We start from the raw sequence: 57,671 nt of genomic DNA on the forward strand, positions 1-57,671 counted from the left end.
GCCGGATTCGGTGCGCAAATACTCGAAGCGATCGTGTAGTCGATGGGGGCGGCCCTGCCAGAACTCGATGCGTTCGGGCACGATCTGGTAACCGCCCCAAAACGAAGGCAGTGGAATTTCACCTTGGCCGAATTTGCGTTTCATCTCCGCCAGTTTTTGTTCCAGCAGCCCGCGGGAGCTAATGGCTTTGCTTTGATCCGAAACCCAGGCACCGATCTGGCTTTCCCGGGGGCGCGATGAGAAATACTTGAAACTCTCGGCTTTGCTGATGCGGCGCACGGCGCCCTGTACGGACACCTGACGGTTAAGGGCGATCCAGGGGAACAGAATAGCGGCTCTGTGATTGTCCTCTATGTTTCTGGCTTTGCGGCTTTCGTAGTTGGTGAAAAACACAAAACCATTCTCGTCAAAATACTTCAGCAGCACCGTGCGCAAGGTGGGCTGCCCGTGCTCATCCACCGTTGCCAGTGACATGGCGTTCGGCTCCAGAAGGCCTGCCGTGCGCGCATCCTGAAACCAGGTTTCAAACTGTTGGACGGGGTTATCATTCAATGTTTCCCGTTGCAAACCGGCGCTTTCGAACTCCCGCCGCATGTCACTGATGTCCACTGCCTGTTGTTCCTCGGTCTGGGTTGAATGGCTGTTCTAGTTAAGATCTTCGTCACCGGCCACCAGTGTGGTGACATCGTTGTCCCGCAGCAGGGTGGTGAAGTGTTCATCCGGTTGCTGATCGGTGACCAGAATGTTGACGTCGGCCACATTGCCCAGTTTGATCATGGCGTGCCGGCCGAACTTGGTGTGGTCGCAGGCCAGCAGCACCTGGCGGGAATTCTTGATCAGAGCCTGAGCTACCCGCACTTCCTGATAATCGAAATCCAGCAGCGAGCCGTCGTCGTCAATCCCGGAAATGCCGATGATTCCGAAGTCGGTCCGGAATTGGGAGACGAAATCCATGGTGGCTTCACCGATAATGCCGCCATCGCGGCTGCGCACCTTACCACCGGCGATGATGACATCAAAATCCTCTTTGCCGCTGACAATGGCGGCTACGTGCAGATTGTTGGTGATGATCTTCAGCCCGGTGTGGTTGAGCAGTTCCTTGGCAATGGCCTCGTTGGTGGTGCCAATGTTGATGAACAGGGAGGCATGGTCGGGAATATGCGCGGCCACCATTCTGGCGATGCGGCTTTTCTCCGGTGATTGCTGCAGTTTCCGCTGTGCATACTCAATGTTCTGGGTGCTGGGTGCCGCACTGGCACCGCCGTGGAAGCGGCGGACCCGGTTTTCTGCCGCCAGGGTATTGATGTCCCGGCGCATGGTTTGCGGTGTCACATCAAAATGACTGGCCAGATCTTCCACGGATACAAAGCCCTTGGCGTTCACCAGCTCTACAATTTGTTCATGCCGGGCCGTTTGCGATATATTTGCCACGTTACTCTCTCGCTTGTTACTTTCTCTCTTGTTATTAGAATTGTTCGTTTATTGCCTAATGATACACCAAATGGTCACCGGTTCAGTTTGGATACGAAAATCGGATATCATTTCACTAACCTTACCCACGATAGAAAGCCGCTGGGGTCCAGCCCCCACCTAATACAACAAGGAAGACTCAATCATGAGCCAATATCTACTGTCCATAGACCAGGGAACCACCAGCTCCAGGGCGATCGTCTTCGATCAGCGGGGAACCATTGTAACCTCTGCGCAGCGAGAATTTACCCAGTTTTTTCCAGATGATGGTTGGGTCGAGCACGATGTTGAGGAAATCTGGGAAACCACCCTGGCGGTGTGCCGGGAGGCCCTGAAAAATGCCCAGCTCAGTGCCACGGAGATTGCCGGTATCGGCATTACCAATCAGCGGGAAACCACCATTGTATGGGAGCGTGATACCGGCAGGCCGATACACAAAGCCATTGTTTGGCAGGATCGTCGAACCTCGGCCCTGTGTATGGAACTGAAAAAGCAGGGACACGAGCAGCGTGTGCAGGCGGCCACGGGGCTGTTGATTGATCCGTATTTTTCGGCCACCAAGGTTGCCTGGATTCTGGATCATGTGGAAGGGGCCCGCCAGCGGGCGGAGCAGGGTGAACTGGCGTTCGGTACGGTAGACAGCTTTCTGTTGTGGCGCCTCACCAAGGGTGCCAGTCATAAAACCGATGCCACCAACGCATCCCGTACCATGCTTTACAACATTCACTCCCAGCAATGGGATGATGAGATGTTGGCGTTGTTTCGGGTGCCCCGGGCCATGATGCCGGAGGTGGAGGATTGTGCCGCCGATTTTGGGGACGCAGACCCGGACTGGCTGGGAGCATCAATTCCGGTGGCGGGCATTGCCGGCGATCAGCAGGCTGCGCTGATCGGCCAGGCCTGCTTTAAACCCGGGATGATCAAAAGCACCTATGGGACCGGTTGTTTTATGATACTGAACACAGGGGACGAGCCGGTGGAATCCCGCAACCGCCTGCTGACCACCGTAGGCTATCGCCTGAACGGCAAAGTAACCTATGCCCTGGAGGGCAGTATTTTTATCGCCGGCGCCGCCATTCAGTGGCTGCGGGACGGTATCGCGTTGATCTCCCATGCCAGGGAAACCGAAGCCATGGCGCAGGAAGTGGGTGTTGAACACGGCGTTTATATGGTGCCGGCCTTTACCGGCCTGGGTGCGCCCTACTGGGATCCTGAAGCGCGTGGTGCCTTGTTTGGTTTGACCCGGGATACCGGCATCAATGATATTGTGACCGCCGGTTTGCAGTCGGTAGCCTACCAAACCAAGGACCTGATCCATGCCATGGAAGCGGACGGTGCCGGTAAACCCACCGCGCTGCGGGTGGACGGCGGCATGGTGGCCAATAATTGGGTGGTGCAATTCCTGAGCGACATTCTCAATGTCAACGTTGACCGGCCGGCGGTGATCGAAACCACCGCGTTGGGGGCTGCCTATCTGGCCGGTCTGCAGGTTGGGGTGTATCCCTCTTTGGAGGAGATCGCTTCACTTTGGCATTGTGAACGGCATTTCACCCCGGAAATGAAGGATGACCTGCGGGACGACCTGTACCAGGGTTGGGTCAAAGCGGTGGCCCGGGTACGAACCAGCGATTGATCAGGGCCGGTTCAGCGCCTGCAGTTCCCGGCACAGCGCAAGGGAGGCTTGCTGGGCGCTGCTCTGGTGCTGGCGGTCAAGTATCTGTTCCAGGCTGTGCAGCAGTTCCTGTTCCTGGGCGCGCAGGTGCTTGTGGTGCTGTGCTGAATCATGGCTGGCCTCATGGGCTGAATCCTGAATCTGGCTCAGCTGCTGGTTGACGTCGGCGATTGCCGTGGTGATCCGCTGCAGTTGTTCACTGGCGGCGGTGGATTCCCGCACCCTTTCCTCTACCATTTTCTGGCTTAACGTCATCATGTCGACACTGGTTTCGGCGGATTTCTGGATATCCGCCACCTGACGCTTGATGTCTTCCGCAGCACCGGCGGTTTTGGTGGCCAGGGAGCGCACTTCGTCTGCCACCACGGCAAAGCCGCGCCCGTGCTCACCTGCCCGCGCGGCTTCAATGGCAGCGTTCAAGGCCAGCAGGTTGGTCTGGCTGGTGATGGTGGTGATCATGTCCACCACGGCACCGATGGACTGACTGTTTTCCGCCAGTTGGGTGATGCCCTGGCTGGCGGAACCGATTTGATCAGTGAGCTGCTGAATGCTGCGGGTCATGTTCTGTAAAGTGGTCTCGCTTTCCAGCAGTTGGGTATGGGCTTGCTGGCTGGTGTGGGCGGTGTGTTCACAATTTTGCTCTATTTGTTCCAGTTGTGATGTTCTGTGTTGGCCCTCGCGGCCTATTTGTTCAAGTTGATTGTGCAGCGCCTTGCTGCTGCGTTGATCCAGAGCGGCAGCCTTGGGCGGCGTCTGCAGCTCGGCCGCCAGTTGCTGCAGTAATTCCTGCCGTTGCCGCTGTTGTCCGGCCACCTGGTCCAACGACTGTATCAGTTGGTCCAGGTTGTGGATGGGGCCGTTACGAATGGCAACCGCCGCCGAAAGCAGTTCTTTGTGTTTGCGCTCATAGCCGTGGATGATGGTGGCAAACAGAAAATACACACCACAGGCGATCAATATCAGGGTGAGGGCAAACATCCATTCGGTGGTCCAGGAATCACTGTTGATGTCCTGTGTAATCTGAGTGTTCATGCTGGCGCCAAGCGGTGCCAGGCGGGCAAAGGTGGTTTCCAGTTGCTGTTGCAGGGCTTTGCCGGTGGACAGTTGCTGTACCAGCTGCGAAAACAGTGATTGCTGCCGCTTCAGCTTTGCTGCTGCGGCCGGCAAATCCTCAACCGGCAGTTCGGAATCGGGCAGTGCTTCGATGATCCGTGCACCGAGCACAGCGGCCTGTTGGGCAGTGTTGGGATCCAGGGTAATACGATACTGCAGTTGCCGGGCCTGCATGTCGGTAAACAGGCTGAACAGATACACCGCATTTTGTTGCTTCAGGTAGTCTTCCAGTTCCCGGGTTTCGGTACTCAGGCTGGTTTGGGTCTGCAGTTGCTGTTCCTGAATCAGCACCAGCTCGTTGAGTTTTTTCTGGTAGAGGTTCAGTTGATCCATGAGTTCCAGCAGGCTGGTCTGCAGCAGGTCGTCAGCGCTTTTTAACGCCAGGCTGGCCACCTCGGTGAGGGACACACTGCTTTGTTCCAGGGTTTTCAGCAGATCCCGGTTGGACTGCGGGTTATCCCTGCTGCGTAGTTGTTGTAGCTGGATCACCTGATTCTGGATCTGATTGGCGGCGACCTGGAATTGCAGCAGTTGTTGCTGGGTTGCTATGCGGTCCTGTGCCTGATTGCGGTGGTTAAGGTACAGGCTACTTAACAGTGCTATAGCCAGCAGAATGGTAGCGGTTATGAGGGTGACCCGGGTGGTTAGTTTGGCCTGCAACATCGATGTATGGCTTCCGCAAGTGAACCTTGATTAAGCATAGCATCTGCTTTGGTTACTGGGTGGGCGATGGGAACGCCACCAGGTGATCTGCCTCCAGGCGAATGCCCACCAGGGCACCCACCTGATGGTCATTGTGGCTGGGAAAGATGGCTTCGATGATGCTGCCGGTGGGCAATTGCAGTTTGAACAGCATGGAAGCCCCGGTAAAGGTTTTCTGCAGGACTTTGGCCTGCAGGGGGCTTTCCGGGTCCGGCAGGATGTCGTCCGGCCGCAGCAGAATGTCCACCGGGCTGTCCGGCAGCCAACTGTACGCACGGTTACCTTTGATGACCCCCATTTCGGTATCCACCAGTTCCGGTGACAGGGCTTTACCCCGAATAAAGTGGCCCAGGCCGATGAAATTGGCTACGAAACGATTCAATGGTTCGTGATAGATGTTGTAGGCCGTATCCCACTGTTGCAGTCTGCCCTCATTCATTACCCCTATACGATCGGCCACCGCGAAAGCTTCCTCCTGATCGTGGGTGACCATCAGTGCAGTGGTGCCCAGGGATTTCAGGATGTCTCTGACTTCCAGGCTCAGGCGGCGGCGCAAGTCCACGTCCAGATTGGAGAAAGGTTCGTCCAGCAGGATCAGGCTGGGCTCCGGTGCCATGGCCCGGGCCAGGGCAACCCGTTGTTGCTGGCCGCCGGACAGTTCATGGGGGTAACGTTTGGCATACTGTTCCAAGCCCACCAGCTCCAGCATCCTGGCACCCACGGACTGGCGCCTGGCTGGGCTGGATTTGCGCAGCCCGAAACAGACGTTTTCCTGAATGGTAAGGTGGGGGAAGAGGGCGTAATCCTGGAATACCATGCCCAGGCTGCGCTTTTCCGGTGGTACCAGATGGCCCGGGGCCGACACCTGCATGCCGCTGAGTTCGATGGTGCCGCCACTGATGGATTCAAAGCCGGCGATGGCCCGCAGTGTGGTGGTTTTGCCACAGCCGCTGGGGCCCAACAGGCAGGCGATGTCACCCTTGTTGATGTGAAAGGTCAGGTCTTCAACCACCGAGTTGTGGTCGTAGGCGCAGAAAACGCCGTCCAGCTGTAACAGTGGTTCCATGGTTGATCAGGGTTTCCAGGTGCCCAGCAGGTATTCCATCAGCGCCTTCTGGGCATGCAGTCGGTTTTCCGCTTCGTCCCAGACCACGGAGCGGGGATCATCCAGCATATCTTCGCTGATTTCTTCGCCCCGGTGTGCCGGCAGACAGTGCATAAACAGGGCTTTGGGGTCTGCCTTGTCCATCAACGCAGGTGATACCTGAAACGTGGAGAAGGCTTTCTCCCGCGCCGATTGTTCTTCTTCCTGGCCCATGCTGGCCCACACGTCGGTGACCACCAGGTGGGCACCGTCCACGGCCTCTTCGGCACTGTTGGTGAGGGTAACCCGATCGCTGTTGTTGGCCACCAGCGTGGCGTCGGGCTCAAAACCAGGGGGGCAGGCCACCCGTAGCTGGAAGCCGAACTGGCGGGCGGCGTTGATATAGGAGTGGCACATGTTATTGCCATCCCCGATCCAGGTGACGGTTTTACCGCGAATGGAGCCACGATGCTCGATGTAGGTCTGGATGTCCGCCAGTAACTGACAGGGGTGGAAGGAGTCGGTCAGGGCGTTGATCACCGGTACCCGGGAATCCCGGGCAAAGGTTTCGATTTTTTCATGTTCAAAGGTACGGATCATGATGATGTCCGCCATGCGCGACAGTACCCGCGCGGTATCGCCCACCGGTTCGCCGCGGCCCAGCTGGGTATCCCGCGGCGAAAGGAACATGGCACCACCACCACATTGGATCATGGCACTTTCAAATGACACGCGGGTACGGGTTGATGACTTTTCAAAAATCATCGCCAGAACTTTGTTCTTGAAGGGTTCGTAGACCACGCCTTCGCGCAACATTCGTTTCAGCTCGATGGCCCGGTGCAGGAGCTTTTCGAGGGTATCCGGTTCAATGTCCAGCAGGGTCAGAAAATGCCGTGTCGCCATGGCTTACATCTCTTTCAATTCGTTAACGTTATTGGGCCGCGTATTCCTTGATAAGCTGGCTGAGCAGATTGACCATGTTATCGCTTTCTTCATCGCTCATGGTCAATGCCGGCAGCAGGCGTATCACCTTTTCGGCGGTGACGTTGATCAGTAGCCCCCGGTCTTTGGCCAGCGCCACCAATGGGGAACAGGCTTGGGTCAGTTCAATACCGATCATCAGGCCCTTGCCACGGACCTCCCGGACCATGGCCACGGATTCCAGTTGGGTCTTGAGGTTGTCCACAATGCGCCGGCCCAGCTCGGCGGCACGCTGGGGCAGGTTTTCCTCCACCAGGGTGTTGACGACCGTCAAGGCGGTGGCACAGCACAACGGATTGCCCCCGTAGGTCGATCCGTGATTGCCCGGCTTGAGAGTGTTGGCGGCTTCGCCCCGGGCCAGGCAGGCACCGATGGGCAAGCCATTGCCCAGGCCCTTGGCGGTGGTGACCACGTCCGGCAGAATGCCGTGCTGCTGGTAGTTGAAGTAGGTGCCGGTGCGGCCATTGCCGGTCTGAATTTCATCCAGAATCAACAGCCAGCCGTTGTCGTCACAGATCTGGCGCAAGCCACTCAGGTAATCGTCGGCGGGAATATTGATACCGCCTTCGCCCTGCACCGGCTCCACCATTACCGCGACGACATTGGTGTTGTTGGCCGCGATGGTGCGAATGGCATCCAGATCATTGTACGGGCTGCGCACAAACCCCTGCACCAATGGTTCGAATCCGGCCTGCACCTTGCGGCTGCCCGTGGCGCTCAGTGTGGCCAGGGTGCGGCCATGGAAGGATTGATCAGCCACCACGATGGCGGGCTTTTCAATGCCCTTGTTGTGGCCGTAAAGGCGGGCGATCTTGATGGCGCATTCATTGGCTTCAGCGCCGGAGTTGCCAAAGAAGCAGGCCTCCATATTGCTGATTTCAGCCAGCCTGGCCCCCAGTTCTTCCTGGTAGCGGATACGGTAGAGGTTTGATGTGTGCACCAGGCGCTGGGCCTGATCCTGAATGGTCTGGGTAACGCGGGGGTGACAATGTCCCAGACCGCACACGGCAATGCCGGTGATGCAATCGAGATATTGTTTGCCCTCGGTGTCGTATAACCAAACCCCGTCACCCTTTTCAAAGGTCACCGACATAGGCTTGTAGGTGGTCATCAAACCGCTTGTTGCCATAAGACTGTCCTGGTACTCCAATGCTTGGAGGATAAATGTTATACAAACAAAAACGGCAGCGATTGCTGCCGACGAAACCCGTAATCATAGTCCTATAATATGACACTTGCAATCTTGTGAGGGGCTCCCGGGCCTTGATATATCAGGGTTTTCACCTCTGGCAACCGAAAGCTGTCGTTTTTCGCCGTTGATCCCGTTGCAGGTTTGGGAAACCATGGTGGCTGACGGTATGCCGAACGGAACCCCCCTGGTCACAATCCACCTGCTATGAATTCCATTGAACGGTTATGAATGCCATTGAATTGAGTCTCTTTTCCAGTCGAATTGAATCCATCTGTGACGAAATGGGGGCCGCTCTCAAGCGCTCGGCGTTTTCCCCCAATATCAAGGATCGCCTGGATTTTTCCTGCGCCATCTTTGATGCCCGGGGGCAGTTGACCGCACAAGCTGCCCATATACCAGTGCACCTGGGCAGCATGGCCTACGCCATGGAATACATCATTGCCGAGGTGGAATGGCAGGCGGGTGATATGGTGGTGGTGAATGATCCCTTCAAAGGCGGTACCCATTTGCCCGATGTCACGGTGATTGCACCACTGTTTGTGGAAGGGCGGCTGCTTGCCTTTGTTGCCAATCGCGCCCACCACGCCAACATTGGTGCCACGGCACCGGGTTCCATGCCGGTGTCCCGTACCTTGCAGGAAGAGGGCATTGTGATTCCACCCACGCACCTGTTGCGGGCCGGAGTCTGGTGCAACGCGGTGCTGGAGCAACTGGCGGGCTTGGCGCCCGGCACATTGCAATCGACAGAGGCCGCTTGTGCAGAGGCCCAGGGCGGGGAACCCCCTCTGGGGGCCCACACCCTGGCGGCCATGGGGGATTTTACCGCCCAGGTCAGCGCCAATCGCACCGGTTTGTCCCGGTTACAGGAATTGGTTACCCGCTATGGCCAGGCCCGTTATCAGAAGATGGTGGCGGCATTGAATGAGTATGCCGCCCGGGTGGCCGCCGACAGCCTCCGGCAGATTCCTGATGGTTGCTATGAGTTTGCCGATCAACTGGACGATGATGGCGCCGGTACCCGGGATATAGCAATACGGGCTCGGATAGAGGTGATGGATGGGCAGGTGGCCGTGGATTTCAGTGGCACATCACAGCAGGTGCCGGGCAATGTGAACTGCCCGCTGTCGGTGGCCGCCGCGGCGGTGTTTTATGTGTTCCGGTGTTTGATGCCGGCCCGGATTCCAGCCTGCGCCGGCGCATTTCGAGGGGTGACGCTGCGGGCGGAGGCCGGCAGTTTGCTTAATGCGCGTTATCCGGCGGCGGTGGCAGCGGGCAACGTGGAAACCAGCACACGGGTGGTGGATGTGGTCATTGGAGCTTTGGCACAGGCCATTCCCCGGCGCCTGGCTGCCGCCAGCCACGGTAGTATGAATAATGTCGCCATGGGGGCGATCAAAGCCGACGGCAGTCGCTGGGACTATTATGAAACCATGGGTGGCGGGATGGGCGCTTATGCGTCCGGTGCTGGTTTAAGCGCGGTGCAGACACACATGACCAACACCCTGAATACCCCGGTGGAAAGCCTTGAGCTGCATTATCCCCTGCAGGTAAACCGCTACCAGATACGCCGCGGGTCCGGCGGTGCCGGGCAGCATCGTGGCGGCGACGGGTTGCTGAGGGAGCTGTGCTTCAAGCAGCCCGCTACCGTTTCGCTGCTGACAGAGCGCCGCACCAGCCAGCCCTGGGGCTGGGCGGGCGGCAGTGCTGGGCAACGGGGCGAGAACCGGCTCAATGGCGTACCGCTGGCAGCCAAGACTACGTTCGAGGTGGTACCCGGCGATGTACTGGCCATTGCCACGCCCGGCGGCGGCGGGTGGGGGCCGCCCACGGAAGAATCGCCAAAACAGGGCATCAGGTAACTCATAACATAAGATAAACGGAGAGAGGATTCGGGAATGTCGGAGCAACAGATTCACTATCGGGTATGCCATTTGTGTGAGGCCATGTGTGGCCTTGAGATCACGACAGAGCAGGATCAGGTGGTGTCCATCAAAGGGGATGGGGCTGATCCCTTCAGCCAGGGCTATGTGTGCCCGAAATCCACGGCCATTGCCGATATACACGAAGACCCGGACCGCATCCGGCAGCCCATGCAGCGGGTGGGGCAGCAATGGCAACCCATCGAGTGGGAGGCAGCCTTTGACCTAGTGGCGAAACGGCTGCTGGAAGTGCAGTCGGCCCATGGCAACAACGCAGTGGGGGTGTATCTGGGGAATCCATCAGTGCACAACTGGGGCATGCTGACCCACGGTGCCAATTTCTTTAAACCCCTTAAAACCAAGAGCCGGTTTTCCGCCACGTCCGTGGATCAGTTGCCTCACCAATTGATGTGCTATTGGATGTTCGGTCATCAGGTACAGGTGCCGGTGCCGGATATCGACCGCACCGAGTATCTGATCATAGTGGGTGGTAATCCGATGGCATCAAACGGCAGCCTGTGGAGTGTGCCGGGTTTTCGGTTGCGGGCCAAAGCCCTGCAAAAGCGTGGTGGCAAGCTGGTGGTGATTGACCCCCGCCGCAGCGAGACTGCAGTCATCGCCGATCAGCATGAATTTGTGCGCCCCGGCACCGATGCCTTTTTGTTGCTGGCCATGGCCCGGGAGATTTTTGCCAACGGCTGGGTCAAGACCGGTCACCTTAGCGGCCATCTTGCCGATCTGGATAAGGCAGAGCAGGCGGTTGCTGAATTTACCCCGGAGATGGCGGCGGAAAAAACCGGGATTGCGGCGGATACCATTCGCCAGTTGGCTTATGATCTGGCCCATACGGAGCGGGCTGCCATTTATGGCCGCATGGGAATCTCGGTGCAGCAGTTTGGAGCCATCTGCCAATGGGGAATTCAGCTGTTGAATATCATTACCGGCCATCTGGATGTGCCCGGCGGCTATACCTTCAGTTTGCCGGCCGTGGATATGGTGTGGGGGCCCATGAACAAACCCGGGCATTTTAATGCCTGGCAAACCCGGGTAAGAGGCTTGCCGGAATTCGGTGGTGAACTGCCAAGCAGTGCCCTGGCGGAAGAGATCCTCACCCCTGGGGAAGGGCAGATCCGGGCACTGGTGACCGGGGCCGGCAATCCGGTACTGTCTACCCCCAATGGTGAGCAGCTGGAGGGAGCGTTGGAAGGGCTCGACTTCATGGTGTCGCTGGATTTCTACATCAATGAAACCACCCGCTTTGCCGATGTGATACTGCCGCCCACCAGCCCCCTGGAACATGATCATTATGATCTGGCGTTGTCTGCCTTTGCGGTTCGCAATGTGGCCAAATACAGCCAGCCGGTGTTCGATAAGCCAGCCGGCGCCCTGCACGACTGGGAAATCCTGGCGGCACTGGGTGAGCGGGTGAGCCGGCTCAAGGGCATGGAGCCGATGCCTGCCTATCCACCGGAGATGGTACTGAATATGGGGCTGCAAAGCGGCCCTTACAAAGACCAATTGAACCTGCAGATGTTGAAGGATAATCCCCATGGGGTGGACATGGGGCCCCATGAAAGCCAGTTCCCCGAACGTCTGGTGCATGCTGATAAAATGATTCGCTGTGCCCCTGCTCCGGTGCTGGAGGATTTGCAGCGGTTGCTGGCGCACAGTGATCAGCAAGAGGATCATCCGTTCCGCTTGATTGGACGCCGTCATGTGCGCAGCAATAACAGCTGGATGCATAATTATCAGCGCCTGGTGAAAGGCAAGGGGCGTTGCCAGCTCATGATGCACCCGGATGACGTCAGCCGGCTTGGCCTGCAGAGCGGGCAGTCGGTGGCAGTGAGTTCCCGGGTTGGCCGGGTGGTGGCGGAACTGGAGGCCACCGATGAAGTGATGCCCGGTGTGGTGAGCCTGCCCCATGGCTGGGGCCATGGCCGCAATGGCGTGCAGGCGCAGATTGCCCAGGCTCACGCCGGGGTGAGCGTCAATGACCTTACCGATGATCAGTTTTTGGATGAGTTGTCCGGTAATGCCGCATTGAACGGGGTACCGGTGGCCATCAGTGCGGCCTGATTGCCACACGGTGAATGTGGTGTTAGTCGCGCCGGGCTTTGCTACAATAGGTCAAATCTCAGATTAGTAGGTGGATTATGGAAACGCTTGACGTCATTAAAGATCAGATTGGTACCAACTCGGTTTTGTTGTACATGAAGGGGACTCCCCAGTTCCCTCAGTGTGGTTTCTCGGCCCGGGCGGTTGAGGCGTTGATGTCGGTGGGCAAACCTTTTGCCTATGTAAACATTCTGGAACACCCGGATATCCGCTCTGAGTTACCCAAGTACGCGAACTGGCCCACTTTCCCTCAATTGTGGGTTAAAGGTGAACTGGTGGGTGGCAGTGATATTATTCTGGAAATGGCGCAGGAGGGTGAACTGAAAACCCTGGTGGAAGAAGCCTCGCCGGAATAACGCATTTCAACACAGCCGAAAAAAAGCGCCATCTTGGCGCTTTTTTTTGTGAGGGTGCCGGTGCTGGTTTACAGGCCCATACCCACTTTCCCCAATTTTTTTATCCGCTGGTTGTCCACGCTGCAGAAGTGGCCTTCAAAGAAACTCATGGCCTGCTGTGGTTCCGTGGGCTTGGCAAAATAGAAGCCCTGAATATAGTCACACTCCCGTTGCTGCAAGAGCTCAAGTTGTTCCTTGGTTTCGACCCCTTCGGCCACCACGTGTAATTGCAGGCTTTTTGCCAGGCCGATAATGGATTCCAGCACCTTCAGTGATTCCGGGTTGGAATCGATATCGCGAATAAACGTGCGGTCAATTTTGAGGGTGTCGATGGGGAACTTGAGCAAATAGGCCAGGGAGGAATAGCCGGTGCCAAAGTCATCCAGCGCAATGCGTACCCCCAATGATTTGATTTCGTTCAGGAGTGCCACCGCATGCTTTTCATTCTGCATCAGGCCGGATTCGGTAATTTCAATTTCCAGCTGTTCGGGGCGGATATCGAAATTGCCCAGGGCCTGCTTGATGGTGTGTAACGGGTTGCCGTAGTTCAACTGTACCGGGGACAGGTTGGTGGAAACCGTCACGTTCTTGTAGCCTTTTCGATTCCAGAATTCGATCTGGCGACAGGTTTGTTCGATGGCCCAGTCCCCCAGGGTCTGGATATAGCCGGAATCCTCTGCCAGGGGGATAAACAGTCCGGGGCTGATCATACCCTTCTCTGGGTGCACCCAGCGCATCAGGGTTTCAAATTCAAAGCGGGTCTCGCCGAACAGGGGGACTTTAGGCTGGTAGTACAGAATGAATTCGTTGTTGGCAAGGGCGGTGCGCATGGACGCTTCCAGCTCGATGCGCTCCAGCACCGGTTTGTTCATTTTCGAATCGTAAAAGCGGGAATGGCTTTTGCCGCTGGCTTTGGCTGCGTACATGGCAGTGTCCGCATTTTTCAGCAGCGCTTCCGGAGTGCGCCCGTCTTTGGGATACATGGAGATTCCGATGCTGGCACTGATGAATACATCGTTGCCGTGCAGCACAAAGGGTTTGGACAGATTTTGTAGAATCCGCGACGCCACTTTTGCAGCTTCTTCCGGCGAATTGATTTTCGACAGCACCAGGGTGAATTCATCGCCGCCGAGGCGGGCAATGACCGATTCGGCATCATGCAAAGCCAGGCGATTGCTGGGCGCCAGCACATCGTGGCTGCGGATGCATTCCTTTAAACGAGAACTGACCTGCATGAGCAACTCGTCACCCACTTCGTGGCCCAGGCCATCATTGATGTGTTTGAAATTATCCAGATCAAAAAACAGAATGGCCGCCTGGTGTCCGGACACCTGGGATTTTTCAATCAATTGCTGAATGGTATCGATGAAGCTTACCTTGTTGGGTAACCCGGTCAGTGAATCAAAGTAAGCCAGTTCTTCAATGTGTTGTGAGGTATCCTGCAAATGCTGGCGCATGGTCTCCAGCGACTGGGAAAGCGCTCCCAGCTCGTCATCCCGCCGCAGTGGTTTGACCGGATTGAAGTTGCCGTTGGTGATGTTTTGCGTCAACACCCGAAGGCGCTGCAATGGGTCGGTAACCAGGTTTGCCACGCTGCGGTGCAATACCAGCAAACTGAGCAGGCCGGCGGCGATGGCGACATAACTGAGCATGTTGTTCAGCGTATCTCCGCTGGCATCGATTTCCACAGTGGGGGTGAGACTGACCATACTCAGTGAGTCTCCGATGGGGGTACTGTTCACCAGGTAGTGATTACTGTTCCAGAACAGGCTTGCGGTGTTCTGCAGATCTTCTGTTTCCAGCAACTGATGTATGGACAGATCCTCGGTTAATGCCGAACCCTGTTCCATCAGCACCAGCAGTACATTCGACGTGCGGCGGGCTTTCTGAATAAAGTTTTCCATTTGCTGCAGGCGGATTACGGTTTTAATGGTGAACCCGGCTGCTATGTTCGCAACCGCCGGTTGCTGCAGCAGCAGATACAGCTTTTGCTTATTGTGAAAGAAAGTAAAGCCGTCGCTGGTGTTGGCTGGAGGCTCTACCCATTCTGTATCAGGGTGGGCGCGGGCGATGGATTGACCGTTGGCATTCAGTATCTCGGCAAACTGAAGCCGGGGTTGGCGGCGCTGGAAACGTTGCAATTCGGCTTGTATGGTCGCCGGCTCCGTGGCGGCGTGCTGAAATGCTGCAACCAATGGCGGATAGTTGAGAATTTCCGCCAGCAGGTCAGCGCTGGTGGTGCGGGCGGAGGCGACGTTCCACTGCATCTGATCGCTGAGTATCTGGTTCTGGCGGGCAATACTGTCGTCCACCATACCCGCAAAATAGTGACGGGTGATATAGGAGTTCAGCAGCAGGGGCACTACCACCAACGGAAACAGAATGGCGAGGAACTTGGTTTGAAGCTTCATATAACCTGCAACTGCAATGATACGGGCAACTACCAACAGTATAGTGAGCCCAATTAGGTGGAGGGGGTCAGCAAAGGGCAATGTCTATAGAAATTTCCATGCTTTTCCGCTAATTGCTTATTCCCAAACAGTTTTTTGTATTTTAGTTCAATTTTGATAATGTGAAACGCGTCACAGTCAGGAGGTGTACCCTAATGCCGACTTCCCGCTTTCTACATGATGTGCGCGTGTTTGATGAAAACGGTACTCATGTTATCGGACATGTTATGTCCGTGGATGATCAAGGCTTGTTAATGCTATCGGACATAGCAGTAGAGGCTGAAAAAGAACTGTCCTTTATGTTGGAGGACGTTACCCGCATTGAGTCCGGGCGCATGGCGTCTTTCTCCGCTACCTGTGGTTCCTGTGAGTTGGTGCAAAGTGTGCTGGATATGTATCAGGTGCGCTTGAACTTCACGCATTTATCCAATGCAGCCAGCGCAGTGACCCGCTCCCTGCATTGAGCCGGACCCGCTCAGTGGATTTAAATGGCGGCCGGGGCTTGACGAATTCCGCTTGCTGATGGAGTCTTGTTACAACAATAACTCCATGGTTTAGTAAGGAATTTTATGCATTGGCCGGTTCAGGTAGTGGAATGTCTGGCAGGTAAGGTTGACCTGGGACAACATATTACCCTCAAAGGATGGGTGCGCACCCGCCGTGATTCCAAGGCGGGGTTTTCATTCATTAATCTGCACGATGGCTCCTGTTTCGACGGTATCCAGGTCGTAGCGGACAACTCGCTTGCCAATTACGAAGACGACATTCTGAAACTGGGAGCGGGCTGCAGTATTGCGGTCAGTGGTGAGGTGGTGGCCTCCCAGGGCAAGGAACAATCCATCGAAATCAAGGCCACCCAGGTTACGGTCATGGGGTGGGTGGATGATCCGGAGACCTATCCGGTCGCGAAAAAGCGCCATACCTTTGAGTATCTGCGTAGCGTGGCGCACCTGCGGCCCCGCACCAATACCTTTGGCGCCATCGCGCGCATTCGCAACAGCGCGTCCCAGGCCATCCACCGCTATTTCCACCAGCGAAACTTTTATTGGGTAAACACACCGATCATTACCGCCAGCGATTGTGAGGGGGCCGGCGAGATGTTCCGGGTCAGTACGCTGGATCTGCTGAACACACCCAAAACCGACCAGGGGGCAGTGGATTTCAGCCAGGATTTCTTTGCCGACGAGGCCTACCTCACCGTATCGGGGCAGTTGAATGGTGAAGCCTATTGCACAGCCCTGTCACGGGTATACACCTTTGGCCCGACCTTCCGTGCCGAAAACTCCCATACCAGCCGTCATCTGGCGGAATTCTGGATGGTGGAACCGGAACTGGCCTTTGCCGACCTGCACACCAATGCCGATATGGCGGAAGAATTTCTGCAGTTTGTATTCAAGGCGGTTCTGGATGAGCGCGAAGACGATATGAGTTTCTTTGCCAAGCACATCAATCAACAGGCCATCAGCCGGCTGGAAAATGTCATCGCCTCGGAATTCGTGCGCATGGAGTATTCCGAAGCCATTCAGATCCTTGAAAAAAGCGGCAAGACCTTTGAGTACCCGGTGCAGTGGGGCCTGGATCTGCAATCCGAGCATGAGCGCTATCTGGCGGAGGAGTATGTGGGGCGCCCGGTGATCCTGATGAACTATCCGCAAGCCATCAAAGCGTTCTACATGCGGGAAAACGACGATGGTCAGACCTGTGCCGCCATGGATGTGCTGGCGCCGGGGATCGGTGAGATCATCGGCGGCAGTCAGCGCGAGGAGCGGCTCGAGGTGCTGGATCGAAAAATGGCGGCCCTGGGCTTGACGGAAAACCTGTGGTGGTACCGGGATCTGCGCCGTTACGGCACCATCCCTCATGCTGGTTTTGGTTTGGGGTTTGAGCGTTTGCTGAATTACATCACCGGGATGGAGAATATTCGTGATGCCGTTCCTTTCCCGCGGGTACCGGGCAGCGCTCCGTTTTAACACGCGGTTACCTGCTATCACAGGCTAAGAAGTTTAGTTTTGAAACTTGAGTATTGCCGTCACATAAACGCCCTTATGACACACAAAAAGTAAACGGAGATTGCGCTTGTTGTGTGTCAGTATGCCTGCCGAGTCCTAACCCCGTTTTCGCGCTAGTACCAAGGTGGTTGACCGGTTTGAGTTTGTTTGAATCCAATGAATTGAGAAATTTGTCCCGCTATGTCCGCGGTTACCTCGGCGGACTGCGTTCGCTTTGTGTGGAAATCGAAGGGGAAGAGTTCAAGTACCTGGAAGGCGGTGACGGCGACACCATCATTTTCCTGCACGGAATTCTGGGGTCTAAAACCCAGTGGCGCAGCCTGATGCAAACCTATACCCAGGACTATCGTGTTGTGGCACTGGATATTCCGGGCCTGTGTCTGCACCAGGCGTTCGCGCAGAAGAAACATTCTCTGCGTCAGCTCAGCATCTGGCTGGAAAGCGTGGTGGATCGTTTGCGCAGTGATCGGGTGCATCTGGTCTGTCATTCCATGGGCTGCGCCCTGGGTTCCTATTTTGCAGCCACCCGGCCGGGCATGGTCAGCTCCCTGACCTTGATGGCATTCCCCGATGTGTTCAGTAACCGGGGCGAAACCCTGCAGGGGTTGGTGAATGAAATCAATGCGATGATGACCGGCTCCGATGTGAAACCGTTAGCGGATTACTATCGCCGTGCCTTTGCCAATCCTCCCAACATTCCCAATATCGTATTGCGCTACAACCTGCGGGAGGTTAACCGCTTTCGTGGCAGAGTATTGCAGGCAGTGGATGAATTTGCCCAGTCCAGCCCATTGCTGATGGCACAAATGCGCCAGCTGCGAATGCCCTGTTTGGTGATCAATGGTGATCAGGACAACATCTGCCCGGTGTTTGATGAGACCTTCTGGCGTATGAACGTGCCTGATCTGGAGTTTGTTGAATTGCAGGATTGCGGTCACGTCATCCATCTGGAAAAACCGGATGAGGTGATCTTCGAACACCGCCGTTTTCTGGAAAGGGTCGATAAACTGCTGCGCCCTGAACCACCGGAGGACACAGGTCAATACGGTGTTCTGCTGGATTAATCCTGTGTTGCTCAGGCCAGCAGCGACAGAATCTGTTGGGATAACGCATTGGCCTGCGCCTGCAAAGCAAGTCCTGCCTGGCGTTTTATCTGTTCCTTGGACAATTCACTGATCTGGGCGGCAAAGTCGGTATCGGCAATACGCGAGCGGGCTGCGGTCTGGGATTCCGAGACCGCTGACAGATTACGAATGCTGGACTCAAAACGATTCTGAATCGCACCCAGTGAGGCCCGATAACTGTCGATCCGGTTCAGGGCAGAGTCCACGGTATTGACCGACGCCTGTGCCAGCTCTGCGCTAGCGGCGCTAATGTTGGCGAGGGTGCCGGTGGCCTGGACGTTATCTTCCTGCAGTGCATTCAACCCTGCCACTGCCTGGTCCGCCCCACCAAAGGTCAATGTGGCATCGGCACTGACAGTAACCTCACCGGTGATTCTTAAGTCCTGGAAGGCGTCACTGAAGCGGTTTTCGGCACCGGCGAACAAACGGTTACTGACCGCGGAGGAGGCGGTGCTGACAACAATGTCGCGGCCGTCACCGGCCCGCAGTTCCAGCTCACCCTGATTGTTGGTGGAGGCGGTGACACCGGTTTGGTCGCTCTTGGCATTGATGGCCGCGGCAAGACTGCCGCCGGCATCGTTTTCCTCAAACCGGGCGGGGCCAATCGCCACACCGTTAATGCTCAGGTCGCCGTTGCTGATGGCACCGGATGCGACGTTGGTGGCCGTATTGTTGTTCACTGTGCCGCTGATGTCATCGGATTGCAGAGTGCCGGCATTGAACCCGGTGCTGGCGGTGGCATAGACGGAGGCCAGCCCACTGCCTTCGGTATCGCGCAGGGTATTGATGCGCTCGGCAATGGACTTGGCCAGGCCGGCACCATAGTTGAGGCTGGTGGGATCGGTGAGACTGCCGGTGTCGGCGATGGTGTTGAGGCTACCGCCATTCCCGTTACCGGCAATGTTGACCGCCGCTTCATTGCCCACCTGGATGGTCAATTCGTTGATGGGGGCGGTGTCGGCATCGCCTGCCTGCAGGCCCTGACTGCCAAGATCGTTACTGCCCAGCTGAGTGCGGCTGCCGGTGGACTGAACTGTACCGGGTAAACCGCCGAGGCTGGCACTGCGCGCATCAAAACCCCGCAGGGTAACCACCTCACCGGCATTGGCCCCCACCTGATACTGTTGATCGGTCAGCGAACCATCCAACACCTTGCGGCCGTTGAAGGTGGTGGTTTCTGCAATGCGATCCACCTCGCTGGTGAGTTGATCGATTTCTTTTTGAATAGAGCTGCGGTCGGAAGAGGAGAGGCTGCCGTTTGCCGCCTGCAGTGACAGATCGCGAATACGCTGCAGGGCGGTGGTGGTTTCTTCCAGGGCGCTTTCGGTTGTCTGTGCCAGAGAGATGCCGTCGTTGGCGTTGCGGCTGGCGGTATTGAGGCCGTTGATCTGGGCACTGAAGCGATTGGCAATGGCTAAGCCGGCAGCATCGTCTCGGGCACTGTTGATGCGATTGCCCGCCGCCACTTGTTCCAGAATCCGGTTGAGATTGGTTTGAGTCTGGCTCAGTTGGCGCAGACCCACCAGTGATGTCAGGTTGGTGTTAATGTTCTGCGGCATGACATAGTCCTCCTCAACCCTAAACTATACGCCTGCCACAACTGGATGAATATTAATCAAATTAGGCTGTTTATAACGATTTCTTTCCAACGTACAGGATTAAAGGCCAGTGGATGTCACGGGCTTGGTCGGTGTCACCCCAGGCTTTTGCCAGGGTTTCCCAGTGAATTTCGATGGGGTTCTGACCCTGTGCTTTCTGATATTGTTTAACCGCTGACCAGGTGTTCAGGTAGCCGATCAGATGACTGAATTGCCAGGTGGCCTGCATGAAGAACTCTTGCGTCGGCACACGGGGATAGGGGAAGTGGATGCGGGTGTAGCCATTATCCAGCAGGGCTCGCTCCGGGGGCCAGTAGGGTCCTACCACCTGACTGTGAAAATGTTCGATAACACTGTCCAGCTCGGTACCGGTGTACAGTAGTTGGTAGCCCCAGGCGGCCAGTATGCCGCCGGGTTTCAGTACCCGCTCCACCTCGGCAAAGAACGCGTCGTGGCGAAACCAGTGAATGGCCTGGGCAACGGTCACCAGATCAACGGTGCCGTCGTCAGCCTGGATCTGCTCGGCCGGCGACACGTGGTAGGTGACATTGGCACAGGGCTCAGCCTCGCGAATCTGGGCTGCGCTGGCATCGCTGGCGTGCACCTGGGAGAAGTGTGTGGCCAGCGTCCGCGATGCCTGGCCATTGCCACAGCCTATGTCAAAAGCCAGCTCATTGGTGGGGGTGAGCCGGGCAAGACAGGCGTAGAGTTCGGTGGGGTATTGTGGTCGAAAGCGTTTGTAGCCGTCGGCTGCGGTGGAAAAGTAATCTTTGAACTCTGCCATGCCTTGCTTCATCCTCAGTGTGGGTTGTTACATCAAGTCCACTCCGCATTCCAGTTGCTCGAACCAGGCCAGAAAGGCGGCGACTTTGTCTTTGCCGATAAAGGCCTTGCCGTGCTGGGGCACGATCATTTCAATATCCAGTGTGCGGACGTGATTGACCCAGATTCTACAGGCCTTGTTGCAGGCCATATAGCGTTTATGGAAGCCTTCCATCAGGGGAATATGATCATCCATGTCAGCCACCGGTTCGTGATCCTGCCCCGGGGTCATGGCGGCACCCACATCACCGGAGAACAGTATTTTGCTCACCGGATCGTAAAAATGGAAGTTGCCCACGGAATGCAGAAAGTGCGCGGGTACGGCCACGATGGCCGATTTCCCCAGGCGAATTTTTCCGCCTTCGTCCGGTATTTCCACCATCCGATCCATTAGTGATTTATTCATTTTGCCGGACACAAAATCGGAAACAAGGTGGGGCAGGAATCTGGCCCACAGCCGTGAGGTCACGACTTTGCACTCTGAATGCATCAGCCAGCGGGGCAGGGAGGTAATGATATCTGGGTCCTGATGTGAGGCAAACACGTAGCGCAAGTCGGATTTGACGTTCAGGTGTTTGGCCAGCTCTATGGACAGTGGGGTAAAAGTGAGCTCGCCACCGGGGTCAAACAGCGCCGCTTCACCGTGATCGACAATGACCATCTGGTTGCTGGGAATGGCCTCACCGGCCACCAGATCGGTGAAAAACAGGACGCGATGCTCATCGTCATTGAATAAGGTTTGAACTTTCTGGCTCATGTCAGGCTACCTATGGATACAGATAGCGCTATTCTACGGGGGTAAAATCCCCCACCCGTGATATGGGTCAATATCCCGGTGGCTGCCTTGAATAGATCATGATCAACTGCGGCAGGCCGCTGGTAGAAACTCTGTGGACAGTGAGGTGCGGTTGTCACCTACGGCCTGCATCCCGGGGGGAATTTCATCATGGCCGCAAATCCACGATACCGGGCTGGCGGGGCTGTTGGTGACGATCAAGGGGCGCAGAGTCAACACTTTGTCCTGCATGCCGGCGTTGACTTTGTTTCCCATGGTGATGTGGATCGCACCGCTGTCCACTGCAACGCTTGTAACGTAGTGACCAATAATATACTGCGACGGCGGTACACCCGCCTGCTGGTTGTCCTTGGGAAAACGGCCTTTGCTGCGATAATACTCGATAACATTGGGTTTCAGCTCTCCCACCAAAGCCAGTGCTTCCGCTACTTTGGCCCGTGACACGTATACCTGGTACGCCGGTAGTGAAACCGATGCCAGAATACCGATGATGGCCACAACGATCATCAACTCGATTAATGTAAACCCTGATTGATTATGCATTGTTGGTTCTCCTAAACCATGGCGCCCAATGCGAAGATGGGCAGGTAGTACGCGATGATAAGCCCGCCGATCAACACAAACAGAAAGGCCTGCAGGAAGACGGTAAACGAGGTTCTGAATTCTGTTAACGCGGTGATCAATTGGGTGGGTGCCTGATGTAAATGGTAAGCAAGTTCAGCGCTGAAGGTGTCATTTTTTTTAGCATACGACAGCAGCCTGTCCGTTGCCGCGGGCATGCCCCCGGCGCCGGCCTCAGGCTGACGGCAACCGGCCAACCTGTAGGCGTGGGTTGCAGCCTCGTCTGCCGACATGCCTCCCCGCATCAGTAGATCGATGTACGCCAGCAGGATGTAGGTATTGGTGATGGACAGGATACGGCGGCCTCCCCAAAGCCAGGCGGGGGAGACGTTGCAGTAACGAAAGCCGGAGAGGTCCACATAAAGCCGGTACAGCGCCAGGCTCAGGCTGCCCAATGCGATGCCCGTCATTGTCAGCGCACCGAGCCCCCACAGCGCGCCTGGTCCAAGCATAAAGGCTGTGAGCTGGGGCAGTTCGTGTTCAAACTCAAGAAAAACAGCGTATAGGTTTCCCGCTACGCTGGTTTTAAAGATGGCGAAGACGACGAAGGCAATCAGCAGTAATGCCGCAAAATACGTGAAGGAACTGCGTAAGCTCAGCAGGTGGGCATTGATTTCCTGATCGATCTGATGTCGGTATTCATTGTAGGTGACAATGATATCACCGGTGGCACCATGGGATTTGACCGCGGCGATGATCTTGAACAGCGAGCCGTAGCCGCTGTTTGTCAATGCTCCCTGGTTGGTTTTGATGGCGTTGACCGCGGTGCGGATCGAATCGTCTCCGTTTGCAGCAATGCGATCCAGTGCGGACTGCAACCGAAAGTCGGGGCGCGTTGCCAGAAACGCAAGCTGTCTGCCAACGAATTCCAGTGCCTGTTGGATAGGTTGTTTCAACATGGGTGGCGCATCCTTATTGCTTGCAAAGAGTGGTTAACAGCTCTTTTTTTATCGTGTTGTTGGGGAGGGCCCCGAGTTTAACCCGCGGGTGGCTGGCGTAGCCGCATAGCCATACCACGCTGCCGCCGCTGGGCATTGCGTAAGGAGTGATGCTAAGGGTGCCGTTAATGCCCGTTGTCGTTGGGCTGGTGAAGGTGAACCAGAAGGCGGTGCCATCAAAGCCATGATCTGTCATATTCAGATTCTGGAATTCGTCGGTGTTTGCAATCCTGTTAATATAGCGATCCGTGAGGGGCTGGTCCGGTAAAGTGCCGTGGTAGGCGTAGTGTTCGTGTACGAAGGATTTGAAACCGGTCAGGAAAAAATAGAATTCAGCCAGCTTGGCTTTATTGAAAAGCTGGCTGGCCTGAGCCAGGATAATGGACGCCAACACAATGATCAGCCCGGCGGTGGCAACGATGTTGAACATCTCGCGAAATTCAAAATCGTGCAGCAACCGGTGGGATCCTTCCTGTACTTTCATCAGCCACTCATTTTCAGATGTCCAGTAGCCACTGGATAAAGAGTTTTGCCACAAAGCCGAGCATTCCCAGGGTCAACACCAAAAACAGAATAAAGGTGCCGAAGCGCCCGGCTTTGGATTCCCGTGCCAGTTGCGCAACGATAAACACCATATACAACATGAACGCGGCCAGCCCGACGCTGAGCCCAAAGGAGGCTATCTCCTGCTCGGTGTAACTCAGAAACGTATTCACGGCAGACCCTGGGTGCGCAGTGGTAGCGCGTCGGCCCGCACGGAATCGCGATAGGCATGCCAGCTGGCGTGCCCCAGTACAGGCACCACGATCACGCTGCCGGCCAGCCCCAGCAGGCCCAGCAGGGAGCTGAACATGATCAGGATGGCCCACAGGGCCATGGGCAGGGGGTTCTGCATCACCACCTTCCAACTCACCAGCACCGCCTCCAGGATGGGGATTTTACGGTCCAGCAAGAGGGGCAGGGTAACCACGGTGGATGCGAATACGGGGGCCGCCAACGCCACTCCCAGCATCCACCAGAATTCAAACACATGGTTGTCGCCGGCCAGTACAACGTAGCGCAAAAAATCCAGGGGCTGCTCCACCGGGTGGGGTGAAAACAAGGTGATGAACGCCGCCGAGGTCAGCACCCAGCCGGTACCGGACAAACACAGCAGCAAGCCAAAGCGTAGCAGCCGCCAGTCATGATGAGGGGTGCCGCGCCAGCTCCACCAGGTGCGAAACACCAGCCCCAGGCTGACCGGTTGTTGGTTTTCCAGGGCCCGGCTGACAGCGTACAAACCAACCGCCACCACGGGCGCAACGGCGAGGAATCCGGTAAAGGCGCCGGCCAGCAGCCAGAACTCATCGAAGGCGATCACCAGCAGCAGAAAACCGAACAGGGATACACCCAAGCCGTGCAGCAGGCCGATGAGGGGGGCTTGCTTGAAATCCTGCCAGCCTTTCTGCAGCCAGCGCCAGGGTGCGTCCAGCGGCAGGGTCTGTATTTCTACCTGGGGCGTGTGGTGACGGGTCATTGCTCAACCCCTGCCATCAGTTGCCAGCGGAATCGGAGCTGATGCCGCCGTATTGCTGGGCCGCAATAGGGAAGCAATCCTTGATGGTGACTTTCCCCTGCAGCAGATTGCCTTTGGAGTACTCGTTGAAATGGCAGGTGTTGGTCAGTGGATCATAGTTTTCCACCCACAGATTATCGTCCTTCCAGGTGGCGGCAATGTGTAATTGGCCCTCAGGTACGTGGATGGTCATGACGCCACCATAGCGTTTTACGAACACCTGCTGGAAGTGAAAGTAATAGGCCAGTGATCCCACCAGAAGTACCGCTGCACAACCTATAAGCGCTGGTTTCCAGTGCTCCATCTTGGCGAAAAAAACCAGCACGCCGATGGCGATGGCAATGACAATAAACCAGTAAAAATAGGTAATCATGGAGCCCTCTTGAAATTGTTGTTGCGCGGATGCCCTATTGAAACACATTTTCTCGGTTTGCTTTACCGTTGTGCGTTTTGTTGCGGTTCAATGGGGCGGGATCAGTAGCCGGAATGTTGACAAAACTGGAGTGTGCGTCTGAAATTTGATCAAGCAGGTGGCATTTTAGCTAGTTTGATTAGGTAGATATTACAACAGACACCGCAAATGGGCGTAAGCCAATCTAAAAAACCAGCCGTGTGGGACGTTTATTGCGTTCAATCCCGTAAAAGGGAGGATTTTCATCAATTTTTATTCGAATACAGGCCCGTTCTCCGGTATATTGCGCACCATTTCCTGTCCAAACCATAGAGAAGCAAGATGACTGATTTAGCACAATATCGAAATATAGGTATCTTCGCTCACGTTGACGCCGGTAAGACCACCACAACTGAGCGAATCTTGAAGCTGACCGGTAAGATCCACAAGACCGGTGAAGTGCATGACGGTGCGGCCACCACCGACTTTATGGAGCAGGAACAGGAACGCGGTATTACCATCCAATCGGCGGCCACCACCTGTTTCTGGAAAGACCACCGCTTCAATATCATCGATACCCCAGGACACGTTGACTTCACCATCGAAGTATACCGTTCACTGAAAGTTCTGGACGGCGGGGTTGGTGTATTCTGTGGTTCCGGCGGGGTAGAGCCCCAGTCTGAAACCAACTGGCGTTATGCCAACGAGTCTGAAGTGGCTCGTATTATATTTGTGAATAAGCTTGACCGGATGGGTGCGGATTTCCTGCGGGTGGTGAAGCAGGTGGAAGACGTACTGGGTGCTCACCCATTGGTGATGACGCTGCCTATCGGCCGTGAAGACGAGTTTGTGGGTGTGGTTGACGTATTGAACCAGAAAGCATTCGTTTGGGATGATTCCGGCCTGCCTGAAAATTACGAAGTGAAAGACATCCCGGAAGACATGGTTGATCTGGTGGCGGAATACCGCGAGAAGATGATCGAAACCGCCGTGGAGCAGGATGATGACCTGATGGAAGCCTATCTGGAAGGGGAAGAGCCCTCCCTGGAAGACATCAAGCGCTGCATCCGCAAAGGCACCATTAACCTGGATTTTTTCCCCACCTTCTGTGGTTCCGCTTTCAAGAACAAAGGTATTCAATTGGTTCTGGATGCCGTGGTGGATTACCTGCCCAGCCCCACTGAAGTTGAGCCTCAGCCCCTGACCGACGAAGAAGGCAATGAAACCGGTGAAGTGGCCACAGTTGATCCGAAAGAGCCTCTGCGCGCCCTGGCGTTCAAAATCATGGATGATCGGTTCGGTGCCCTGACCTTTATTCGTGTCTACTCCGGGGTAATTGAAAAAGGCGACACCATCCTCAATTCATTCACCGGTAAAACCGAGCGAGTGGGCCGCATGGTTGAGATGCACGCCAACGACCGTAACGAAATCAGCAAGGCCCAGGCCGGTGACATCATCGCCGTCGTGGGTATGAAAAACGTGCAGACCGGTCATACCCTGTGTGATCCAAAGCACCCCTGCACACTGGAAGCCATGGTGTTCCCGGATCCGGTTATCTCTATCGCGGTATCGCCCAAGGACAAAGGCGGCTCTGAGAAGATGGGTATCGCAATTGGTAAAATGGTGGCGGAAGATCCGTCGTTCCAGGTTGAAACGGATCAGGAAACCGGCGAAACCATTCTTAAGGGAATGGGTGAACTGCACCTGGACGTTAAGGTGGATATCCTCAAGCGCACCTACGGTGTTGAACTGGTGGTGGGGGCCCCTCAGGTTGCCTACCGTGAAACCATCACCCAGCCGGTTGAAGATTCCTACACCCATAAGAAGCAGTCTGGTGGTTCCGGTCAGTTCGGTAAGATCGATTACCGTATCAAGCCCGGTGAGCCCAATACCGGCCTTACCTTTACCTCCACTGTGGTGGGCGGTAACGTACCCAAGGAATTCTTCCCGGCCATCGAAAAAGGTTTCAAGTTGATGATGCAAGAAGGCCCGCTGGCCGGCTTCCCCATGCTGGATGTGGACATCGAGTTGTATGATGGTAGCTACCACGCGGTTGACTCCTCTGCCATCGCCTTTGAGTTAGCGGCAAAAGGTGCCTATCGCCAGTCCATGCCGAAGGCCGGCCCGCAGTTGCTGGAGCCTGTTATGAAGGTGGACGTGTTCACTCCGGAAGATCACGTGGGCGATGTGATTGGTGACCTTAACCGTCGCCGTGGCATGATCAAGGATCAACAGGCAGGTACCATGGGTGTGCGCATCAAGGGTGACGTTCCGCTGGCAGAAATGTTCGGCTACATTGGCCAGCTGCGTACCATGACCTCTGGCCGTGGCCAGTTCTCCATGGAGTTCTCACACTACGCGCCTTGTCCGCACAACGTGGCAGAAGAAGTGATTGCAGCGGCCAAAGCCAAGAAGGCCGCCAAATAAGCCAGTGTGATCTTCACCACAAAAAAGCCCCGCAACCGCGGGGCTTTTTTGTGGTCTGGTGTTTTCCCCGCTCAAGGTCGTTATACTGAAACGGCGCCGCGAAACGGTTCAACGTTCCGGCGTGAATGTTTTGTGAATGTATTCTTCTATAAAAAATTAATGGAATAAACAATATGAAAAAGTGGAGCTTGGGTGTCGTCCTGGCACTGACTATCAGCAGTGTTGTGCAGGCGGCTACGTTAACGGCGGATTCGGTTACCGGTATTCAAAGTGTGATGGAAGCGGCCGTTAATGGCGATATTATCGAAGTTCAGCCTGGATACTACACCGAAAATATCGACTTCCTTAACAAGGCGGTTGAATTGGTTGCGGTTGCAGGGCCGGGACAAACCATAATTGATGGCAACGGCGCCACTACCGTCAAGATTCAGGGATTGGCTACGATTCGTGGTTTCACCATTACCGGCGGCTATGCCAGCTTTGGGGCCGGCATGGAAGTGAAAGGCTCGGGGACACTGATTGAAGGGAATGTCTTTACCGGCAACCAGCAGGGAGCCGGCGGGTATGGGGCTGCCATTGGCGGCAACGCTGCCAGCCCGATTATTGATGGCAATATATTTCGTGACAACAGCAGCGATATGCAGTTTTTATCCGGCGTGGTGAGCTTTATTAATGGTTCACAGCCGGTGATTTCCAATAATATTTTTGAAAACAATCAAAGCCGCGCCATCAACCTGACTCTGCCCACGGGCAACAAGGCGTTGGTGGTCAATAACACCCTGGTGGGTAATGCCACGGGCATCTATGTGGATCGCCGTGTGAACGCGGGGGCCATTGAAATTCGCAATAACATTGTGGTCGGCAATGATGCCGGATTGCACATGCAGTTCGGCAGCGACGAGAACAATCCGCTGATTACCCATAATCTGTTTTGGAATAACCTGGTCAACTATTTTGATTTGGCGGATCAAACCGGGCTCAATGGCAACCTGATTGCCGACCCGTTGTTCATAAATAACCAATATCAGATCAGCAAGGATTCTCCCGCCATTGATGCCGGTACCGATGTGAACGCACCTGATCACGATTTTCGTGGGGTGGCGCGGCCTCGTGATGGGGATAAAGATGGTGTGGCCATTACCGACATCGGTGCCCAGGAAGGCGGCAGTGTTGGATTGGGATTGTTGGTGTTGGGATGGCTGGGCTTTTTCAGGCGCCTTCTTCAGGCGCCTTCTTCCCGTAGTTTGGTTCTGACATTCATCAGCAACTGGCCGTACATATTGGTACCGCGACGATCCCGGCCACAGCCCCAGTAGTAATCATAGAGATTGTTTTCCACCAGGCGCTTGTCCTGCGTTTCCTGTAACACCCGGGCAACGTCCGGGTAAGTTTTGCATTTGGTGTAAAGCGCCCGTGTCATATACACCACTTTTACCTTACTCCAATCGGCGCGACGTTTTTTCAAACGCCGTCGCCCCAGTTTGCGGGCCTGTTTGGGGCTGTCTGCCATGCGGATTTTTTCCTGATAGTCCGCGTCTTCAAATTTCATGGCCTGGTAGTAGTGTTCCACGGTGGGCCATTGTTTATCTTCCAGCGTGAAGGGATGGTGTGACCACGCTCCCAGGGGCTCGTCGGCGTCGCTGCGGGAGAAATACAAGGCATTGACATCCGCTTCTGCAAACAGTCCACCTGACATAATTAGCGATTCCCCCAGATAGCGGCCACGGCTCGGTCGTTACCCAGTGTACCCACTACCAATCCCAACAAACCCAGCAGGCCAAACACCAGTACCGGAAAGTAATACCCCATATCGTCGCCGGGATTCATTGCCATCACCAACAGAGCCAGAGCGGTGAATACCAGGCTGATAAAAATCAGTATTTTGCGATGGGATGGCTTGTAGGTGTAAGCGCTCTCACCGGATTCGAGTGCGTTCAATAAGGGAGAGAACAGGGCTCGCAATGCTTCTTTCATAGGATTGGATTCATCATGTTTTCTTAATGGTGTTGCCTGACAATGGGGCAGTGTACCTTCATCCTGCCCGGGTCGCTACAAACCGGAGCCTGTATATTCTTTGCAAAATTTCCATTCAGCGTGTAATTCCTGCGCTCAAAGTCGGGTTTGAATTTTTTTAGTGCTTGGGCGATGGAAAGATATCGTTTTGATATCAGTCGGTTACAGTCAAACGGTTAATCTTGGCATGATCTTCGCTGGTTTTACCGTGCGGTTTTTAATACAGGAGTTTTGTTATGTCTTTCACCGATGCTGTAAAAGAGAAACTGAATGCGCAGATCGAGTTGTGGGAGAAGCAACTGGATGAGCAAAAGGCCAAGTTGAAGTCGGAGCTGGCGGATGCCAAAAACCAGGAGGCGGAAAGCTCTGTTCGTGAAGAAGCAAAGAAATCGATCGAAAACAACATTGAGTTACTGCAGCATAAGATTGAAGAGGCCAAGGACAGGCTTACCGACGCTGTGGATTCTTAACCGTTGCCGTGTAAACCACGCAGCCTTACAACACATACTATGTCACATCTCCAAAAACAAAAGGTGAGCCCGGGGCTCACCTTTTTTATTCGCCTGCCTTTAATGTCAGAAATGCCAGAAGCTCAGGCCTTGGCGAACAAGCGCTGCAAAAGGCCGGGTTTTTTCTGGGCATCCAGCGCCCGCTGATCAGCGCTTTCCTGTTTCGCCAGATCGGCCTGTTCACCAAATACGGGGGTGCCAAGAAAGGCGCAGTCCATAACGGTTTTGCCCATCAGGGTCCCCACCACCTTGCCTTGCAGCTTTTGGTCCTTATCCACCTGGCCACGGTAGGTCAGGGTCATAGGTACCGGTTTGGTGAGTTTGCATTTCCACACCAGGCTATCGCCGTTCTCAATCTTTCCATCCAATACCATTTGATTGCCGTGTTCTTCATTAAGCACATGGCCGTTGAGTGCAGCGCCACTGGATGCCAGCACCAGACGGCTGAACTGGTCACCCACCGGAGATTTGATGGTAATGTCCCAGACATTATCAACCCGGTCTATGGGTACCGCTTCGATGGGGCCAAGTTCCGCCTGGGTGGCAGTCATATCGTAGAACATCTGGCACTCTTCATCAGAGAAGCCCAGGTTTTTCAGATCATCAAATGAACTCTTAAAAATTTGCAGCCCACTGGTATCGTCTGTCATCACGGTGTTCATTTGCGCTGCCACGGATTCCACCGACATGTCCACCGGCATCGCCGCACTGGAGGCCATGACGATACGAGAGAACTTACCACCGCCCACGGAAAATATTTCGCGGCTGATATCGCACTGCTCATGGCATAGGTAAGCCACCACCGGTGCCAGTTTTTCCGGTTGAAAATCCTGTTCCAGGTGATCGCGAAACCCACCTTGTGGCAGTAGTGCCGACAGGCGGGTGAAGGCGGCCGGCATAATCACATTGACATTGATGTTGTGGTCCACACCCAGTAAGCCGGCATTGCGTGACAGGCCGATCAAAGCAGCTTTCATGGAGGGGTAGGTGGTTTGCGGACTAAAACCCAGCACGGAATCCGATGACGTGTTGATGATGCGGCCGTAGTTCTGTTTTTTCATGTGGGGCCAGGCCGCGCGCATGGTGTTGACCGCGCCCATCACGTGGACACCCAGGTGAAGATCGATTTCCTCGCGGTCGATGTCAGGAAAAACGCCGGTGCTGGCAATGCCTGCATTGTTGATCACGATATCGATACGCCCCCAGTTTTCAAGCGCCGTATCCACCATGCGCTGGGCATTTTCAAACTTGGATACATCGTGCCCATCGGCAATGGCTTTGCCTTTACCCAGTGCGTTTATCTTGTCTGCAGCGGCACTGGCCACTTTGGAGCTGGGCTTGCCATCGTAGCCGAAGGTACCACCGCCCAGATCATTGACAATGACATTGGCACCACGTTCTGCCAGGTATTGCGCATACGCAAAACCCAGTCCACCGCCTGCACCCGTGACAATGGCCACCTTGCCGTTGAATTCAAATGACATCTTGTTCTCTCCCGGTGTGTTCTTTTTTGTTTGTGTGTTGTGTCGGTGTTGGTTTGAGTCCAATGGCTTATTAGTATACGATGTATACCAAAAAAGAACAGTCCTGTTTTTGAAATCTGACACGGCCGATGAAAAACAAGAACTTAACCATTGATCCCAAATAAATAATCACAGGTAAACACCAGTGCAGGAGCTGCCATGCCAGACTTTAACAAACCATCCATCATTGACGTAAACGGGGTTAAGCTGGCCGTTTATGAACAGCGTCCTCAAGGTGTGGCAAAACCTTGGCCCCTGATACTGTGTCATGGTATGCCGGAGTTGGCTTATTCCTGGCGGCACCAGTTTGAGCCCCTGGCGGCGGCGGGCTTCCATGTTATTGCGGTGGACATGCGGGGAGTGGGCCATTCCCAGGTGCTGCCGGATAAAACCGATTACACCCTGGCCAAGCGCCTGGGGGATATGTGTGGATTACTGGATCATTTTGATTATCAGCAAGCTGTTTTTATCGGCCACGATTTTGGCGGTACCATTGTGTGGGGGATGGGCCTGTATTATCCGGAGCGGGTGAAGGCATTGTGTGCCTGTAATTCCCCGTTTGCGGACATGCCTATGAATCCCCTGGATTTATATAATCAGTTGTACGGCCCGGACAACTATTTCGCCTATTTCCAAACGCAGGCCTGTGAGGCCAAGTTTAATGAGGATCCGGCGCGGACATTTCGGTTTTACGCCCGCCGGGATACCGGGCAGGGCACCAATCTATCCCGCAGCCGCCAGCATGATGCTGAAAGCATTGCCCACGTGCATTGGATTCATGATGATGAGTCCACCTGGCCCGGAGAAGTACTGCTGAGTGATGAAGAGCTGGACTATTATGCCAGCGCCTATGGCGCCACCGGTTTTGGGGGAGCGTTAAATTGGTATCGGTGTTTGCCGTTGGATTACGAACATCAAAAGCGGGTTTACCCTGATGGCTTACCCACCATCACTGTGCCGGTGTTGGCGGTTGGATCAGAGCTGGACTTTATTGCTGCCCACCATTTTTACGATTTGCTGGACGGCTATTGCAGTGATTGGAAGAAAGTGGTTATCGAAAACGCCGGCCACTGGACTCAGCAGGAGCAACCACAAGCATTGAATGCGGTGTTGTTGGAATGGTTGCAAACAGTTGCTCCGTAGCGCTTTTGGAGAGCGGTGGGGAGCGATTCCCAGTGGGCACCGAACACCGGTTTAAAGGTGGGCTCGGTGGCGCGCCCCAGTTGCTCCCGGATTTTCAGAGCGTGGGCTGCCATACTGCAGATCGCGCAATCCCCCATCGTAGACAAACCAGACACCCTTACCGGCCTTCACATTCATGGATTAGTCTGTATCGTCGGCCTGGGCCAGGGGCCAGCCCCCCAAGGCCTTCCATTTGTTGATGACCCAGCAGAAAAACTCCGCGGTTTTCACGGCGTCGTAAATGGCGGAATGGGCCTCTGCATTACTGAATGAAATGTGGGCGGCCCGACAGGCCTTGGCTAACACGGTCTGGCCCACGGCAACGCCGCCGATGGTGGCGGTGTCAAAGCAGGAGAAGGGATGAAAGGGGTTCCGTTTAATGCCGTTGCGGGCTACGGCGGCATTAACAAAATCGCGATCGAAGAACGCATTGTGACCCACCAGAATGGCGCGGGTGCAGCCTTCTTCCTTCATGGCGCACCGCACAGCACGAAAGATGCTTTTGATGGCCTCCATTTCATGCACGGCACCGCGAAAGGGGTGATAGGGGTCAATGCCGGTAAAATCCAGCGCCGCCTGCTCAATGTTGGCGCCCTCAAAGGGAGTCACATGGTGGTGTATCTGCTGGCCGGGTTCCAGATTGCCGTTTTCATCCATGTCCAGGATGACGGCGGCAATTTCCAGCAGAGCGTCGGTTTGGTGATTGAAACCGCCGGTTTCCACATCGATCACCACGGGGAGGTAGCCACGAAAGCGCTTGGCGAGGCTAGGGGTATGGTCAGTCATGGGGTACTTTCTTATGCATTTGGCGAAATGCTAACGTACCGGGGTGGCCATCACAAATGTTTTACCCCTCTGGGCTGAGAAATGCGCTCCTTATGCCAGGAAAGTGCTCAAGATTTCACATTTTGTACCGATAACTTCCTTGTATAAGTCCGAGTATTGGCTGGAAACGGGTATATGTTGCGTAACCTCTTGATTGGTCTGATCGTTTTGATGTCGACGCCGGCACTGGGCCACACCTATGCGGCGCGGGTGGATGAGGCAGTGTGGCATCTGGATCCATCCCCGCTGAAGTGCCGGTTGTGGCAGGCAGTGCCCAACTACGGAGATGCGGTGTTTGAAGTGGCCGCCGGAGAATCCCTGCGCTTTTATATGGATTTATATCGACCGGTGTCCAAGGCCGGGCAGGCGAAGATGGTGATCGAGGCCCCGGAGTGGCGGGATGGACTGACACCCCGCAGTATCGGTACCACCTCGTTCAAACGGGGGCGGCGCCCCATTGAATTGGCGGAAGAAGTGGCCAGTGAACTGCTGGCTGAGTTGCAGGTGGGCATGACGCCTTCTTTTGTGCACCCGGGGTGGTACGGTAAACACGATATTTCCGTCGGGGTATCGGCGGTGAATTTCCAGAATGCCTATTTGGGGTATGTGTCCTGTGTGGCGGGCTTGTACCCGGCCGGTTACGACGAGCTGCAGCAGACCTACCTGCACTTTGAGACCAACAAATACGGTATCAAGGGCGCGCTGAAGGAACGCCTGGATTTGATTGCCGGTTATGTCGCCATCGACAACAGCGTGAAAAAAATCTACATCGACGGTCATACCGACAGCCGCGGCCGCCGGGGCCACAACTGGGAGCTTTCCCGCCTGCGGGCGGATGCCGTGCAGCGCTATCTGGAAGAGAAAGGGGTTTATCCGGACATGATTGAGATGCGTTACCATGGCGAAGGCAGCCCCGCCAAAAAGAACACCAGCCAGAGTAATATGGCGTTTAACCGCAGAGTCCTGGTGCGCCTGTACCGCTGACATAATCCTGTCTTCAGGCGGTAGGAAAATACGCCCCCGATCGGGTACAATACGCGCCTTTCTCAATTTCCATCACATCAGTCCTGAAGGTCTAAGGGTTTACGCATGTCTGACATCAAAAAGGTGGTTTTAGCCTATTCTGGCGGCTTGGATACCTCGGTTATCGTAAAGTGGCTTCAAGAAAGCTATCAGTGCGAAGTGGTTACATTCACCGCAGACCTGGGGCAGGGTGAAGAGGTAGAGCCGGCCCGTGCCAAGGCCCAGGCCATGGGCATCAAGGAAATCTACATTGAAGACCTGCGGGAAGAGTTTGTCCGGGATTTTGTGTATCCCATGTTCCGCGCCAACACCATCTATGAGGGTGAGTACCTGCTGGGAACCTCCATTGCGCGGCCATTGATTGCCAAGCGCCTGGTGGAAATCGCCGAAGCAACCGGTGCTGATGCCATCTCTCACGGCGCCACCGGCAAGGGTAATGATCAAGTGCGTTTTGAGCTGGGTGCCTACGCGCTGACCCCCGGCATACAAGTCATTGCCCCCTGGCGTGAGTGGGATTTGACCTCCCGCGAAACCCTGATGGCCTATGCACAGAAGCATGATATCCCCGTTGATTTCTCCAAAGCCGGTAAGAAATCCCCTTATTCCATGGATGCCAACCTGCTGCATATTTCCTACGAAGGCGGCATCCTGGAAGATCCCTGGGCGGAACCCGAAGAGGATATGTGGCGTTGGTCGGTGAGCCCGGAAGCAGCGCCGGATCAGCCCACCTATATTGAGTTGACCTACGAGAAGGGCGATATCGTTGCCATCGACGGTGAGCAACTGAAAGCCCACGAAGTACTGGAGAAGCTCAACAAGCTCGGCGGCGCCAACGGCATCGGGCGCCTGGATATCGTGGAAAACCGCTATGTGGGGATGAAATCCCGTGGCGCCTATGAAACCCCCGGTGGCACCATCATGATGCGGGCCCACCGTGCCATTGAGTCCATTACCCTGGACCGGGAAGTGGCGCACCTGAAAGACAGTTTGATGCCCAAGTACGCCGAGCTGCTTTATAACGGCTATTGGTGGAGCCCGGAGCGCAAGATGATGCAGGCCATGATCGATGAAAGCCAGTTGGTGGTGAATGGTGTGGTGCGGGTTAAGTTGTACAAGGGCAACGTGACTGTAGTGGGCCGCAAGTCCAGTGATACCCTGTTTGATGATCGCATAGCCACCTTTGAAGACGACGCCGGTGCCTACAATCAACAGGATGCGGAGGGCTTTATCAAACTGAATGCCCTGCGTTTGCGTATTGCCGCCAACAAGGGTCGTAAACTGAAGTAGTCAACCGTCTTGCTAGCGGCTCCAGAAGCGAGAAGCCCCGGCCTCCAAAGGCGGGGCTTTTTTGTGCCTATTTCACTGTCTGAACCACAATCTGTATCTATACTGGACTCATGGATGGAGTATTGTCTTTAATTAACAAACAATTATCTGCAAGTAGGAAACCATGACGAAACAACAGCCCCTTGTCATCGTCTGCGACCCACAGGATACCAACATTGCCTATTACACCGAGGTGATCCAGGCCATGGGCGCTGTTTGCCTGGCCACTTCATTAGGCGGCAATGTGGTGAACCTGGTGGCGAGCCATCAACCGGCTCTGGTAATTCTGGACTCACAGTTGGACGAGCCCGATGGTTACCAATTACTGAACTTGCTGAAATCCGGTAAAAAGAGCAAGCACATTCCCGTGCTGTTCGTGGCGGGCAATTTGTCAGAACGTAAAATGTGTCTCTACGACGATATGTTTGCGCTGGTGGAAGTGCTCGCCAAACCCATCAACGAACAACACCTGCAGCGACATATCAGGCATTACCTGGAACAGTATGAATATCGAATGGAGATCGACGCGCTCTACAGTGAAGAGAAAGCCGATCCGATCGCCAATCATGAGGAAGGTATCCTGGCAAGCAATCAATGCGGGCAAATCATCTTCGCCAACTACGCCGCCGAACAGATTCTGAAAGCCAGTTCCGCGGAGTTGTACGGGGTGTATCTGGAAAGTCTGTTTGAGGAAACCTGTACCCGGGTCAAATCCCGCTGGAATGAACATCCGGTTGCCAAGGTAACCGCCGGCGATCAAATATTGCAGGTGGATAAAGCCATGCTCTGGCGTCGGGATGGGGAGGCAATTTCTGCCAAGTTTGCGGCGGTGCCTTTCGCTTCCGACAAAGGCATTCGCTTATTGTTTGCTTTCAAGCAACTGAAAGACACCCGTGAATCCAAAGATAAACTGGCCAAACTGTCACAGGTGGACCACCTGACCAGCCTGCCGACACGTTCTTTCATCGAAGAGCACATTGATCGTACTGTATTGAAAGCGGGAATCACCGGTTATTACTTCGCTGTGTTGTCGGTGGATCTGGATCATTTTCGCTACATCAACGAAAGCCTCGGCCATGATCGCGGTGATCGCTTGCTGAAGGCGGTTGCCGATCGTATTTACGCACTGGTGCGACGGGATGATCAGTTGGCACGCATGGAAGGGGATGAATTTGTGCTGGTGCTGAGCCATATTGATGCCCCGGAAAACGCCGGCATGGTGGCCAACAAAATCATTGACCGGATTCGTGAGCCGTTTTTGATTGACGGGCACGAGGTGTTCACCGGTTGCTCCATCGGGGTCAGCGTTTACCCCACCTGTGGCGACGATGCCAATACCTTGATGAAAAATGCCGAGGCGGCGTTGTCGCGGGCGAAAGCCATCGGCCGCAACAACTATCAATACTATACCGTTGAAATGAATAAGCTGCGGGTTGAACAGATGCAACTGGAGTATGAGTTGCATCAGGCACTGGAGCAAAAGCAGTGGCGCATACAGTATTTGCCTGTCACCACCCGTGATCGTAATAAGGTGGTGGCCTGCGAAGTCCGGTTGACCTGGGTTCATCCGACAAAAGGTGAGATCCCGCTGGAGGCGTTTCTGTCCCAGGCGGAGGAAGCCGGATTGGCTCCCACCCTGTTTCGCTGGCTGTGGCAGCAGGCGTTGAATCGCTTTGATCAGTTACCGGATGACAGCAAAGCCAAGGTTCGATTGATCATGCCCACATCGCCGGCCATTCTGTTGCAGGAAGGGGGGGTGGACTGGGTGATCAACGCTATTGCCCGGGTTGGACTTAATTCCGACCAGATTTTCATAGAGTTGCCGGAAAGCTATTATACGTTGCGCCACAGCCAGCACGGCGAGGTGCTGAATGAATTGTGCCGTAACGGCTTTAATCTGATTCTGGACAGCTTTGGCACCGGCTTTGCCCCGTTGAACCTGCTGAAAGAAGTACCCTATACTTTGGTGAAATTAAGCGAATCCTTTATTGCCGCCTGTGAGGTGTCCAAAACCGACCAGGCCATAATTAAAGGCGTGGTGGATATGGTGCACCAGTTGGGTATTCAGGTGCTGGCAACAGCGGTGGATACACCGGTTCAGCAGACGTTTTTGGAAGCAGTAGGCTGTGACTGGTTAAGCGGTGAAGCCATTGATCGTGATCTGGAGCAGACACCACAGAAGCTGGATGATATGGGGATCTTTGTGTTCCCGGGTTGAGGTCTATGCGTATATTACACACCATGATTCGAGTAGGGGACCTGGAGCAGTCCATCGCTTTTTATACGGAAATATTGGGCATGCAGCTGTTGCGCAGGAAAGACTATCCTGATGGCCGCTTTACCCTGGCCTTTTTGGGCTATGGTAAGGAAAGTGAGCAGGCCTGCATCGAACTGACCCACAATTGGGATATCGGACATTACGATTTAGGCAATGGTTATGGTCACATCGCCCTGGAAGTGGATGATGTTTATAAAGCCTGCGCTGACATCCGGGCCCGTGGTGGTGTGGTGACCCGGGAGCCCGGCCCGATGAAACACGGCAGCACCATTCTGGCGTTTGTTAAAGATCCGGATGGCTATGCAATCGAGTTACTGGGTAAAAAATCCTGAGCCTGGTGTTCTACCGCCTCACAACCATTCGTTGATCCATTGGCCGATTTGCCTAATCTCCGACACACACACTTCATGTCCCATCGGGTAGTGGCTCCAGTCCACCTGATATTGATGTTCCTGTAGCCAGGTCAGAGCCGAGCGTGCGGCCTTTTCCGTGACCATGTCATCGTAATCCCCGTGGGCGATGTGAATCTCCAGGGATTGGTTGGTGCTGCGGGCGGCCTCGTCCAGGGCTTCAGGGTTGGGCAGATAGGTGGAGAGGGCGATCAGCCCCCCCAGCCGGTGAGCACATTGCAAGGCAGTATGATAGGCCACCGCGCCGCCCTGGGAGAAACCGATGAGGATGATGCGTTCGGCGTGGATACCCTGATCCATCTGCTCCTGTATCAGGCGATTGATGGCGCCCCGGGCCTGGTGAAGATGATCCGGATTGATCCGGCGGATTTCCGTTAAGGCCAGAATGTCATACCAGGCCGGCATGATATAGCCACCATTGCAGGTAACGGGAATCTCCGGCGCATGGGGGAAAATAAACCGGATCGCGGCATCGTTCTTGATTTTCAGGTGTGGTACCACCGGCACAAAATCATGGCCGCTGGCACCCAGGCCATGCAGCCAGATAACGCAGGCGTTGGCCGCTTGCTCCGGTTCTGAGATTTCACAGTGCAAGGGTGTCTGGTACAAGTTACAGCCCTTGCGACTTGAATTTGCGCTTGTAGGCTTCTTTTTCGTCCAACGTGATCTGACGGGCTTCTTCTTCCAGCATCACCGGGATGCCGTCGCGCACCGGATACGCCAGCGCACTGGCAAGGCAGATCAGTTCATCTTTTTCGTTATCGTATTCCAGTTTGGCCTTGGTGACGGGGCAAACCAGAATTTCCAACAGTTTGGTATCGAACATAGGAAATGGCCTGGTGTGTTGCTTGAATGGGAATGGGGTTAATCGTACTCGGTTTTTTCTTTGAATTCACACAGATCTTCAATAATACAGGCGCCACAGCGTGGCTTACGTGCGGTGCAGACGTAGCGGCCGTGTAGAATCAACCAGTGATGGGCGTCCAGCAGAAACTCTTTGGGCACATGGCGCATCAGTTTTTTCTCCACCTCCAGCACAGTTTTGCCCGGTGCAATGCGGGTGCGGTTGGAGACGCGGAAGATGTGGGTGTCCACCGCCATGGCCGGCTGGCCGAAGGCAGTGTTCAGCACCACATTGGCGGTTTTGCGCCCCACGCCAGGCAGAGATTCCAGCGCCTTGCGGTCACAGGGTACTTGGCTGCCGTATTCATCCATCAGAATCTTGCAGGTTTTGATTACGTTTTCCGCCTTGCTGTTGAACAGGCCAATGGTTTTGATATAGGGCTTTAATCCTTTTACACCGAGCTTATAGATCGCCTCCGGGGTATTGGCCACCGGATACAGTTTGGCGGTGGCTTTGTTGACGCTGACGTCGGTTGCCTGGGCGGAGAGAATGACCGCGATCAGCAACTCAAAGGTGGAGGTGTATTCCAGCTCTGTCCTGGGGTTGGGATTCTGATCCCGCAGGCGCGAGAAAATCTGGTAACGTTTGTCTTTGTTCATAGTCTCGGTTCAAGCTGGCCCGTCGCCGTTGGCTGCGGTTGCAATGGGCGCCGAATATCAGGTTATGTTGCCGGTGGTTCGCACGCGCTTGCTGCCGGCGACCACGCTGTCTTTTTTGGCCTTGGCGGCGGCTTCCATCTTGGCATCAATAATGTTTTTCAGGGCCAGCAGCAGCCCCAGCACCATGAATGCCCCGGGAGGCAACACGGCAATCAGAAAGCCCCGGTAATTGGCAATCAGCTCCAGCTTCCAGTTCAACGCCATATCACCAAACAGCAGATGCATATTGGCAAACAGCGCGCCGGTACCGATCAGCTCCCGCAATGCCCCCAGCAGCACCAGTACCAGGCTGAAACCCAAACCCATCATCAAACCATCCCACACTGCGGCCGGTACGCTGTGCTTGCTGGCAAAGGCATCCGCCCGGCCCAGCACGATGCAGTTGGTGACGATCAGGGGAATGAAGATACCCAGTATCAGATAGAGTTCATAGGTGAAAGCATTCATCAGAAATTCAATGCAGGTGGTGAACGCCGCGATGATCATAACAAAGGTGGGCAGGCGAATGGCATCCGTGGTGGCATTGCGAATCAGCGAAACCGCCAGATTGGATAGGGTCAGCACACAGGTGGTGGCCAGCCCAAGGGCCAGTGCGTTGACCACGGTACCGGAAACCGCCAGCAGCGGGCACAATCCAAGCACTTGCACCAGGGCCGGGTTGTTTTTCCATAAACCATCCAGAGTGATTTTTTTGAAGTCTGCATCTGCCATGTCAGTTGGCCTCCGCGAGTTCAGGCTGGGAAGAATTGCCGTAAAGCAGTTCACTTTTGTGTTGCTCGAAATACAGCAGGGCCTTGTGCACGGCGTCAACCACCGCCCGAGGGGTAATGGTGGCACCGGTGAAGGCATCAAACTGGCCGCCGTCTTTCTTTACGCGCCATCCTTTCTCATCAAGATTGGTCAGTGATTTCCCATTAAAGGATTTGATCCAATCGGATTTCTGCACCTCGATGGCGTCCCCCAGGCCCGGGGTTTCAAAGTGCGGTGGAATCACCCGGACCCCCGTCAGTTCACCGTCAGAGTTGATGCCCACCAGCAGGTTGATGGAACCTCCGTAACCTTCAGGGGCGGTGACCTGCATGATGATCCCCGCAGGTTGCTCTTGCTTCCGGCCCAGGTAGGCGAGTTGGGGAACGGAGGTTCCCAGCAGGCCATGGGCCGGCAAGGTTACCGTGTTGTCCAGAATATTATTGTCGACCACTGCTTTGGGCATCACCTCGAACAGGCTGCGTTGCAGCGCATTCTGTTTTTCTTCCGCGATCTTGTCTTTGGTCAGGTTGGCGGTGGCCACCACCAGGCCGGTGGTGATGATGGCGAACAGGCCCAGGATAATGCCGTTACGGGTGACGGATTGACCGATCATTGACTGCTCCTCAATCCGGTTTCGCCAGCCCTTTATTGGGCTGGCGATGTCCATAGGTGCGTGGCTGGGTGTAGTAGTCCAGTGTGGGTGCCGCCAGGTTCATCAGCAATACGCTGAACGCCACCGCGTCGGGGTAGCCACCCCAGGTACGGATCACGTAGGTCAGTAAACCAATGAGAAAACCATATATGATTTTGCCGCGATTGCTGGTGGCCGCCGTGACCGGATCGGTGGCGATGAAGAAGGCACCCAGCATGGTGCCACCGCTCAACAGATGGTGCATGATGCTGGGATAATTGTCGGTGTCCACGGCCGTGTTGAAAAACCCCGATAGCAGAAAGATGCTGAGCAGCATACCCACCGGGATGTGCCAGGTTATGATCTTTTTCCAGATCAGGTAGACGCCGCCCAGCAGGAAAGCGATATTCACCCATTCCCACCCGTAACCGGCAAAAGTACCGTGCAGTATGGCGTTGGAATCCAATACTTCCGGTTGCCCGGCGTAGGTTTTGAAGGTATCCAGCGGCGTGGCACCGCTCAGTGCATCCGGATTTGTGCCCAAGAACGTCAACCGCAGGGACTCGAATACACCTGGCACGTTAACCGAATTATCCAGGCCCGCGGCCGGCAGCCAGGTGGTCATTTCTTTGGGGAACGAGATCAGCAACAGGACATACCCCACCATGGCGGGGTTGAACGGATTCATTCCCAAGCCACCATACAGGTGTTTGGCCACCACAATGGCAAACGCACAGCCGATCACGGTAAGCCACCAGGGGGCAGTGGGGGGAATGGCCAGGGCCAGCAGTATCGCGGTGACCACGGCACTGTAATCGTTAAGGTAAAAAGCAATGGGCTTATTTCGAACTTTCAGTATCAATGCTTCGCAGCCCACGGCCACCGCGCTGGCGATGACCACATTGATCAGGGTTCCAAAACCAAAGAAATAGGTCAGCATGAACAGGCCGGGCAAGGTGGCGTACAGCACCTGCCGCATAAAGCCGCCGGTGTTGCCGGGCTTGTGGATGTGAGGGGAGGTTACACTCAGTAATGCCATTATGCGTGTTCCTCTTCGACTTTTTTCAGGGCATGTTCCGCTGCCTGCAATGCTTGCTCAGCGGCGCTGACGTTTTCTTGCAGGGCATCAGTGGCGCCGGCGTCGCTGTCTTTGGCCGCCTGCAATGCCTTGGTGGCTTTCTTCAACAGAACCTGCTGCTTGGCCACTTCCATCTTGGCGGCCTTAACGGGGTCGCTGGCGGCGTTCTGCTGCTGGATTTCTTCTTTCTGGCGGGCACGGGCGGCTTTCATGGCGGCTTTTGAGGCATCGGATTTGGCCTTCAACTCGATCACCCGTTGTTGCAGCGCCTGCGTATCCGCCCCGTTGTTGGCCTGGGCTTCCTGCAGTGCCTGTTCCGCTGCCTTGTAGGCGGCGAAGTCGTCTGCGGAGGCTTGCTTCAGGGCGGCCAGCGGATCTTCTTTCGTGGCTGCCGGCGGGGCGGCATCTTCTGCCTGCGCGCTTTTCGCTGAGGTGAACGCCGCTTTGGCTTGGTCGGCCTTTTCTTTCAGTTGCGCGACTTTTTTCTGCAACGCTTCCAGGTTGTCGGTGCCATTCTTCTCAGCGGTGGCCAATGCTTTCTGCGCTTCTTTGTAGCGTTTCATGGTGGACGCGGCCGCAGTCTGCAATTTTGCCAGGTCATCGCCGCCGGTGATGGCGGCAGTGGGAGCCGGCTTCTCGGCGGGGGCGGCTTTCTTCTGTGCCTGTTTGGCGGCAGCGGCCTTGGCCCGTTCCTGGCGTTTGCGTTCTTTTTCCTCTTCTTCCCGCGCCAGGCGTGCCTGACGTGCTTCAAACCGCTGTCGGGCGTGATCGGCTTTGGCCTGTTCCTGCTGTTGGGTGCGGATTTCACCTTTGGCAAACCGATAGTATTGCACCAGTGGGATATTGCTGGGGCAAACATAGGAGCAGGCGCCACACTCGATGCAATCGGCCAGGTTGAAATGGGCGGCTTTGTCGAATTCCTTAGTTTTGGCAAACCAGTATAACTGCTGTGGCAGCAGGTTCACCGGGCAGGCCTGGGCGCAGGTACCGCAGCGGATGCAGGGCTGTTCGGCGGCCGGATCCGGAAACTCTTCCAGGGTGGGCACCAGCAGGCAATTGGTGGTTTTTACCACCGGGACAGCCATGTTGTGCACGGCAAACCCCATCATGGGCCCACCCATGATCAGGCGATGCAAGTCGGTTGCTTTAACCCCGGCCTGTTGCAGCAGCCAGCCCACCGGCGTGCCCAACAGCACTTCGTAGTTACCTTTATCGGCGACGTAATCACCGGTCAGTGTGGTGATTCTGGAGATCAGCGGTTCCCCGTCCATAATGGCGCGCTTGATGGCGTAGGCCGTGCCGGTGTTATGACAGACCACCCCCACATCAGCGGGAATGCCACCACTGCGGACTTCTTTGCCGGTCAACATGCGGATCAATTGCTTTTCACCGCCAGAAGGGTATTTGGTGGGCACCACCACCACCTCGATGTCAGTATCCTGGGTGGCGCGGTTCATGGCTTCAATGGCATGGGGTTTGTTGTCCTCAATGCCAATCAGGATTTCATCCGGGGTGATGAGGTGGCCGATGATCTGCAGCCCCTGCACAATCTCGTCGGCCCGCTCCCGCATCAGGCGATCGTCGGCGGTGATGTAGGGTTCGCATTCCACCGCATTCAAAATCAGGGTCTGGATTTTCTGATCCGGTTTGATCCCCAGTTTGACGACGCTGGGAAAGCCTGCGCCACCCATGCCGGCGATGCCGGCTTCCCGGATTCGGTGCAGAATTTCTTTTTTGTCCAGTGCACTGTAGTCGCTGACACCGCTGTGCTCGATCCAGGTATCTTCACCATCCGGGGTGATCACCACACAAAGGGCATCCATACCGGAGGGATGCTGAATGGGGCGTGGTTCGATGGCTTGTACGGTGCCGGAGGTGGGGGCGTGCACCGGTAAACTCACAAAACCATTGGCCCGCGCCAGCATCTGGCCTTTACCAACCCGGTCGCCCACGGCTACGCAGGGCTTACCGGGCGCGCCGATGTGTTGCTGTAACGGCACGATCAGCTGTTCTGGCAGGCCAGCCCGGCGTATGCTGGTTTCGGAAGATTGCTTTTTGTTTTGCGGTGGGTGAATGCCCCCGTGAAAATCCCAGATTCGGCGGCTCATGCAATATTCCTTACCGGTATCAATTCACCCGGGCGGTTACCGATGCCTTTGGGGGCATCCCAGTGCCAGGTTTGCAGGGTTTCAGGGACCGGCAACATGTCGATACAGTCCACCGGGCAGGGCTCCACACAGAGATCACAGCCGGTACACTCGTCAGCAATAACAGTGTGCATCTGTTTGGCGGCACCCAGGATGGCGTCCATGGGGCAGGCCTGAATACATTTGGTGCAACCGATGCACTCGGCCTCTCGAATCACCGCCACCATTTTGGTTTCCGGGGTTTGGCCGTGTTCTTCATCCAGGGGCACAAATTCCCGCCCCAGCAAATCCGCCAGCGCGCGGATGGTGTCTTCACCACCGGGCACGCATTTATTGATTTCCTCGCCTTCCGCCAGGCCTTCCGCATAGGGGCGACAGCCGGGGTGGCCGCACTGCCCGCATTGGGTTTGCGGCAACAGGGCATCGATTTGTTCAACGATCGGGTTGCCTTCCACTTTAAACTTGACGGCAGCAAACCCCAATAGCGCACCAAAGCCCAGGGCGATGGCGGTGAGGGCGCCCAATGCGGTGATATTGTCGAAGAGAAATTCCATAACCACCCCCCTAGATCTTGATCAGGCCGGAGAAGCCCATAAAGGCCAGGGACATAAGGCCGGCGGTGATCAGGCCGATGGAGGCGCCTTTAAACGGTACCGGCACATCGGCCACGGCAATGCGTTCCCGCAGGGCAGCAAACAGCACCAGCACCAGAGAAAACCCCAGAGCCGCGCCAAAGCCGTACAGGAAGGCAGCCATGAAGCTGTCGATGCCTTTTTTAACGGTCAGCAAGGCGACACCCAATACCGCGCAGTTACTGGTGATCAAGGGTAAAAAGATACCCAGCACCCGATACAATAGCGGGCTGGTCTTGCGCACCACCATTTCGGTGAATTGCACGGTGACGGCGATCACCAGAATAAACGAAATGGTTTTGAGGTAGGCCACATCCAGCGGCACCAATACATAGCGGTAGGTGAGGTAACTCAAAACCGATGACAGGGTCAGTACAAAGGTGGTGGCCAGGGACATGCCCATGGCCGCTTCCAGCTTATTGGACACACCCATGAACGGGCACAGGCCAAGGAACTGAACCAGTACAAAGTTGTTCACCAGAATGGTACTGACTAAAACCAGTAAAAATTCAGGCATGATGCTCTCTATGGTTTGGTTTACTTAACCCGCATACCGGGCACAGCGCCGCTGTCCGGTGCCAGCAGGAAGATGTCTTTGCCACCTGGGCCGGCTGCCATCACCATGCCTTCGGACAGGCCGAATTTCATTTTGCGGGGCGCCAGATTGGCGACCATGATGGTGAGACGGCCTTCCAGATCCTGAGGTTGGTATGCAGATTTGATGCCCGCAAACACATTGCGGGTTTCTCCACCCAGATCAAGGGTTAACTGTATCAATTTATCAGCCCCTTCCACATGACTTGCGGTGACAATCTTGGCCACCCGCATGTCAATTTTGGCAAAGTCATCGAAGGTGATCTGGTCGGCAATGGGATCATCGCCCAGGGGCCCCTTGGGTTTGCCGGCGGCGGCTTCCGCCTCTGCATCGGCTTTGGCGTCGGCGGTCATGGCTTCAATCTGCTTCATATCGATGCGCTGCATCATGGGTTTGAATTTGTTGATTTCATGGCCCAGCAGTAATTGCTGGTGATCCTGCCACTGTAACGGCTCGATGTTGAGGAAGCGCTCGGCCTTGTCAGCCAGATCCGGCAACACCGGCTTCAGGTACAGGGTCAGCAGGCGAAACAGGTTGACGCCCACGCTGCAGCAGTCCAGCACGTCCTGCTCGTTGCCCGCCTGTTTCATCAGGGCCCAGGGCGCTTTCTCATCGATGTATTGATTGGCCTTGTCCGCCAGCGCCATGATGTCGCGCATGGCTCGGCTGAACTCCCGCTGCTCGTAGTGGGCGGCGATGGTGCCGGCTGCGGCCTGAAACTCGCCGGTAAGTTGCGGGTGGGCATCGGTGTTTGCAAGCTTACCACCCAGCTTTTTCACGAAATTGGCCGTGCGGCTGGCGATGTTGACCACTTTATTCACCAGATCCGAGTTCACCCGCTGAGCAAAGTCTTCCATATTCAGGTCGATGTCGTCGATGCGGCTGCTGAGTTTGGCCGCAAAGTAGTAGCGCAGGTATTCCGGGCTCAGGTGGCGCAGATAGGTTTCCGCCTTGATGAAGGTGCCGCGGGATTTCGACATTTTCTGGCCGTTCACCGTCACAAAACCGTGGGAATAGATGGCGGTGGGGGTGCGAAAGTCCGCGCCGTCCAGCATGGCGGGCCAGAACAGGCCGTGAAAATTGATGATGTCCTTACCGATGAAGTGATACAGCTCAGCGTCGGAGTCCTTACCCCAATAGTCATCAAAATCCAGGTCGTCCCGGCGCTGGCACAGGTTTTGGAAGCTGGCCATGTAACCAATGGGGGCATCCAGCCATACGTAAAAGTATTTGCCGGTTTCGCCGGGAATCTCAAAGCCGAAATAGGGCTCCTCCCGGGAGATGTCCCATTGTTGCAGGCCCGCGTCCAGCCATTCTTTCAATTTATTGGCGATGCCCTCCTGCAGGCTGCCGGATTGGGTCCACTGGGCCAGAAAATCCTGGTATTTGGGCAGGTCGAAGAACAGCTGGGTATTGGCTTTCAATACCGGCTCCGCGCCGGAGATGGTGGAGCGCGGATTTTTCAGCTCGGCGGCGGCGTAAGTACCGCTGCATTTCTCGCAGTTGTCGCCGTACTGGTCTTCGGCTCCGCATTTGGGGCAGGTGCCCTTGACAAAGCGGTCGGCCAGGAACAGCTTTTTCTCCGGATCAAACAGTTGAGTGATCTCCCGCGCCACAATGTTGCCGCGGGCTTTGTTGCGCTCGTAAACCAGGCTCGACAGGGCCCGGTTTTCTTCCGAATGGGTGGAATAATAGTTGTCGTAGCCGATTTCAAAGCCGGCGAAATCCCGCTCGTGCTCCTGCTGCACCTTGGCAATCAGCTCTTCAGAGGTGCACCCCAGCTGTTCTGCTTTCAACATAATGGCCGTGCCGTGGGCATCGTCGGCGCAGACATAGGTGCACTGCTCACCACGCAACTTCTGGAAACGCACCCAGATATCGGTCTGGATATGCTCCAGCATGTGGCCCAGGTGAATCGGCCCGTTGGCGTAGGGCAGGGCGCTGGTGACAAGAATCTTGCGTGGTTTGGTCTGCTCGGTCGGCTTCATTGTGTCTCGCTAATGGAATGTTGGCGAAATTACAGCTATTTAGCGCTTTAAAATGAGGCGGGTAATATAGCGGTTCTGCGGGCTGGATACCAGTTGGAGGGTATATGAGTTGGCCAATTTCCGTTACCATGGCGCCCTTATTTGAATTTCCCTTTGTAGCGCAGTCATGACCGGGAGTACGGACTATGAGCCAGACCTTGCACGACCAGATTCACCAAATATTGGCGAAAAACGTCGATCCTGTTTCTTTGCAGCCATTTGACCAGGTGGTTGAGGTGCAGCAGGTTGTGGTCGCCGGTGATGTGCTCAAGGTTGCACTGTGTTTCGGCTATCCCATTGAGCTGGCCAAGCCGGCGTTGCAGGCTGCGCTGGCGCCGCTGTTTGCCCCCTTGGGCAATGCCCTGGAGCTGACCCTGAACTGGGCGGTAAAACCGGCCCAGAGCAAACCCCTTGAAGGGGTGGGCCAGGTAAAGAATATTGTTGCCGTGTCCTCCGGCAAAGGCGGGGTGGGTAAGTCCACCACCGCGGTCAACCTGGCGCTGGCCCTGGCGGCGGATGGGGCACGGGTGGGTATTCTGGATGCGGATATTTATGGCCCGAGCCAATCCCTGATGCTGGGTGTGGCGCCGGGTACCCGCCCCCGGATAGAGCAGGATAAGTTCTTTGCGCCGGTGACGGCTTTGGGCCTGCAATCCAACTCCATGGGTTATCTCACCACCGAAGACACGCCCATGGTATGGCGGGGGCCCATGGCCAGCGGTGCCCTGCAGCAGTTATTGAAGCAGACCTTATGGCAGGATCTGGATTATCTGATCGTGGATATGCCGCCCGGCACCGGTGATATCCAGCTGACCTTGTCGCAGCAGGTACCGGTGGCGGGGGCCATTGTGGTGACCACGCCCCAGGATATTGCGCTGCTGGACGCCAAAAAAGGGGTGGAGATGTTCCGCAAGGTGCATGTACCTGTGCTGGGCGTGGTGGAGAATATGGCCACGCATATTTGCTCGCAATGTGGTCACGAGGAACACATCTTTGGCCAGGGCGGCGGTGATCGCATGGCCAAAGAATACGGCGTTACCGTGTTGGGCAGCCTGCCCCTCAGCCTCAATATCCGGGAGCAGGCCGATGGCGGCAAACCCACTGTGGCGGCGGAGCCGGACAGTGAGATCACGGCGTTGTACCGCCAGATTGCACGCCGCGCGGCGGCCGAACTGGCGAAGATGGCCAAAGGGGCGGCGGGGGCCTTCCCCAAGATCAGCATCGTCAACGACTGATCCGCTTCACCTTGGCGCCCAAAACCGGGTATGATTCGGCCTCCATTTTCGGGCCACCACATTTTGTAGGGGAGTGCGACTAGACAATGTCCATCAAATCAGACCGCTGGATACGCCGGATGGCGGAAGAATATGGCATGATCGAACCATTTGAGCCCGGCCAGGTGCGCCAGGGAGCGGATGGCAACCGCATCATCTCCTATGGAACATCCAGCTACGGGTATGACGTGCGCTGTTCCACTGAATTCAAAGTGTTCACTAATATCCACTCTGCCACCGTGGACCCCAAGGATTTCTCCGACAAGAGCTTTGTGGATATCAGCAGCGATGTGTGCATCATCCCGCCCAATTCGTTTGCCCTGGCGCGCACGGTGGAGTATTTCCGCATACCCCGTAATGTACTTACCATCTGCCTGGGTAAATCCACCTATGCCCGCTGCGGCATCATCGTGAACGTGACACCGCTGGAGCCGGAGTGGGAAGGTCATGTCACCCTGGAATTCTCCAATACCACCAATCTGCCGGCCAAGATTTACGCCAATGAAGGGGTTGCCCAAATGCTGTTCCTGGAGTCCGACGAGGAATGTGAAGTTTCCTATAAGGACCGGGGTGGCAAATACCAGGGGCAGACTGGCGTCACCCTGCCCAAGACCTGATTCAGGCCGGCGCAAAACCAAAAGCCCAGACAGCGGTGCCGGCTCAGGCCGGTACGTTGTCAAAAGAAGTCCATAATGCCCGATTCCAGCGAATATTCGGCCCTCACTCCCACTACCGGCGGTTTTCCACTCTGAACCATGTGTTCCAGTCTGTCGGAACCGTGAAGCCGGGCTCCGCTCCTGTTGATCACAGGTGGGTGCTTCGGTTTGATGTAACCTCAATCCGGTGCCATAAAGTCGAACCCGTACACAGGAGCAACCTGCCACAGTAGTGATAACGCCGGGCTATGCTATTCTTCAATCTAACCCCTTCTTTCCCAACGGAATCTCTATGGAATTTGAAATCGTCTATTGGCATTGGGTGGTGCTTGGTGTTCTGCTGATGTTGAGCGAGATCGTTTTGACCACCTTTTTCATCCTCTGGTTTGGTATCGCGGCGGTATTGATGGGTGGGTTGCTGTTTGTAGTGCCGGGGCTGGATCTGACCTGGCAAATCCTGATCTGGACGGTGCTGTCGTCCATTCTGGCCCTTTTCTGGTTCAAGTATCTGAAACCACTTTCCATTGATAAAACCAAAGCCGGACTTTCCCGCGAGGCCATCGTCGGTGAGGTGGGGCAGGTGATCAGTGTGCCGCGGGATGGTAAACGCGGCCAGTTGCGTTTTCCGGCACCCATATTGGGCGCCGATGAATGGTTGATCATCTCCCAGGATGATCTGGCACAAGGTGACCGGGTGCGGGTAAAAGACGTGTCGGGTAATTCATTGATTGTTGAAAAAGCGTAAGCGGGACAGGAGAGATGGACATGTACGCCGGACTATACGTGGTAGGTGCGTTGTTTGTGTTGGTGCTGGTGACCCTGGCAAAAGGGGTGAGGCTGGTTCCACAGGGTTATAAATGGGTGGTGCAACGTTTGGGCAAATACCACTGTACCCTGGGGCCGGGGCTGAACATTTTGATCCCGTTCGTGGACTCGGTTGCTTACAAGGTGACCACCAAAGACATTGTCCTGGATATTCCATCCCAGGAAGTGATTACCCGGGATAACGCGGTGATCATTGCCAACGCGGTAGCCTATATCAATATCATTTCTCCGGAAAAGGCGGTGTACGGCGTGGAGGATTACCAGATTGCCATTCAGACTCTGGTGCAAACCACTTTGCGCTCCATTATCGGTGAGATGGATCTGGATGATGCCCTGTCCTCCCGCGACGCCATCAAGGCGCACCTCAAGAATTCGATTTCGGATGATATCTCCGATTGGGGCATTACCCTGAAAACGGTGGAGATCCAGGACATCAACCCCTCCGGCACCATGCAGACTGCCATGGAAGAGCAGGCGGCAGCCGAGCGCGCCCGGCGCGCCACCGTTACCCGGGCTGACGGCGACAAGCAGGCCGCGATACTTGAGGCCGATGGCCGCCTGGAAGCCTCCCGCCGCGATGCCGAGGCACAGGTGGTGTTGGCCAAGGCCAGCCAGCGGGCGATCGAAATGGTGACCAGCGCCATCGGCGACAAAGAAATGCCGGTGGTGTATCTGCTGGGTGAGAAATATGTGAAATCCCTGGAGCAGATCGCGAAATCCCAAAACGGCAAAACCATCGTGCTGCCGGCGGATTTACCGGCTGCGGTGAAAGGCATGATGGGCAAGCTCTAGAAAAACAATATTTGCCAGGCATTGGCTGCTAAGACATTAATCGAAACAGGTTTGTTTTGAAAACAATAACAACAGGGTTTATTACCAACGACACTGCCGGCGCAGGGTGTAAGCGTGGCCTCGCAGTGGTTCTGTTTTGCGTGCTGCAGCTGAGTTGTCTGATGGTGGTGGCTGGTTCTGTCAATGCGCAGACTTCGTTGGATGGGAAGGTTGTTGATCTGACTAATATGGAGGCGCGGCAGCGCATCCAGCTGAACGCCCACCTGGCCTATTTTGAAGATACCGACGATCTTGGTATTGATGACCTGCTGGCCGAGCCATATGAGTGGAGCATCAACCAGTCCGGGCTGCGTAACTTTGGGCAATCTTCAAATCCCTACTGGTTCAAAGTGACACTGGATAACCTGGATCAGGCGGGGGCGCCTTTGTATGTGCGCTTTGCCTATCCCCATGTTGATCTGTTGGATGTGTTTTGGGTGCATGACAAGGCAGTGATCAAGCGCTACCGGCTGGGCGACAGCGTGGCTTTCAATGAACGCCCGGTCGACAATCGGGTCTATTTATTGCCGTTGGAGGGGCTGGCTGCGCCCCGGGTGACGCTCTATTTGAAAGTGGTGTCCCAGGGGCCGATGGAGGTGCCACTGGATGTACTCACTTATTCCAAATTCTATGAACTCGATAAGGCTGAGCTGATTTGGTATGGCGCCTATTTCGGCGTGATGCTGGTGATGTTCTTCTATAACTTTTTTATCTTTGTCCTGGTGCGGGATATCACCTATTTCTACTATCTGTTTTATGTAGCCAGTACGGTGGTGTTGCAGTTCACCCTGACCGGGGCCAGCTTTCAGTTGTTGTGGCCGTTGTCGCCTGCACTGAACAACACGATGGTGCTCACCTTCACCTCCATGATGCCCCTGGCGGCGATTTTCTTCGTGCGGAGTTTTCTGCAATTGGAGACAACCGCGAAGCCGCTGGTGCGTTGGTTGGCCAGAGTGTTGGTGACGGCATTCTTCCTGCAGCTGCTGCTCTCATTTGTGCTGCCTTATGCCCTGGTGCTGAAGATTGCTCATGCGCTCTCGTTTACTGCAGTGAGTTTTGGGTTGTATCTGGGGGTTACGTACTGGTTTCGTGGAGTTCGGGCAGCCCGCACCTTTGCCTTGGCCTGGCTGGTGTATTTAATTTTTATTCTTATCTATCTGCTGCAGATTACCAGCACCACCCAGCCCAATATTGTATCCATACATGCGCTTGAAATAGGGTCGATGCTTGAGCTGGTGTTACTGTCGCTTTCCTTCGGACACCGTATAAATGAAGAGAAGGAAATGCGGATTCGAGCGCAGGACCAGGCGTTGAAGGCACAGAGCGCATTGAATCGCAATCTTGATCAATTGGTCCGGCGGCGCACCGACGAGCTGGAACAGGCCAATGCCCGCTTGAAAGAACTGAGCATCAAAGATGGCCTCACCGGCATTTTTAATCGCCGGCATTTTGAAGAGCTGGCACAGACGGAATACCAGCGCAGCTTTCGGGATAAAAACTGGCTCAGCATTGCCATGCTGGATGTTGATCACTTTAAGGGATTGAATGACCGTTACGGGCATCCGTTTGGGGATCTGTGCCTGAAAAAAATTGCCACGGTGATTATGGGACAGGTGCGGCGCCCGCCGGATATGGTTGCCCGCTACGGTGGCGAAGAATTTATCGTGTTGTTGCCCGGAACCAGCGTGGAGGGCGGAAACGTGGTGGCTGAGAACATGCGCCGCGCAGTGGAGGACATTTGCCTGCAACATGAGGGAGCTGAGGTGCGGCTCAGTATCAGCATTGGGGTGGCCGGCACCCTTCCGTCGCAGCGGGATGACCTCGAAAGCCTGATTAAAGCGGCGGATGACAATCTGTATAAAGCCAAGAAATCCGGTCGCAACTGTGTGGTGTGTTCGTCTGCTGGAGGAGCGTAGCTATAATTTTGACCAGACAGTCTTAGTCAACTATACATATTAGTAATATATTGAATTTGCAGAAAAAAGCGCAAGGTTGCTCAACGGCAGGGTCAGCGGCGGGGTTTGCCGCTGAATCAGTCCGGGATGCGCCTGGCAGGGAAGCCCAAGTCATCGCTACTGCACTGATACAGTTACCGGGCAAACATGTATAACAAACTCAGGAATACTTCCATCAAGCTGAAGATGACCATCATTGCGATGATCGCGTTGATAGGCTTTTCCAGCATCGTTTTCAGTAATTACAGTTTTTTTCAGGACACCACCGCATCGCTGGAAGAAATTCAGCAAGTGGACCTGGTGCTGGTGCAGATGGCAAACGATCTGCAGGTAGGCCTGGTGGATGTCAACCGGCTGTTTGAAGCGGCGATGGTGGAGGATGACAAGGATACATTGGAGGAGGCGTTGCTATTGGCCAAACAGCAACGCCAGATGCTGGATCAGCTGGATGAGCTGAAACCATCATTGCGGATCCAGGCCGGTGATCTGCTGGCGGCCTTTGAAGACTATGTTGAGTCCACCCGGCGTTACACCTCTGATGTCATTGACGATCTATACCGCAGTGATGAAATGTATGTGGCGGTGGCACCCACCATTGCCAAGCGGCAGGCTTATGAAAACCTGCTGCGACGATTTTCCTCCGATATTAATGCAAGCTTCGAAGCCACCATGGACAGCATTCGCGGGGAAGCGGAAGTGGTTACCCAGGAGCAGTTCGTCTTCGGCGCCATGTTGGTGGCTTTGGTATTGGGTGCGTATATCTGGCTGTTTATGGTGGTGAACAGCGCCATGACCGATGTTATTGAGGTATCCGGTGAGATCTCCGACGGTAATCTGGATGTGGATATCGGTGAAGCCAACAGTACAGAAGTGAAGAAACTGTTTGCTGCGTTAACCATTATGCGGGATCGATTGAAACAACAGAATAACGATGCCGAAACCCGCAGCCGGCGTCAGGAGCAGCTCACTCATCTAAACGAGGCATTGCGCGGTGAGCTCACCCTAAACCAGGTGCTGGATGCCATGCTCACGTCACTGGCGGGTATGCTCAATTCTCTGGTGGGGGCGGTTTATCTCTGTGAAGGGGATGAACTGGTGATGCGGGCCAGCTATGCCTATTCCCATCGCAAAGGCGATCGCAGCCGACTGCAGATGGGGGAGTCGCTGGTGGGGCAGGCGGCGGTGGAACAAAAGGTGTTTGTGGTCAGGGATCTGCCATTGGATTATTCACCGATAGCATCCGGTTTGGGCGAGTCAACACCCAGAGAAGTGTTGGTGGTACCCCTGGTGTTCAACGATCACTTACTGGGGGTCATGGAATTGATGACTTTCCAGGGCTTTTCCTCGGATGATGTGGAATTCATCAGCCGGGCGGCGGAAGGCATGGCCATTGCGTTGAATTCCTCCATTTCCAGGGTGCAGCTGGCGGAAGCGTTGGAGCGATCCAAGCAACAGGCTGAAGCCCTTGAACAGCAACAGGAAGAGCTTAGAGCCACCAACGAGGAGCTGGAGGAGCAGGCGGCGATACTGCGTTCATCAGAAGAGAGCCTGCAGCAGCAGCAGGAAGAACTGCGGGTTATGAATGAAGAATTGGAAGAGCGTAACCGGCTGCTGGATCGCCAGAAAGATGAAATTGAAAAGAACAACAGCGCCCTGGAGGTATCCCGTAAGGAACTGCAGGAAAAAGCGCGCCAGTTGGAAATGAGCGGTCGCTACAAAACCGAATTTCTATCGACCATGTCCCACGAGCTGCGCACACCGTTGAACAGTATTCTGATCCTGTCCCAGGGATTGATGGAAAACAAGAAAACCAATCTGGACGAGAAACAGGTGGAACACGCCAGGGTGATCAATTCCTCGGGGCGGGACCTGTTGATGTTGATCAACGACATACTGGATTTGTCCAAGGTGGAGGAGGGCAAGCTCGAGATCGTGGCAGAATCGATGCCACTTGCAGAGTTGGCGTCCAAGCTGCGTGGTCAGTTTGAGGCGCAGGCCGAGAGCAAACAAATTGGCTTTAACGTAAATATTGATGCGCAATTACCTGACAGTATACAAGTGGATGAGCATCGCCTCAGTCAGATCCTGCGTAACTTCATTTCCAATGCCCTGAAGTTTACCCACAAAGGGCAGGTAGAGGTTCAGATCGGCATCCCGCAACAGCCGATTGCTACGGTCTCCGGTGTGCTGCAAGCGGAGGAAAGCATTGAATTCAAAGTGATAGATTCCGGTATCGGAATTCCGCAGGATAAGTTGGATCTGATTTTTGAGGCTTTCCAGCAAGTGGATGGAACCATCAGCCGAAAATATGGAGGTACGGGATTGGGTTTGACTATTTCCCGTAAACTGGCAGAAATCATGGGGGGAGTGGTTCAGGTTCGTAGTGAAGGTAAAAATCGGGGTTCTGAGTTCAGCCTGTATCTACCGCGAACCTTTGGCGACGGGCAGGCAGAGGCTGCTCCTGCGATAGAGGCGCCAACGCCAGCGCAATCGCTTGCCGAGGACTTGGCCCCGTCCAGGGCTCAGCCGGAGCGGTCATCGCAGCAAAATGCACCGCAGCTCAGCAATGCCATTCTGATTGTAGAGGATGATGCCAATTTTAGTGGTGTGCTGAAAAACCTGGCGGAAGAATTCGGTTTCAGTGCTTTCTGCGCACACTCTGTTAAGGATGCATTATCCTTCCTCAGTCAAAACAGGCCCGGTTCCATCATCCTTGACCTGGGCCTGCCTGATGCGCCGGGCGAACGATTACTGCAGCAAATCAAGGATGATCCACAGACGAAAGACATTCCGGTACATGTAATATCCGGCAAGCTCAATGTCAGTCCATCCAGTATTGAAGGCGCTGAGGAGTTTATCGCCAAACCGTTTGGCCGTGATCGCCTTGACCAACTCTTTAATGACATCAGTTCGGAGTTGAGCGGGCTGTCCAGTAACCGGGTGCTGGTGATTGAAGATGATGTGGTACAGCAGGAACAGCTGCAACGCAGTTTTGCCGAACAGAATGTAGTTTGCGTGATGGCTGAAAATGGAAAGGATGCCATTAAGCAGCTGAAACAGGAAGTATTCGGCGCCATTATTCTGGATCTTGAACTGCCAGACTCCGATGGTTTCAAGTTGGCCGAAACGTTGAGTCATTGCACCAATGGCAATACGCCAATCATTATCTACACTGCCCGTGATCTGGATAAACGCCAGGATGCACAGCTGCGAAAGTACGCCAAGCGCATTGTGTTGAAAACGGATAAATCCATTTCCCGGCTGCTGAATGAAACCACGCTCTTTCTGCACTGGTTGCAGGGCTCGGATAAGCCATCCCATGGTAATGAGCCGGAAGATCCTTCCACCGTGAACCTGAATGATGTGGAAGGAAAACGGTTGTTATTGGTGGACGATGATATTCGCAACCTGTATTCGTTGTCAGCCGTATTGGAAGAAAGCGGATTTGAGATTGCAACTGCGGGTACGGGTACCGAAGCCATTGAAATGTTGGATCAGGAGCCCCGCTTTGATCTGGTGTTGATGGATGTAATGATGCCGGAAATGGATGGTTTGGAGGCAATGCGGCATATTCGCAGCGATCCAAGGCACAAGAATCTACCGATCATCGCGCTGACAGCCAAGGCGATGAAGGATGATCGCGCCCGCTGCATCGAAGCCGGAGCCAACGACTACCTGTCGAAGCCGGTGGACACCAATAAATTGAAGGCAATTGTGAAAATGTGGTTGGGACAAGCCTGATGGTGACGGTGGATAGAGGCGAACAGCTTAATGAGTTCGAAGTGGAGGTGGAGTGCCTGATGGAGGCGCTGTATCTGCGTTGGGGATACGACTTTCGAGAGTACTCCCGCGCCTCGTTGCGGCGCAGGGTAGCCCGCTATATGTCCGATAACCATTTCCAGCGCCTCTGTGACCTGCAGCATGATTTGATTCGCAATAAAAAACGGTGTGTTCATTTTGTGCGGGGGTTGACCGTCAATGTAACGGATATGTTCAGGGATCCGAAATTTTACCGCGTGATTCGGGAGCAGGTAGTACCGGAGTTGAGAAGCCACCCTTTTATAAAAATCTGGCATGCGGGTTGTTCCACTGGAGAAGAGGCTTATTCCATGTCGATTCTGTTGCATGAGGAGGGCCTGGGGGAACGGGCTGTTATTTATGCAACGGATATCAACTCCCAGGTTCTGGAACAGGCCAGTAAAGGCGTTTACCACGAGAAAATGCTGCTGGCCGCCAGAGAGAAC

52 protein-coding genes (2 of these 52 cut by a window edge) are annotated in these 57,671 nt (G+C 55.1%); 22 read left to right on the forward strand and 30 right to left on the reverse strand.

Annotated features, from left to right (window positions below; translation table 11 throughout):
* Together pdxH and D9N13_RS09030 are read right to left on the reverse strand one after the other, a co-directional pair.
* Window positions 1-609 carry the 5' portion of a pyridoxamine 5'-phosphate oxidase gene (gene pdxH / locus D9N13_RS09025; RefSeq protein WP_290588431.1) on the reverse strand. Its footprint begins 27 nt before the window's first position, so 609 of the gene's 636 nt are visible here — the first part of the coding sequence; the start codon lies at window positions 607-609; the stop codon falls past the left edge of the window.
* A 36-nt stretch (window positions 610-645) separates the two neighbouring features.
* Window positions 646-1,422 (reverse strand): DeoR/GlpR family transcriptional regulator, encoded by a 777-nt coding sequence (locus tag D9N13_RS09030; protein WP_290589816.1) that lies wholly within the window; start codon window positions 1,420-1,422, stop codon window positions 646-648.
* Between the two features lie 193 nt (window positions 1,423-1,615).
* Between D9N13_RS09030 and glpK the strand changes: the two genes are divergently transcribed.
* Window positions 1,616-3,103 (forward strand): glycerol kinase GlpK, encoded by a 1,488-nt coding sequence (gene glpK / locus D9N13_RS09035; protein ID WP_290588433.1) that lies wholly within the window; start codon window positions 1,616-1,618, stop codon window positions 3,101-3,103.
* Here glpK and D9N13_RS09040 read toward each other — a convergent pair whose 3' ends face one another.
* The 4 genes from D9N13_RS09040 to D9N13_RS09055 are packed head-to-tail and all read right to left on the reverse strand — an operon-like array spanning window position 3,104 to window position 8,151.
* Window positions 3,104-4,918 (reverse strand): methyl-accepting chemotaxis protein, encoded by a 1,815-nt coding sequence (locus D9N13_RS09040; protein WP_290588434.1) that lies wholly within the window; start codon window positions 4,916-4,918, stop codon window positions 3,104-3,106.
* 52 nt (window positions 4,919-4,970) lie between these two features.
* Window positions 4,971-6,023 carry an ABC transporter ATP-binding protein gene (locus tag D9N13_RS09045; protein WP_290588436.1) on the reverse strand — a complete coding sequence of 351 codons (1,053 nt, stop codon included), beginning with the start codon at window positions 6,021-6,023 and terminating at the stop codon, window positions 4,971-4,973.
* 6 nt (window positions 6,024-6,029) lie between these two features.
* Window positions 6,030-6,944, reverse strand: coding sequence for an ornithine carbamoyltransferase (argF, locus tag D9N13_RS09050; RefSeq protein WP_290588438.1), 915 nt, complete (start codon window positions 6,942-6,944; stop codon window positions 6,030-6,032).
* A gap of 28 nt (window positions 6,945-6,972) precedes the next feature.
* Window positions 6,973-8,151, reverse strand: coding sequence for an aspartate aminotransferase family protein (locus D9N13_RS09055; RefSeq protein WP_290588440.1), 1,179 nt, complete (start codon window positions 8,149-8,151; stop codon window positions 6,973-6,975).
* Between the two features lie 287 nt (window positions 8,152-8,438).
* Between D9N13_RS09055 and D9N13_RS09060 the strand changes: the two genes are divergently transcribed.
* The 3 genes from D9N13_RS09060 (at window position 8,439) to grxD (ending at window position 12,604) form a co-directional block, all read left to right on the forward strand.
* Entirely contained in the window at window positions 8,439-10,073 is a 1,635-nt protein-coding gene (locus D9N13_RS09060; protein WP_290588442.1) for a hydantoinase B/oxoprolinase family protein, read from the forward strand.
* 36 nt (window positions 10,074-10,109) lie between these two features.
* The gene (locus D9N13_RS09065; RefSeq protein ID WP_290588444.1) at window positions 10,110-12,209 is read left to right on the forward strand and encodes a molybdopterin oxidoreductase family protein; all 2,100 of its coding nucleotides are present in this window, start codon (window positions 10,110-10,112) and stop codon (window positions 12,207-12,209) included.
* A gap of 77 nt (window positions 12,210-12,286) precedes the next feature.
* Window positions 12,287-12,604, forward strand: a complete 318-nt coding sequence (grxD, locus tag D9N13_RS09070; protein WP_290588446.1) for a Grx4 family monothiol glutaredoxin — start codon at window positions 12,287-12,289, stop codon at window positions 12,602-12,604.
* A 68-nt stretch (window positions 12,605-12,672) separates the two neighbouring features.
* On the opposite strand, the gene D9N13_RS09075 is transcribed toward grxD, so the two are convergent.
* On the reverse strand, window positions 12,673-15,054 hold the full coding sequence (locus tag D9N13_RS09075) for a putative bifunctional diguanylate cyclase/phosphodiesterase (protein WP_290588448.1): 2,382 nt from the start codon (window positions 15,052-15,054) through the stop codon (window positions 12,673-12,675).
* 194 nt (window positions 15,055-15,248) lie between these two features.
* Between D9N13_RS09075 and D9N13_RS09080 the strand changes: the two genes are divergently transcribed.
* The 3 genes from D9N13_RS09080 (at window position 15,249) to D9N13_RS09090 (ending at window position 18,166) form a co-directional block, all read left to right on the forward strand.
* The gene (locus D9N13_RS09080) at window positions 15,249-15,557 is read left to right on the forward strand and encodes a hypothetical protein (protein ID WP_290588450.1); all 309 of its coding nucleotides are present in this window, start codon (window positions 15,249-15,251) and stop codon (window positions 15,555-15,557) included.
* A gap of 105 nt (window positions 15,558-15,662) precedes the next feature.
* The gene (asnS, locus tag D9N13_RS09085) at window positions 15,663-17,063 is read left to right on the forward strand and encodes an asparagine--tRNA ligase (RefSeq protein WP_290588452.1); all 1,401 of its coding nucleotides are present in this window, start codon (window positions 15,663-15,665) and stop codon (window positions 17,061-17,063) included.
* A 176-nt stretch (window positions 17,064-17,239) separates the two neighbouring features.
* Complete coding sequence (locus D9N13_RS09090; RefSeq protein WP_290588454.1) at window positions 17,240-18,166, forward strand: alpha/beta fold hydrolase; 927 nt, start codon at window positions 17,240-17,242, stop codon at window positions 18,164-18,166.
* A gap of 11 nt (window positions 18,167-18,177) precedes the next feature.
* Here D9N13_RS09090 and D9N13_RS09095 read toward each other — a convergent pair whose 3' ends face one another.
* The 9 genes from D9N13_RS09095 to D9N13_RS09135 form a co-directional block, all read right to left on the reverse strand.
* A complete protein-coding gene (locus tag D9N13_RS09095) occupies window positions 18,178-19,785 on the reverse strand; it encodes a flagellin (RefSeq protein ID WP_290588456.1) in 1,608 nt (535 codons plus the stop codon).
* Window positions 19,786-19,855: 70 nt separating this feature from the next.
* The gene (locus tag D9N13_RS09100) at window positions 19,856-20,608 is read right to left on the reverse strand and encodes a class I SAM-dependent methyltransferase (RefSeq protein ID WP_290588458.1); all 753 of its coding nucleotides are present in this window, start codon (window positions 20,606-20,608) and stop codon (window positions 19,856-19,858) included.
* Window positions 20,609-20,635: 27 nt separating this feature from the next.
* Window positions 20,636-21,403, reverse strand: coding sequence for an MBL fold metallo-hydrolase (locus tag D9N13_RS09105; RefSeq protein ID WP_290588460.1), 768 nt, complete (start codon window positions 21,401-21,403; stop codon window positions 20,636-20,638).
* A gap of 102 nt (window positions 21,404-21,505) precedes the next feature.
* Window positions 21,506-21,985 (reverse strand): pilin, encoded by a 480-nt coding sequence (locus D9N13_RS09110; RefSeq protein WP_290588462.1) that lies wholly within the window; start codon window positions 21,983-21,985, stop codon window positions 21,506-21,508.
* Window positions 21,986-21,996: 11 nt separating this feature from the next.
* Window positions 21,997-22,962, reverse strand: a complete 966-nt coding sequence (locus D9N13_RS09115; protein WP_290588464.1) for a hypothetical protein — start codon at window positions 22,960-22,962, stop codon at window positions 21,997-21,999.
* A 13-nt stretch (window positions 22,963-22,975) separates the two neighbouring features.
* Window positions 22,976-23,485 (reverse strand): pilin, encoded by a 510-nt coding sequence (locus D9N13_RS09120; protein ID WP_290588466.1) that lies wholly within the window; start codon window positions 23,483-23,485, stop codon window positions 22,976-22,978.
* 13 nt (window positions 23,486-23,498) lie between these two features.
* Window positions 23,499-23,717 (reverse strand): DUF2788 domain-containing protein, encoded by a 219-nt coding sequence (locus D9N13_RS09125; protein WP_290588468.1) that lies wholly within the window; start codon window positions 23,715-23,717, stop codon window positions 23,499-23,501.
* The gene (locus D9N13_RS09130) at window positions 23,714-24,517 is read right to left on the reverse strand and encodes a DUF2189 domain-containing protein (RefSeq protein WP_290588470.1); all 804 of its coding nucleotides are present in this window, start codon (window positions 24,515-24,517) and stop codon (window positions 23,714-23,716) included. The genes D9N13_RS09125 and D9N13_RS09130 overlap by 4 nt, the downstream gene beginning before the upstream one ends.
* A 16-nt stretch (window positions 24,518-24,533) precedes the next feature.
* A complete protein-coding gene (locus tag D9N13_RS09135) occupies window positions 24,534-24,929 on the reverse strand; it encodes a hypothetical protein (protein WP_290588472.1) in 396 nt (131 codons plus the stop codon).
* A 360-nt stretch (window positions 24,930-25,289) separates the two neighbouring features.
* Between D9N13_RS09135 and fusA the strand changes: the two genes are divergently transcribed.
* Both fusA and D9N13_RS09145 read left to right on the forward strand, forming a co-directional pair.
* Entirely contained in the window at window positions 25,290-27,374 is a 2,085-nt protein-coding gene (fusA, locus tag D9N13_RS09140; protein ID WP_290588474.1) for an elongation factor G, read from the forward strand.
* Window positions 27,375-27,547: 173 nt separating this feature from the next.
* Window positions 27,548-28,690, forward strand: a complete 1,143-nt coding sequence (locus tag D9N13_RS09145) for a right-handed parallel beta-helix repeat-containing protein (RefSeq protein WP_290588476.1) — start codon at window positions 27,548-27,550, stop codon at window positions 28,688-28,690.
* On the opposite strand, the gene D9N13_RS09150 is transcribed toward D9N13_RS09145, so the two are convergent.
* Together D9N13_RS09150 and D9N13_RS09155 are read right to left on the reverse strand one after the other, a co-directional pair.
* Complete coding sequence (locus D9N13_RS09150) at window positions 28,597-29,070, reverse strand: NADAR family protein (protein WP_290588478.1); 474 nt, start codon at window positions 29,068-29,070, stop codon at window positions 28,597-28,599. The genes D9N13_RS09145 and D9N13_RS09150 overlap by 94 nt on opposite strands.
* 2 nt (window positions 29,071-29,072) lie before the next feature.
* Complete coding sequence (locus tag D9N13_RS09155) at window positions 29,073-29,348, reverse strand: hypothetical protein (RefSeq protein ID WP_290588480.1); 276 nt, start codon at window positions 29,346-29,348, stop codon at window positions 29,073-29,075.
* A gap of 275 nt (window positions 29,349-29,623) precedes the next feature.
* Between D9N13_RS09155 and D9N13_RS09160 the strand changes: the two genes are divergently transcribed.
* Complete coding sequence (locus D9N13_RS09160) at window positions 29,624-29,857, forward strand: hypothetical protein (RefSeq protein ID WP_290588482.1); 234 nt, start codon at window positions 29,624-29,626, stop codon at window positions 29,855-29,857.
* 122 nt (window positions 29,858-29,979) lie between these two features.
* Here the strand turns inward: D9N13_RS09160 and D9N13_RS09165 are convergent, their stop codons facing one another.
* Window positions 29,980-31,380 carry an SDR family NAD(P)-dependent oxidoreductase gene (locus D9N13_RS09165; protein ID WP_290588484.1) on the reverse strand — a complete coding sequence of 467 codons (1,401 nt, stop codon included), beginning with the start codon at window positions 31,378-31,380 and terminating at the stop codon, window positions 29,980-29,982.
* A gap of 198 nt (window positions 31,381-31,578) precedes the next feature.
* Between D9N13_RS09165 and D9N13_RS09170 the strand changes: the two genes are divergently transcribed.
* Complete coding sequence (locus D9N13_RS09170) at window positions 31,579-32,562, forward strand: alpha/beta fold hydrolase (RefSeq protein WP_290588486.1); 984 nt, start codon at window positions 31,579-31,581, stop codon at window positions 32,560-32,562.
* Window positions 32,563-32,742: 180 nt separating this feature from the next.
* On the opposite strand, the gene rnt is transcribed toward D9N13_RS09170, so the two are convergent.
* A complete protein-coding gene (gene rnt, locus D9N13_RS09175) occupies window positions 32,743-33,387 on the reverse strand; it encodes a ribonuclease T (protein ID WP_290588488.1) in 645 nt (214 codons plus the stop codon).
* Between the two features lie 174 nt (window positions 33,388-33,561).
* Here rnt and D9N13_RS09180 point away from each other — a divergent pair, with 174 nt between their 5' ends.
* The 4 genes from D9N13_RS09180 to gloA all read left to right on the forward strand — a co-directional run bounded on the left by D9N13_RS09180 (window position 33,562) and on the right by gloA (window position 38,385).
* Complete coding sequence (locus D9N13_RS09180) at window positions 33,562-34,410, forward strand: flagellar protein MotY (protein ID WP_290588490.1); 849 nt, start codon at window positions 33,562-33,564, stop codon at window positions 34,408-34,410.
* 105 nt (window positions 34,411-34,515) lie between these two features.
* Window positions 34,516-35,736 carry an argininosuccinate synthase gene (locus D9N13_RS09185; RefSeq protein ID WP_290588491.1) on the forward strand — a complete coding sequence of 407 codons (1,221 nt, stop codon included), beginning with the start codon at window positions 34,516-34,518 and terminating at the stop codon, window positions 35,734-35,736.
* Between the two features lie 163 nt (window positions 35,737-35,899).
* Complete coding sequence (locus D9N13_RS09190) at window positions 35,900-37,993, forward strand: EAL domain-containing protein (protein WP_290588493.1); 2,094 nt, start codon at window positions 35,900-35,902, stop codon at window positions 37,991-37,993.
* A gap of 5 nt (window positions 37,994-37,998) precedes the next feature.
* Window positions 37,999-38,385 (forward strand): lactoylglutathione lyase, encoded by a 387-nt coding sequence (gene gloA / locus D9N13_RS09195; protein ID WP_290588495.1) that lies wholly within the window; start codon window positions 37,999-38,001, stop codon window positions 38,383-38,385.
* A gap of 18 nt (window positions 38,386-38,403) precedes the next feature.
* Here the strand turns inward: gloA and D9N13_RS09200 are convergent, their stop codons facing one another.
* Genes D9N13_RS09200 through metG form a run of 10 tightly spaced genes read right to left on the reverse strand, consistent with a single transcriptional unit; the run spans window position 38,404 to window position 47,847 of the window.
* The gene (locus tag D9N13_RS09200) at window positions 38,404-39,072 is read right to left on the reverse strand and encodes an alpha/beta hydrolase (RefSeq protein WP_290588497.1); all 669 of its coding nucleotides are present in this window, start codon (window positions 39,070-39,072) and stop codon (window positions 38,404-38,406) included.
* A 1-nt stretch (window position 39,073) separates the two neighbouring features.
* Window positions 39,074-39,289: a Trm112 family protein gene (locus D9N13_RS09205; RefSeq protein ID WP_290588499.1), complete on the reverse strand. Its 216-nt coding sequence runs from the start codon at window positions 39,287-39,289 to the stop codon at window positions 39,074-39,076.
* 38 nt (window positions 39,290-39,327) lie between these two features.
* Window positions 39,328-39,966 carry an endonuclease III gene (gene nth / locus D9N13_RS09210; protein ID WP_290588501.1) on the reverse strand — a complete coding sequence of 213 codons (639 nt, stop codon included), beginning with the start codon at window positions 39,964-39,966 and terminating at the stop codon, window positions 39,328-39,330.
* A 57-nt stretch (window positions 39,967-40,023) separates the two neighbouring features.
* Window positions 40,024-40,737 (reverse strand): electron transport complex subunit E, encoded by a 714-nt coding sequence (locus tag D9N13_RS09215; protein ID WP_290588503.1) that lies wholly within the window; start codon window positions 40,735-40,737, stop codon window positions 40,024-40,026.
* A gap of 1 nt (window position 40,738) precedes the next feature.
* The gene (gene rsxG / locus D9N13_RS09220) at window positions 40,739-41,389 is read right to left on the reverse strand and encodes an electron transport complex subunit RsxG (protein WP_290588505.1); all 651 of its coding nucleotides are present in this window, start codon (window positions 41,387-41,389) and stop codon (window positions 40,739-40,741) included.
* Window positions 41,390-41,399: 10 nt separating this feature from the next.
* On the reverse strand, window positions 41,400-42,446 hold the full coding sequence (gene rsxD / locus D9N13_RS09225; protein ID WP_290588507.1) for an electron transport complex subunit RsxD: 1,047 nt from the start codon (window positions 42,444-42,446) through the stop codon (window positions 41,400-41,402).
* Complete coding sequence (gene rsxC, locus D9N13_RS09230; protein ID WP_290588509.1) at window positions 42,446-44,593, reverse strand: electron transport complex subunit RsxC; 2,148 nt, start codon at window positions 44,591-44,593, stop codon at window positions 42,446-42,448. Before rsxC ends, rsxD begins: the two co-directional genes overlap by 1 nt.
* The gene (gene rsxB, locus D9N13_RS09235) at window positions 44,590-45,186 is read right to left on the reverse strand and encodes an electron transport complex subunit RsxB (protein ID WP_290588511.1); all 597 of its coding nucleotides are present in this window, start codon (window positions 45,184-45,186) and stop codon (window positions 44,590-44,592) included. Before rsxB ends, rsxC begins: the two co-directional genes overlap by 4 nt.
* A gap of 10 nt (window positions 45,187-45,196) precedes the next feature.
* Window positions 45,197-45,781 carry an electron transport complex subunit RsxA gene (gene rsxA, locus D9N13_RS09240; RefSeq protein ID WP_290588513.1) on the reverse strand — a complete coding sequence of 195 codons (585 nt, stop codon included), beginning with the start codon at window positions 45,779-45,781 and terminating at the stop codon, window positions 45,197-45,199.
* Between the two features lie 20 nt (window positions 45,782-45,801).
* Entirely contained in the window at window positions 45,802-47,847 is a 2,046-nt protein-coding gene (metG, locus tag D9N13_RS09245; RefSeq protein WP_290588515.1) for a methionine--tRNA ligase, read from the reverse strand.
* A gap of 185 nt (window positions 47,848-48,032) precedes the next feature.
* Between metG and apbC the strand changes: the two genes are divergently transcribed.
* The 7 genes from apbC to D9N13_RS09280 form a co-directional block, all read left to right on the forward strand.
* Window positions 48,033-49,121, forward strand: a complete 1,089-nt coding sequence (apbC, locus tag D9N13_RS09250) for an iron-sulfur cluster carrier protein ApbC (RefSeq protein ID WP_290588517.1) — start codon at window positions 48,033-48,035, stop codon at window positions 49,119-49,121.
* 86 nt (window positions 49,122-49,207) lie between these two features.
* Window positions 49,208-49,777, forward strand: a complete 570-nt coding sequence (gene dcd, locus D9N13_RS09255; protein ID WP_290588519.1) for a dCTP deaminase — start codon at window positions 49,208-49,210, stop codon at window positions 49,775-49,777.
* 331 nt (window positions 49,778-50,108) lie between these two features.
* A complete protein-coding gene (locus D9N13_RS09260; protein ID WP_290588521.1) occupies window positions 50,109-50,561 on the forward strand; it encodes an NfeD family protein in 453 nt (150 codons plus the stop codon).
* Window positions 50,562-50,581: 20 nt separating this feature from the next.
* Window positions 50,582-51,433 (forward strand): SPFH domain-containing protein, encoded by an 852-nt coding sequence (locus D9N13_RS09265; protein ID WP_290588523.1) that lies wholly within the window; start codon window positions 50,582-50,584, stop codon window positions 51,431-51,433.
* 56 nt (window positions 51,434-51,489) lie between these two features.
* The gene (locus D9N13_RS09270; protein ID WP_290588525.1) at window positions 51,490-53,388 is read left to right on the forward strand and encodes a diguanylate cyclase; all 1,899 of its coding nucleotides are present in this window, start codon (window positions 51,490-51,492) and stop codon (window positions 53,386-53,388) included.
* Between the two features lie 186 nt (window positions 53,389-53,574).
* Window positions 53,575-57,168 carry a response regulator gene (locus tag D9N13_RS09275; protein WP_290588527.1) on the forward strand — a complete coding sequence of 1,198 codons (3,594 nt, stop codon included), beginning with the start codon at window positions 53,575-53,577 and terminating at the stop codon, window positions 57,166-57,168.
* On the forward strand, window positions 57,168-57,671 hold the 5' portion of the coding sequence (locus D9N13_RS09280) for a CheR family methyltransferase (protein WP_290588529.1). The gene runs 339 nt beyond the window's last position; the window shows 504 of its 843 coding nt (coding positions 1-504); its start codon is at window positions 57,168-57,170; its stop codon lies off the right edge, out of view. Before D9N13_RS09275 ends, D9N13_RS09280 begins: the two co-directional genes overlap by 1 nt.

It is taken from the genome of Ketobacter sp. GenoA1, assembly GCF_003671475.1.
Taxonomy (GTDB): domain Bacteria; phylum Pseudomonadota; class Gammaproteobacteria; order Pseudomonadales; family Ketobacteraceae; genus Ketobacter.

Bases quoted from the DNA above. Each gene is read 5' to 3' on its own strand.
- glpK (WP_290588433.1), top strand. From the start codon at position 1,616: ATGAGCCAATATCTACTGTCCATAGACCAGGGAACCACCAGCTCCAGG.
- D9N13_RS09040 (WP_290588434.1), bottom strand. From the start codon at position 4,918: ATGTTGCAGGCCAAACTAACCACCCGGGTCACCCTCATAACCGCTACC.
- D9N13_RS09045 (WP_290588436.1), bottom strand. From the start codon at position 6,023: ATGGAACCACTGTTACAGCTGGACGGCGTTTTCTGCGCCTACGACCAC.
- argF (WP_290588438.1), bottom strand. From the start codon at position 6,944: ATGGCGACACGGCATTTTCTGACCCTGCTGGACATTGAACCGGATACC.
- D9N13_RS09055 (WP_290588440.1), bottom strand. From the start codon at position 8,151: ATGGCAACAAGCGGTTTGATGACCACCTACAAGCCTATGTCGGTGACC.
- D9N13_RS09060 (WP_290588442.1), top strand. From the start codon at position 8,439: ATGAATGCCATTGAATTGAGTCTCTTTTCCAGTCGAATTGAATCCATC.
- D9N13_RS09065 (WP_290588444.1), top strand. From the start codon at position 10,110: ATGTCGGAGCAACAGATTCACTATCGGGTATGCCATTTGTGTGAGGCC.
- grxD (WP_290588446.1), top strand. From the start codon at position 12,287: ATGGAAACGCTTGACGTCATTAAAGATCAGATTGGTACCAACTCGGTT.
- D9N13_RS09075 (WP_290588448.1), bottom strand. From the start codon at position 15,054: ATGAAGCTTCAAACCAAGTTCCTCGCCATTCTGTTTCCGTTGGTGGTA.
- D9N13_RS09080 (WP_290588450.1), top strand. From the start codon at position 15,249: ATGCCGACTTCCCGCTTTCTACATGATGTGCGCGTGTTTGATGAAAAC.
- asnS (WP_290588452.1), top strand. From the start codon at position 15,663: ATGCATTGGCCGGTTCAGGTAGTGGAATGTCTGGCAGGTAAGGTTGAC.
- D9N13_RS09095 (WP_290588456.1), bottom strand. From the start codon at position 19,785: ATGCCGCAGAACATTAACACCAACCTGACATCACTGGTGGGTCTGCGC.
- D9N13_RS09100 (WP_290588458.1), bottom strand. From the start codon at position 20,608: ATGGCAGAGTTCAAAGATTACTTTTCCACCGCAGCCGACGGCTACAAA.
- D9N13_RS09105 (WP_290588460.1), bottom strand. From the start codon at position 21,403: ATGAGCCAGAAAGTTCAAACCTTATTCAATGACGATGAGCATCGCGTC.
- D9N13_RS09110 (WP_290588462.1), bottom strand. From the start codon at position 21,985: ATGCATAATCAATCAGGGTTTACATTAATCGAGTTGATGATCGTTGTG.
- D9N13_RS09115 (WP_290588464.1), bottom strand. From the start codon at position 22,962: ATGTTGAAACAACCTATCCAACAGGCACTGGAATTCGTTGGCAGACAG.
- D9N13_RS09120 (WP_290588466.1), bottom strand. From the start codon at position 23,485: ATGAAAGTACAGGAAGGATCCCACCGGTTGCTGCACGATTTTGAATTT.
- D9N13_RS09130 (WP_290588470.1), bottom strand. From the start codon at position 24,517: ATGACCCGTCACCACACGCCCCAGGTAGAAATACAGACCCTGCCGCTG.
- D9N13_RS09135 (WP_290588472.1), bottom strand. From the start codon at position 24,929: ATGATTACCTATTTTTACTGGTTTATTGTCATTGCCATCGCCATCGGC.
- fusA (WP_290588474.1), top strand. From the start codon at position 25,290: ATGACTGATTTAGCACAATATCGAAATATAGGTATCTTCGCTCACGTT.
- D9N13_RS09145 (WP_290588476.1), top strand. From the start codon at position 27,548: ATGAAAAAGTGGAGCTTGGGTGTCGTCCTGGCACTGACTATCAGCAGT.
- D9N13_RS09150 (WP_290588478.1), bottom strand. From the start codon at position 29,070: ATGTCAGGTGGACTGTTTGCAGAAGCGGATGTCAATGCCTTGTATTTC.
- D9N13_RS09155 (WP_290588480.1), bottom strand. From the start codon at position 29,348: ATGAAAGAAGCATTGCGAGCCCTGTTCTCTCCCTTATTGAACGCACTC.
- D9N13_RS09160 (WP_290588482.1), top strand. From the start codon at position 29,624: ATGTCTTTCACCGATGCTGTAAAAGAGAAACTGAATGCGCAGATCGAG.
- D9N13_RS09165 (WP_290588484.1), bottom strand. From the start codon at position 31,380: ATGTCATTTGAATTCAACGGCAAGGTGGCCATTGTCACGGGTGCAGGC.
- D9N13_RS09170 (WP_290588486.1), top strand. From the start codon at position 31,579: ATGCCAGACTTTAACAAACCATCCATCATTGACGTAAACGGGGTTAAG.
- rnt (WP_290588488.1), bottom strand. From the start codon at position 33,387: ATGACTGACCATACCCCTAGCCTCGCCAAGCGCTTTCGTGGCTACCTC.
- D9N13_RS09180 (WP_290588490.1), top strand. From the start codon at position 33,562: ATGTTGCGTAACCTCTTGATTGGTCTGATCGTTTTGATGTCGACGCCG.
- D9N13_RS09185 (WP_290588491.1), top strand. From the start codon at position 34,516: ATGTCTGACATCAAAAAGGTGGTTTTAGCCTATTCTGGCGGCTTGGAT.
- D9N13_RS09190 (WP_290588493.1), top strand. From the start codon at position 35,900: ATGACGAAACAACAGCCCCTTGTCATCGTCTGCGACCCACAGGATACC.
- gloA (WP_290588495.1), top strand. From the start codon at position 37,999: ATGCGTATATTACACACCATGATTCGAGTAGGGGACCTGGAGCAGTCC.
- D9N13_RS09205 (WP_290588499.1), bottom strand. From the start codon at position 39,289: ATGTTCGATACCAAACTGTTGGAAATTCTGGTTTGCCCCGTCACCAAG.
- nth (WP_290588501.1), bottom strand. From the start codon at position 39,966: ATGAACAAAGACAAACGTTACCAGATTTTCTCGCGCCTGCGGGATCAG.
- D9N13_RS09215 (WP_290588503.1), bottom strand. From the start codon at position 40,737: ATGGCAGATGCAGACTTCAAAAAAATCACTCTGGATGGTTTATGGAAA.
- rsxG (WP_290588505.1), bottom strand. From the start codon at position 41,389: ATGATCGGTCAATCCGTCACCCGTAACGGCATTATCCTGGGCCTGTTC.
- rsxD (WP_290588507.1), bottom strand. From the start codon at position 42,446: ATGGCATTACTGAGTGTAACCTCCCCTCACATCCACAAGCCCGGCAAC.
- rsxC (WP_290588509.1), bottom strand. From the start codon at position 44,593: ATGAGCCGCCGAATCTGGGATTTTCACGGGGGCATTCACCCACCGCAA.
- rsxB (WP_290588511.1), bottom strand. From the start codon at position 45,186: ATGGAATTTCTCTTCGACAATATCACCGCATTGGGCGCCCTCACCGCC.
- rsxA (WP_290588513.1), bottom strand. From the start codon at position 45,781: ATGCCTGAATTTTTACTGGTTTTAGTCAGTACCATTCTGGTGAACAAC.
- metG (WP_290588515.1), bottom strand. From the start codon at position 47,847: ATGAAGCCGACCGAGCAGACCAAACCACGCAAGATTCTTGTCACCAGC.
- apbC (WP_290588517.1), top strand. From the start codon at position 48,033: ATGAGCCAGACCTTGCACGACCAGATTCACCAAATATTGGCGAAAAAC.
- dcd (WP_290588519.1), top strand. From the start codon at position 49,208: ATGTCCATCAAATCAGACCGCTGGATACGCCGGATGGCGGAAGAATAT.
- D9N13_RS09260 (WP_290588521.1), top strand. From the start codon at position 50,109: ATGGAATTTGAAATCGTCTATTGGCATTGGGTGGTGCTTGGTGTTCTG.
- D9N13_RS09265 (WP_290588523.1), top strand. From the start codon at position 50,582: ATGTACGCCGGACTATACGTGGTAGGTGCGTTGTTTGTGTTGGTGCTG.
- D9N13_RS09275 (WP_290588527.1), top strand. From the start codon at position 53,575: ATGTATAACAAACTCAGGAATACTTCCATCAAGCTGAAGATGACCATC.